Source organism: Planomonospora corallina (assembly GCF_042650625.1).
Lineage (GTDB): Bacteria > Actinomycetota > Actinomycetes > Streptosporangiales > Streptosporangiaceae > Planomonospora_B > Planomonospora_B corallina.
In genome coordinates this window covers 51,744-106,775 of the sequence record NZ_JBHSBM010000008.1, presented here as the reverse complement: position 1 = coordinate 106,775, position 55,032 = coordinate 51,744, and the positions used below count along the sequence as shown (strand labels likewise).

The following is a 55,032-nucleotide window of genomic DNA, read 5'->3' as shown; positions in this document are numbered from 1 at the left end:
CTGGCGCCTGTCGGCTCCCGGCCTGGTCGCGAGCCCGTCCGAGGGAACCCTGGGGCGGGGGGACACGGCCGTGGTCACCCTGCGCGCCCTGCGGGTCCGCCACTGGTGCGGCCCCGCCCCCGCCGTCTCCGCTCCGCTGACCCTCCACGGCCCCGACGACGACTCGATCTCCACGACGGTGCGCTGGCGCACCTGCTGACCGCCTCCCGCTCCGCACCGCCGCCTGTGAAAGGACCCCGACGATGACAGAGACGTCCCCCCAGACGCACTCCACTCCGGCCGGCACCCCCACCGGGACCCCCGCGGGCATCCCGGCCGGCATCCCCTCCGGCATCCCCGCCGGGCCGTCCTCCGGCTCTCCGTCCGGAACGTCCGACGGCTCGCCGGGGACCACGCCGAGCCTGTCCGGAGCCGCTCCGGACCTGCCCGGGGCCTCCGGCGAGGCGGCGCAGACGCCCGATGCCCCGCTGGAGACGGTCCCGCTCACCGCGGAGCACCTGCTCACCAACCGGCGGCCCGAGCCCTCCGGCGGCTGGCGGCGGCTCGTCTGGCTGCTCTCCGGGAAACGGATCATCCCCGCCGAGTCCGCCGCGGAGATCGAGCGGCGCACGCTGATCGCCCAGGCGCAGACGCCGGTCGCACGCGGTCACCACCGGATCGCGGTCATGAGCCTCAAGGGCGGGGTCGGCAAGACCACGACGACCGCCGCCCTGGGCAACACCCTCGCCTCCCTGCGGGGCGACCGGGTGATCGCGATCGACGCCAACCCCGACCGGGGGACCCTCGGCCTGAAGGTCAAGTCGGAGACCGCCGCGACCATCCGCACCTTCCTCGCCGAGGCGCCGCACATCGTGCGCTACGCCGACGCCCGCGCCTTCACCTCGCAGTCGCCCGCGCGGCTGGAGATCCTCGCCTCCGACACCGATCCCGCCGTGAGCGAGGCCTTCGACGCCGACGACTACCGTACGGTGGCCGGTCTGATCGAGCGCTACTACTCGATCTGCATCACCGACTGCGGGACCGGCCTGCTCCACGGGGCCATGGGCGCGACCCTGGAGATGGCCGACCAGATCGTGCTGGTCAGCCTCGTCGCCGTGGACGGGGCCAACTCGGCCGCCGCCACGCTCGACTGGCTCAACGCCCACGGCCACGCGCACCTGGCGAAGAACGCCATCGTCGTGCTGAACGCGGTGGAGCCGAAGACCGACGTGGACCTGGACCTGCTGGAGCGCCACTTCGCCACCCGCTGCCGCGCCGTGATCCGCATCCCCTACGACCCTCACCTCAAGGAGGGCGCGGAGGTGGACCTGGCCCGGTTGCGGCCCACCACCCGGGGCGCCTACCTGCGCCTGGCCGCCGCCGCCGGCCAGGCGTTCAGCCGGCATCCCGACCGGAGCCACTAGTGCCGCCGGTCGCCGAGGACTCCGTCTTCGACGTCGACCTGGGTCCGCCGGGGCGCGCCTCGCGCCGCAGGCTCGTCGTGGTCCTCACGGTCGTCGGGCTGATCGTGGCGGCGGCCGCGGGCTGGCGGCTCCTGCGGCCCGGCCAGGAGGGGCCGGCCGCTCCCGCCCGGCCGCCCGCCTCCGCCCCGGCCGCCGTCGCCCTCGCCTCGCCTGCCGGGTACCACGGCGAGGCGGGCTATCCGGTCGGGTTCCCCCGGACCGAGCTGGGCGCGGCCTCGGCGGCGGCCGCCGCGCTGGAGGCCGCCTGGACGCTGGACGTCGAGCAGGCGCGGCAGGCCGCGACCCTGTACGCGCCGCCCGACCAGCAGGACGCCGCCCGCGAGGCCGCGGACGCCACCACCCGCGGCTGGCGGGAGACCCTCGGCCTGCCCGCGGAGGGGGAGCTCCCTGAAGGGGCGGCTCTGCGGACGGAGACGATCGCCGTGCAGTGGCACGCCCGCGCCCGCGACCAGGTCCAGGTCTCCCTCCTGGTCAGGGTGACCGCCACCCGTGGAGGGAAGGACCCCGGGCCGGAGCACTCCAGCCCCGTCGCCATGAGCGTGCTCATGGTCTGGAACCCCGGCGTCCGCTCAGGAGCCGGGGACTGGGTGAACACCCCCGACCCGCTGCCCACCGTCGTGCCCCAGGTCGCCCTCCCCGGCACCCCGGAGTTCGCCGCGGCCGGGTGGAGAGCCGTCACCGGCCCCGCCCCGCGGACCGCGGCCCCACCGTCCGAGTAGATCGAGGAAGAACCCCATGCCCTCACGCACTCCCTCCCGGAACCTCACCCTCGTCTCCGGGCTGCTCCTGGCGGGCGTCTCCGCGACGGCCGGCGCGCTCATCGCCCGGCCCTGGACCGCCGCGGCGGAGCCCGGCCCGGTCCCGGGCACCCGGGACGACCCCCGGCCGATCCCGGTGGACGTTCCGCCCCCGGCCGCCCCGGAGTCCCGGAGCCGGCCCGGCGCCGCGCCCCATGACGCCGTGCCCTATGACGCCGTGCCCCATGACGCCGTGCCCCATGGCGTCGCGCCCTATGCCGACTCGACCGCCGGCTCGGCCTCGCTCCGCGTCCCCCGGATCTCCCGGGCCAGGGTGCTCCCACCGGAGAACGCGGTCAGGCGGGCATCGCCGCCCTCGGGGAGCCCCGCCGTCCGCGCCTCGTCCCCGGCGGCGTCCGGCTCTCGCGGCGCGGGCCGTACGACGGGCTCTCCGGAGGAACCGAAGACCACGCCGAAAGCCACTCCGGAGCCCACGGCCACCGGCTCCGGATCCCCCCCGACCGCCCAGCCTCCGGCCCCGCAGCCGACCGCCACCGGCAAGCCCGCGCTGCCCACGGCGGAGCCGGGCGGGACCCCGCGGCCCTCCACCCCGCAGCCGTCCTCCACCAAGAAGCCGCCATCCCCCGATCCCCGGCCGGCCATCACCAAGAAGCCGCCGTCCCCCGCTCCCAAACCGACCGTCAAGCGACCGTCCACCGCCGGACCCGAGATCGAACGCCTCCTCGTGGAGCTGGGCAACGTTTCCAAACCGGGCAGCGGCCGGTCGGACGGCGAGAAAAAACCGGCCTCACCCGCGCCCGCCCCGCCTCTCACCGACACTCCGGCCGACGGATCCGCGCCCGCCCTTCCGGAGGCGTCCGGATCCCCGGCGCCGTCGGGCATCCGGCCACTGCCGCTGCCATCCCTCCAGGGCCACTGCCCGCCCTCCGGCACCGCTGTCACCTGCTGGAATCTCGCTCCGTGGCACGGCCGTACCACCGATTCTCCTGACAGCTCACCTGCGGCGGAGCATGATGGACAGGCGTCGGCGACGCCCCGATGGGTCTTCGCACCCCCCGTGGCCTCGGCGACCGATCCGTCTGCCAAGGGCCGTTCGACCCCCGCTCAGGTTGGTTGCTGGGCCTTCAGCCCACCTGTGCTCTGTGCCAGATTCCAGGAGAGCCATCAATGATCCTCCGTTTCCACGCCCGGACAGCCGTTCTCAGCATGGTGACGACGCTGGCTCTGGGCGCCCTCGGTGCCGCGCCCGCCCAGGCCGCGGCGCGCGGCTGCCCCTCCGCTCCGGACGCCAAGAGCGCCGCCCGGGTCCACGGCTGGGGGGCGCCCGCCTGGTGCGACGAGTTCGAGGACCAGTACCTGGACTCCGCCAGGTGGCTCTTCTACGACACCCCGGGGCACGCGGGCAAGGGCCGCCGCACGTCCCAGGAGCTCTACCTGGGCAACGGCTCGCTCTATCTGCACGGCCTGCCGGACGGGACCACCGCGGGGCTCGGCGCCCGCCACTCCCAGTCGTACGGCCGGTGGGAGACCCGCATCCGCCTGTACCGGGGCGCGGGCGCCTACCGTCCGATGGCCCTGCTCTGGCCGGACGGCGGGGGCGGCGGCGAGTACAGCGCCACCCGCGAGGAGATCGACTTCATGGGGGTCTACAACGACCCCAACCGGCAGCGGGCGGACTTCTTCCTCGAGACCCCCAAGGGCGGGCACGAGCTGGGGTACGCCGACGTGGACATGACCAAGTGGCACACCTACGCCGTGGAGAACACCCCGGCCGGGGTGGTCGGCTATCTCGACGGGCGTGAGTGGTTCCGCTCGTCCCACTCCACGCGCAGCCCGATGTCCCTGTGCCTGCAGCTCGACTGGTTCCCCGGCGAGGGCAGCGACGGGGAGGCGTGGATGGAGGTCGACTGGGTCCGCATCTACCCGATGCGTCCGGGCGACTGAGGCCGCACCCGGACACCGGCGCGGACCGCGGAACCGGTGCAGGGATGCAGGCCTGCGGGACCGACGCGGGGATGCGGGACCGCGGGACCGGCGCGCGGGCACTCCGCACGGGGCGCCCGCGACCCCTCAGAGCCGCAGTTGCAGGATCTGTCCCGGCCACTCGCCCACGCTGAACGTCTCGGCCCTGGTGAAGCCCTGGCTCTCGTAGTAGCGCACCAGACGGCCGTCGTCACCGGCGTAGCAGTCGACCCGGAGCAGTGAGACCCCCAGCCCGGCCGCCTCGGCGCGGGCCCGCGCCAGCAGGGCCGCGCCGACGCCCCGGCCGTGGAAGCGCCGGTCGATGACGAGCGCCTGGACGTAGAGCTCCGGCTCGGGGGCGGGGTCGACGTAGGGCATCGGGGGGCCGAGGACGGCGCATCCGGCGGGCTCGCCGTCGATCTCGGCGATGCGCATCCCGCCCTCGGCCGCCCACTGCCCGATCCGCCGCACCCGGGCCGGGTCGGCGGAGAAGGGCTCGCTGCCCCACTGCCCGGTACGGCCCTGCGCGGTCAGCCACTCCACCGCGCTGTCGAACATCCCCAGAACGGCCCGAACGTCGCCGGGATCACCATCACGGATAATCACCGGCGGATCGTAACAGGAGCCGCGTCCGTCGTTTCGCCACGTCAGACAGGGTCGCGTGGTTCCACTGAAGTCCCGGTGGCGATCAGTAGACTCGGCGGCCGGAACACGGCTCCCCGGCCAGCGGGTTCGCCCTGGCCTGTCCACATCTGGAGTCAAGTGAGCAGTGGATTGATCGACGCGCCTGCGAAACCCTCGGGTCCGGCGAGACCCCGGCGCGCCCGCCGGTGGGTGTGGTGGCTGGTGGCGGGGGTGACGGTCACCACGGTGGGGGTGACCGCGACGGTGGTCAGCGCCTACGTCCGGTTGTCGGGGAACGTCAGGCACGTCGAGGTGGGCGGGGAGGACCTCGGTCCCCGGCGGCCGGTCAAGATCGCGGCCAAGGCGGTGAACATCCTGATCGTCGGGTCCGACCAGCGCGACGGCGCGAACGCCAAGTACGGGCGGTTCGAGGGCGAGCGGACCGACACGATCATGCTCGCGCACATCTCGCCGCGGCACGACAACGCGATGGTCATCAGCTTCCCGCGCGACTCGATGGTCCAGCTCCCCGCCTGCCGGGCCCGGCGGGGCCTGCCCGGCCAGTACCCCCACCTGGGGATGATCAACGAGTCGTTCACCTACGGCGGCATCGCCTGCACCTGGAAGACGGTCGAGACGCTCACCGGCATCCACATCGACCACTTCGTGAAGGTCGACTTCACCGGCTTCAAGGACATGGTCAACGCGATCGGCGGGGTCGAGGTCTGCCTGCCCGAGCCGGTCAACGACACCAAGGCGCTGCTCACCCTCGACGCCGGCCGGCAGGTCCTGAAGGGCGAGCAGGCCCTCGGCTACGTCCGCGCCCGCTACAGCCTGGGCGACGGCTCCGACATCGGCCGCATCCGGCGGCAGCAGATGTTCATCGCCTCGATGGCGAAGAAGGTGATGAGCGGTGAGACGCTGACCGACCCGGCCAGGCTCTTCCGCTTCCTCGACGCGGCCACCCGGTCGCTCACCACCGATCCCGGCCTCACCCCCGCCGTCATGAGGGACCTCGCGCTCGCGGGCCGGGGGCTGGCGGCCGGGCGGATCCACTTCGTCACGACGCCGTGGCGTTACTCGCTCACCCACCCCGGCAAGGTGGAGTGGGTCGAGCCGGACAGCACGGAGCTGTTCCACCTCGTCGCCCGGGACCGGCCGTTCGCCGGCTCCGGGGTCAGGGGCGGGCAGGCCCGGGTGCCGCGCTCGCAGGTCACCGTGGAGGTCCGCAACGGGACCTGGCGCTCCGGCCTGGCGACGCTGGTCGCGGCGGAGCTGGAGGAGCGGGGCTACCACGTCGCCAGAGTCGGTGACACGGCGCGCAAGCCGCGCCCGAAGACCACGGTCGCCTACTCCCCCCGGGGTGCGGCCAAGGTCCTGACCCTGACCAGGGACCTGGCGGCGGGCGCCGCGGCGCGGCTCGCCCCCTCCGCGAAGGGCGGGCGACTCGTCCTGGTGATCGGCGACGACTGGAGGGGGCTCAAGGAGCTTCCCGCGGGTGACATCGCCCGGCTGAAGGGCTTCGACGCCACCCACGACTCCTGCGCGGACGCCTGACCGTCCCGCCGCGACCTGCGGTCCGTCCCGCCCGCTCCGGCCGGCCCGTTCCTCCCCGGTACGGCGCGGCGGAGGCCGCAGGGACCACTCATCCGGTACGGCGCGCGGCCCGCCGCGGGCCGGGGAGAGTTTCCTCACCGCCGCCCCGCCGCTCCGCCGACGGCTAGGACACATCCCACCTGTGCATATACATTGCGCAGGAATTGGGAGACATGCCGGATCTAAGGGGGGCGCGATGAGGGCCCGTATCACGGGCGTCGCGACGTATCTGCCCGAACGGACTCTGACCAGCGCGGACGTGGAGTCCCGGATCGAGGGATACACCCCTTACGCCGGGATCGTCGAGCGGATGACGGGGATCCGCCGACGGCACGTGGCCCGCCGGGACCAGCAGGCCTCGGATCTGGCGGTGGAGGCCGTACGGGCGCTCGGCACGGCCTCCGGCACGCCCGGGACCGGAGAGCCGGGAGCCGACGCGCCCGGGACCGGGGAGCTCCCAGAGGGCGGTGGAGCGGGGAGGACCGGCGCGGCCCCCCACGCCGACGCCGACCTGCTGATCTTCGCCTCCGCCTCGCAGGACATGGTCGAGCCCGCCACCGCGCACATCGTCGCGGCCAAGCTCGGCCTGTCGTGCCCGGTCTTCGACGTCAAGAACGCCTGCAACAGCATGCTCAACGGCATCCAGGTGGCCGAGGCGCTGATCCTGTCCGGAGCGCACCGCAAGGTCCTCGTCTGCTCCGGTGAGACGCCCTCCCGGGCGATCCGCTGGCAGGTCCGGGACAGGGCCCAGTTCGTGGACTCCTTCGCCGGATACACGCTCTCCGACAGCGGCGCGGCCGTGCTGGTCGAGGCGGACGCCGAGCGCGGCATCTTCTACCGGGACTTCTCCGCCGACTCCACGGCGTGGGCGATCGGCACCCTGCCGGGCGGCGGCTCGGCGCACCCCCGCGACCCCGAGTACTCCTACTTCCGTGGCGACGGGCGGCGGCTGAAGGAGGCCTTCGAGCGCGTCGGCCCCGACATCTTCCTCACCGCGCTCAAGAAGACCGGCCTGGCCTGGGACGACTTCGCCGTCGTGGCGGTGCACCAGGTCGCCCTGCCGTACCTGCGCTTCCTGGCCGGGGTGCTGGACATCCCCGGTGAGAAGCTGGTGGTCAGCCTGCCCGAGCACGGCAACTGCGCCTCGGCCACCCTCCCGCTCCAGCTCGCGCTGGGTTCCTGGCGCCCCGGTGACCGGGTGGCCCTGCTCGGTCTCGGCGGCGGGATCAGCATGGGCGTGATGCTGGCGGAGATGTGATGGACCTGTGGGTGATCGTCCCGGCCTACAACGAGGCCGCGGGCATCGAGGCGACGCTCCGCGCGCTGGCCGCGCAGGACGACCGCGGCTTCACGCTGCTCGTGGTGGACAACGCCAGCACCGACGGCACCGCCGAGGTCGCCCGGCGGCACGGCGCCCAGGTGATCCACGAGCCCCGGAAGGGCACCGGCGCGGCCTCCGACACCGGCGTGCGGCACGCCATCGCGCACGGCGCGACCCACGTCGCCCGCACCGACGCCGACTGCCTGCCCCGCCCCGACTGGGTGCGGAACGTCCGCCGCGCCTTCGGCGACGGCCTGGAGATGGTCGGCGGGCGGCTGCTGCCCCGGACCGACGAGTTCCCGCTGAAGTTCTGGGAGCGGCGGCTCATCCCGGCCGTGATCGACGTGGCCGCGACGTTCGGCCGGTTCCGGCCGGGCAACCGGGACCCGCTCCACAGGGGACCGTACGTGATGATGCCCGGCTGCAACCTGGCCATCACCGCGGACCTCTACGAGCGCGCGGGCGGCTTCCCCCGGACCGCGATCGAGGAGGTCCACGAGGACCGCGCCCTGGTCAACCGGGTCCGCAAGGTCACCTCCGCGTACGGCTCCCGCCGCGACGTCGTCGTGTACGGCTCGGTCCGGCGGCTGCGCGCCTACGGGCTGGTGGGCACCCTGGCCTGGTACGCCGACCACCACTACCGGCCCGACGTGGTCGACATCCGGTGAGGCGGCCGGTGGAACACGAAGGGCGACCGGTGGCACGTGAAGGGCGGCGGGAACGGCCGGCGGACCGTCCGGCGGGGCGATCAGGGCGATCGGGCCGCCCGGCCGACCACGAGCGCCGGCTCTACCTGGCCGCGCACCCGCTGGCCTACCCGCTGATGCGGCTGCTGGCCCGATTCGGCCCGGTGGTGCGGGTCCCGGGGCTGGGCGTGGTGGTCAACGACGCCGCCGTGGCGCGCGCCGTGCTGACCGATCCGAACTTCCGCAAGGACGGCCCCGGCTCGCCCGCCGATCTGTGGACCCCGGTGCTGGGGCCGTCCGTGCTGCTCAACATGGAGGGTCCGGACCATCTGGCGCTGCGCCGGAAGCTGACCCCGCTGTTCGCCCCCGGCTACGTCACGGACCTGGTGGCCGACGTGCTGCGCGAGCCGCTCGCGGAGCTGGACGCGCGGCTGGCGCGGGGCGAGACCGTCGACCTGGTGGACACCATGCGGGTGATGGCCGGCGCGGTGATCTGCCGGATCATCGGCCTGGACCTCGGCACGGGCGCGGTCGCCGGCCCCGTTCCGGGCGGGTTCTCCGAGGCGCGGGCCCGGGAGCTGTTCGCCGAGGGGGAGCGGGTCGTCTCCATGGTCTCGCTCCGCTCCCGGCGCCTGTCGGAGCGGCAGATCGCCGTCGCCAAGCAGGTCCTGGACCGGATCGGGGACATCGCGCAGGCCGCCTACGAGGCGGGCGACCCCTCCACGGTGATGGGCCGGATGCGGGAGCTGGGCCTGTCGGCGGCCGAGGCGCGGGGAGCGGCCGGGGCGTTCTTCCTGACCGGCACCGAGACCGTCGCCACCCTCCTGCCCCGCCTGATCGCGCTGGTCTGCGACCACGGCCTCGACCGCCGCACCGTCCTGGAGGACCTGGACCGGGTGATCGACGAGGCCATGCGGGTCACCACCCCGACCCCGGTGATGCTCCGCTCGGTGGCCGCGCCCGCCCGGATCGGCGGCGCGCCCGGGTCCCGCCGCACCACCGGGGACCGCGGAACCGATGGGACCGGCCCGACCGGCCCGGCCGGCCGTGCGGGCAGGAGCGGAGTCGCGGTACGGCCCGGCGACCGGGTGCTGATCGTCACCCACAACTGCGCCCGCGCCCACGGCCCGTTCGACCCGTCCCGCCCCCACCCGCCCGAGCTGCGCCACCTCTGGTTCGGCGCGGGCCCGCACTTCTGCATCGGCCATCCGCTGGCCGTGGCGGAGATCCGCGCGGTGGCGCGGGCGGTGCTCGCCCACGACGTCCGGATCACCGGCCGCCGCGCGGCCCGGGGGGTGCTCATCCCCACCTACGAGCACCTGCGGATCACCGCCTCCTGACCGTCCCGGGCCGCCGCGGACCATCCTCGAGCCCTGCGAGTCACTCCATACGGACCGCCCCCGAACCCCTGGATCGCCCCACATGAACGACATCGTCACCGGGATAATGACCGCCGCCCGGCGGGAGCCGTACCGGACCGCGCTCATCGACGGCCGCGGCCGGGAGGTTTCCTACGGCGTGCTGGCGCGCCGGGTTGACGCCGTCCGGGCCGCCCTGGACGGGCTGGAGCCGGGTGACGGGGTGCTGTTCGCGGTACGGCCCGGCGTGAACGCGGTGGTCACGGCGCTGGGCGCGGTGGCGGCGGGCGGCACGCTCGTCCTGGCCGACCCCGGTCTCGCGCCCGGCGTGCTGGCCGCCCGGATGGCCGCCACCCGGCCGAAGTGGGTGGTCGCCGAGTCGCTGCTGCACACCCTGAGCGGTCCGCTCCGCCCGCTGGCCCGCCGCCGGGGCCTGCTCCTGCCCGACCTGCGCGACCCGCTGCCCGGCCAGGCGGTCCGCCACCTGTACACCGGTCCCTGGCTGCCGGGGGTGCCACGCGGCGCGCTCCGGCTGGAGCGCCTGCCCGAACCCTCCGCGGACGGCCTGTCCGAACTGTCCGCGGACGGCCTGCCCGGGCCGTCCGGCGGCGTCCCGGGCGCGCGGGGCGACGGCGGACCGGACAGGAGCGGACAGCCCGCCGCGGTTATCTTCACCTCGGGGACCACGGCCAGCCCGCGCGGCGTGGTCCACACCCGGGGGTCGCTCGCGGCGGGCCTGGAGCTGTTCCGCAGCGCGTTCCCGCTCGGTCCCGGCGACGTCGTCCACACCGACCAGCTGATGCTGGGGCTGCCCGCGCTGATGGCCGGGGCCACCTGGTCGCTGCCGGGCGCGGGGCCGCTGGCCGAGGAGCTCGCCCGGCGGGGGGCGACGCACACCTTCGCCGTCCCGGTCCGCCTGGACCGGCTGCTCCGCGAGACGCCCCGGCTCCCGGGCACGCTCCGCCACCTGCTGCTGGGGTCGGCGCCCGCCCCCGCCGGGGTGCTCCGCCGGGCGGTCCAGGCGGGCCCGCAGGTGCTGTCGGTCTACGCGATGACCGAGGCGCTGCCCATCTCGATCGCCTCGGCCGAGGAGAAGCTGGCGCACACCGCCTCGGGCGCCGAGGGGGACCTGCTCGGGGCCCCGCTGCCGGGGGTGGGGGCGCGGATCGCGCAGGACGGCGAGCTGCTGGTCTCCGGGCCGCACCTGGCCCGCGGCTATCTGGGCGAGGAGCCGCTGCGCCAGGTCGCCACCGGCGACCTGGCCCGGATCGAGAACGGCCGGCTGGTCCTGCTCGGCCGGAAGAAGGACATGATCCTGCGCGACGGCTTCAACATCTACCCCGGGCTGTACGAGCCCGCGATCACCGCGCTGCCCGGGATCGCCGAGGCCGCGCTCGTCGGCCTGGCCGACCCCGGGACCGGGGACGAGGAGGTCGTGCTCGCCGTCGTGCCCGCCCCGGGCTACGACGAGGCGCGGCTGCGCGGGGCCCTGCCGGACCTGGTGGACGCCGGCGCGCTCCCCGACCGGATCGCCGTCCTCGGCGCCTTCCCCCGCTCCGGGCGCGCCGACAAGCTGGACCGCGCCGCGCTCCGCGCCCTGGTGGCGCGGTGAGCCGCGCTCCGCGCCCTGGTGACGTGGTGGGTGAGGGGCACGATGGCGGGGGCACCGGGGCCGGGGGGCCGGCGGAGAGGGCGGGAGTCCGATGAGGATCGCGGTGACGGGCGCGTCGGGGTTCGTGGGCGGCGCGGTCTGCCGGGCGGCCCGGGCCGAGAGGTGGCGGGTGCACGCCTTCGGCAGGCGGCCCGCGGTGGAGCCCGGCCACGTCGGCGGCGCGCCGTACCGGGCGTGGGACCTCCTCGGCCCGGCGCCCGCGGCGCTCGGCGAGGTGGACGCCGTGGTGCACTGCGCGGGCGGCGTCACGGACTGGGGACCGGCGGCGGAGATCTGGGCGGCCAACGTGACCGGGACCCGGAACGCGGCCCGGGCGTTCCCCTCGGCCGCCTTCGTGCACGTGAGCACCGCGAGCGTCTACGACCCGTTCCGGCCGACCGTGCGGGCGCGCGAGGACGAGGCGCCGGTCGCGCGGTACGTCAACGCCTACGGCGCCTCCAAGGCCGCCGCTGAGCGGGTGGCGGCCGAGGCGGCTCCGGGGCGGACGGTCGTGCTGCGTCCGCACGCCGTCTACGGCCCCGGGGACACGACCCTGCTCCCGCGCGTGCTCGGCGCGGTCCGGGGCGGGCGGCTGGTCGCGGTGGGGGACGGCCGGCAGCTGGTCAGCCTGACCTCGGTGGACAACCTGGCCCGGGCCTGCCTGCTCGCGGCGGAGGCGGCCGCCCGCCGGGGCGTGCACGGCACCTTCAACGTGACCGACGCCGAGCCGGTCGTCCTCGACGACGCGCTCCGCGCGGTCCTGCGGGAGCGGGGCGTCGCCGCCGAGCCGTACTATCTGCCGCTCCGGCTCGCCGAGCCCGTCGCCGCCGTCGCCGAGACGGCCGCCCGGCTGCTGGGACGCAGGCGTCCGCCCCGGCTGACCCGGTACGCCGCCGGGCATCTGGCCGTCGAGCGCACGCTGGACATCACCGCCGCCCGCGAGCGGCTGGGCTACCGGCCGGCGCCGACGTCGTTCGCGGGGGCCGCGGACTGGTGAGCCCGCCGGGCACCCGGCTCGGCACCCATCCCCCGAAACAGACATGACCCTCCATAGGCCCTAATAAGCCCTTATCTGTTACCAATCAGCGACAAGTCGGCGAACAGGCGGGGGATATGGAGTAAATGGCAGGTCACCGGCGTCGCCCCAGCATCGGGTCGAGCCTGGCGTTCACGCTCGGCTCGGCGGTGCTGTGGGGCCTGGGACACCTGCGGGCGGGACGGCGCACGACCGGCGCCCTGCTCATGACCTCATGCCTGACGGTGATCACCGCGGCCGCGACCGCGCTCCTGACCGCCAAATCGCTCCTGCTCAACCTCGCCGTGCGGCCCGGCTGGCTCCAGGCGTTCGGCCTGGTCACGCTCCTGCTGGGAACCGTCACGGTGGCCGTGGTCGTCCGCTCCCACCAGCTCCTGCGGCCCCGGCGGGCCGGTGCCGCCGCCCGCCGCCTCTCGGCCCTCGTCGTGGGCCTGCTCTGCGTGCTGGTGATGCTGCCCGCGGTGGGCGTCGCCCGGCTCGCCTACGTCTCCCAGGACGCGATGACCTCGATCTTCGCGGCCGGGGCCACGCCGGTCCCCGCCGACCCCTGGCAGGGCCGGGACCGGCTCAACGTCCTGCTCCTGGGCGCGGACGCCGCCCCCGGCCGGTACGGCGTGCGCACCGACAGCGTGACCGTGGCGAGCGTCGACACCCGGACCGGCGACACCGTGCTGTTCGGCCTGCCGAGGAACCTGGCGCACGTCCCGCTGCCGCCGGGCCCCGCCCGCGACCGCTTCCCGCACGGGTTCGCGGGCGAGCCGCCGTACACGCCGGGGATCCTCAACGAGATCTGGCAGTACGCCGAGGACCACCCCGAGATCGTCCCGGGAACCGCCGCCGGCGAGCGCGGCCCCGAGCTGCTGAAGAAGGCCGTCGGCGGCGCCCTCGGCCTCGACATCCCCTACTACGCCATGGCCGACATGCGCGGGTTCGCCAAGATCGTCGACGCGATGGGCGGGGTGCGGGTCACCGTACGGGAGCCCATCGTGTACGGCCGGCACGACGAGGGGCTGATCACTCCCGGCACGCGCGTCCTCAGTGGTTCCGAGGCGCTCTGGTACGGCAGGTCCCGCACCCGCACCAGCGACTACGTCCGGATGGCCCGCCAGAGGTGCCTGATGAACGCGGTCATCGAGCAGGCCGATCCGGTGACGGTCCTCGGTGGCTTCGAGCAGATCGCCGACGCGGCGGTGGACACCGTCTCCACCGACATCCCCCGGCCGCTCCTGCCGCACCTGGTCGACCTGGCGGACAAGGTGAAGGAGTCCCCGGTCCGGAGCACCCAGTTCACGCCCCCGCTGACCGACCCCGTCGCCCCCGACTACGGCCTGATCAGGCAGAAGGTCGCCGCAGCCCTGAACCCCGACGCGGCGGACCCGGGCGTGGGCCCGGGCCCGGACACCGCGGACCCGGGCGTGACCCCGGGCCCGGACGCCGCGCGACCGCCCTCCGCCGACGGGACCGCCCTCCAGCCGCGGCCTGCCCCGGCCTCGACTCCCGGCCCGAGCCGGAGCCCGTCCCCCGCTCCCGTCTCGAGCGAGGCTCCTGACACGGGCACGGCGCCGGCCCCGGCTGCGACACCGACACCGAGCCCGACGCCGACGCCGACGCCGACGCCGACGTCTCAGGGGACCGTCGTCCTCGACGAGGCCTGCCCCTGACCACCGTCCCGCGCCTCCTCTCCCGGGCCTGTCGCGTCCGGCCGCGGCCGCCGCAGCACGGTGAGCGCGACGGCCAGAGCGGCCGTGATCAGCCCGGCCGAGACGCCGAAGGCGAGCCGGTAGCCGCCGGTCAGCGCGACCGCCTCGCCGGCGCCGGCGGCCAGCAACTCCCCGGTCCGCGAGGCGGCCAGCGTGGACAGCACGGCGACTCCGGTGGCCATGCCGACCTGCTGGGTGGTGTTGAACAGCCCCGAGGCCAGGCCCGCGTCGTCGGACCGGGCGCCGGACATGCCCAGCGAGGTCAGCGCCGGGAGCACCAGCCCGCCGCCCGAGATGAGCAGCATCACCGGGAGCAGGTCGGTGACGTAGTCCGCGTCCACCGGGATGCGGGTGAGCAGGCCCATCGCCCCGAGCAGGAGCAGCAGGCCCGCGGCCAGGACGGTCCGCTCGCCGAAGCGGGTGTTGAGCCGGGCCGAGACGGACAGGGACACGCCGCCGATGGCCAGCGCCGCCGGGAGCATGGCCAGCCCGGTGGCGAGCGCGCCGTAGCCGAGGACCTTCTGCATGTGGAGGGCGACGATGACCTGGAAGGCGAACATGCCCGACACCATCAGCATCTGGACCAGGTTGGCGCCGGCGACGTTGCGCGAGCGCAGGACGCGCAGCGGCATGAGCGGGGTCGCGGCGGTCGCCTGGCGGGCGGTGAACGCGGCCAGCAGGGCGAGCGCGACCGCGCCGGAGCCGAGGGTGCGCGCCGAGAGCCAGCCGTGCTGCTCGACCCCGACCACGGTGGAGATGCCCAGCATCAGTCCGCCGGTGACCAGCACGGCGCCGAGCACGTCGGCCCCGGCGGCGAGCCCGGTGCCGCGGTCCCGGGGCAGCGCCCGCACCGCCAGCGCGATCACGGCCAGCCCGATCGGCAGGTTGATGAGGAAGATCCAGTTCCAGCCGAGCGTGTCGGTGAGCACCCCGCCGAGGACCTGCCCGGTCGCGGCCCCGGCGGCGCCGGTGAAGCTGAAGACGCCGATCGCCTTCGCGCGCTCCGCGGGCCCGGTGAAGATCGTCACCAGGATGCCCAGTACGACCGCGGAGGCCATGGCGCTGCCGACGCCCTGGAGGAAGCGGGCGGCGAGCAGCGTGCCGGGTCCGGTGGCCGCCCCGGCCAGCAGGGACGCGGCGGTGAAGACCGCGTTGCCCGCCAGGAACACGGTCCGGCGGCCGATGAGGTCGCCCAGCCGGCCGGCCAGGAGCAGCAGCCCGCCGAAGGCGATCAGGTACGCGTTGACGGTCCAGCTGAGCCCGGCGGGCGAGAAGCCCAGCTCCCGCTGGATGGCCGGCATCGCCACGGTCACGATGCTGCCGTCCAGGATCGTCATCAGCGACGTGGCGGACAGCGCGGTGAGCGCCGTCCAACGGGATCCGGAGACCCGGGGGCGGGCCGGGAGAAGGGGTGGTGCGGCATGCGGCATGGGTCTCTCCTGTCCGAGGGAACAAGAGGGACCTTAACAGATAGTTTTGTTACAGACGATCCTTTACAGACCTACTTTGCGCGCTGACGTGCCCGCCGTACGGGCTGGGGGACTTCGGCCGGAACGGCCAGGTGCCCGGCGACCAGGCGGTTCAGCGCGCGTACGAGCACCTCGCGCTCGTCGTCGGGCAGCGTGCCCAGGGCCGCCCGGTGCACATCGTCGACGATCTCCTGGCTCCGCTTCGCCGTCTCCGCGCCCTTCTCGGTGACCGAGACGATCCGGGCCCGCCGGTCCGTGCTCGACGGCCGGCGCTCGGCCAGGCCCGCCTCCTCCAGGGCGTCGACCGTGACCACCATCGTGGTCTTGTCCATGTCACCGAGCTCGGCGAGCTGGATCTGCGTGCGCTCCTCCTGCAGGGCGTGGACCAGCACGCAGTGCATGCGCGGCGTCAGCCCGATCTCGGCGAGCGCCGCCGCCATCCGGGTCCGCAGAACGTGGCCCGCGTGGTCCAGGAGGAACGACAGGTCAGGCTCGGTGCGCGCAGGCGCCATGGCGGTCATGCCTCCAGGGTAATAGCCGGTTCCTTTGCGGATAATCCGCAAAGGAACCCTCGGCGCGTCACGCGTGCGCCGCCACTCCCGCCCGGGCCATGCCGGAGACCACCAGGTGGTGGAAGGGCCGGATGACGTTGAAGTAGACCGGGCCGGTCCAGCGGTGGTACTTCACGATGGTCACGATGTGGAAGCGGCCGGGCTCGGCGACCACCGCGAGCCACGCGGTCAGGTGCGACTCGGTGGCACCCGCCACGAAGTAGCGGTCCTCCTCCGCGGCGGCCACGGTGAAGAAGGCGAGCTTCTCCCCAGGGGTGAACGGGATGTCCTGCGGGCGCATCCCCCGCGCCGAGGGCAGCTCCCCCTGGCGCATGCCGAGCAGGCGCACGAACCCGGCCCTGACGCGGTAGAGGAAGCGCACCCAGCCCGGCTCGTAGGAGATGAGCCCGGCGAGGAACTCCCTGAGGGTGACGTCCCCCTCGACGGTCTTGACGTCCACATGGTCCGCACCCTCGGTGTAGGCGCGCAGTTCCGGTGATCGTGCGGCGTCCGGCATGTTCGCTCCCGCTCGGCAGAAGGGGACGCGGCGCCCGTCGGCGGGATCTCCGCCCGGCCCGCCGCGATCTCTTGAGGCGACGATTCCACACGGCTCCACCGGGGTCTCAGGCGGGGCGGCACGGCGGCACCACGGAACGGCCGAGCGGGGCGGGGTGGGCGGGATGGGCCGAACAGATCGGTCGCCCGGCGGCACGCCCCCCCCCCGCCGACCGGCCGGAGGGGACCGGCCGGCCGGTCACGATCGGTGACGCCTCCGGCCGTTCCCACCCGCCGGATCCCCAAGCGACGGCCGGAAGACACCCGCCCTCCGGCGGCGTACCGCCATGACATGCCCTTCTTCCCGCCAACGGCGCATCCGGATTCCCGCCGAACCTCCTGCGCGCGCTCACGCACCGTGGCATGATGGCCACCCGTACGAGTTGCAATGGTTTTCATAATCAGATTGGATCGTCATCGTGAGGGTGGCATTCGTCGGCAAGGGCGGCAGCGGCAAGACGACGCTCTCGGCCCTGTTCGCCAGACACACAGCACGCCAGGGCGGGCCGGTCGTCGCCGTCGACGCCGACATCAACCAGCACCTGGGCATGGTCCTGGGCGTCGAGGAGCACGCCCTGCCCCGCCCGATGGGCTCCCACCTGGCCGAGATCAAGGAGTTCCTGCGCGGCGAGAACCCCCGCATCACCTCGGCCGCCGCCATGGTCAAGACCACCCCGCCCGGCCGCGGCTCCCGGCTGCTCCGCCTGCCCTCCGCGGACGGCCCCGCCGACGACCCGATCCACACCGGCTTCTCGGTCACGACCCCGGACGGCCCGCGCCTGATGGTCACCGGCCCGTTCAGCGAGGAGGACCTGGGGGTGGCCTGCTACCACTCCAAGGTCGGCGCGGTCGAGCTCTACCTCAACCACCTGGTGGACGGCCCCGGCGAGTACGTCGTGGTGGACATGACCGCCGGGGCCGACTCCTTCGCCTCCGGCCTGTTCACCCGCTTCGACATGACCTTCCTGGTCGCCGAGCCGACCCGGCAGGGCGTCGGCGTCTACCGGCAGTACCGCGAGTACGCCGCCGACTACGACGTGCCCCTCGCCGTCGTCGGCAACAAGGTCCACGGCCCCGGCGACGTCGCCTTCCTGCGCGAGCACGTCGGCGACGACCTGCTGGTCTGCCTGGAGCACTCGGCCGCCGTCCGCGCCATGGAGCAGGGCCGCCCGTTCGCCCTGGACGACCTGGAGCCCGCCAACCTCCGCGCCCTCGGCACCCTGCTGGCGCACGCCGACGCCCAGGAGAAGGACTGGGAGCGGTTCGGCCGCCAGACCGTCGAGTTCCACCTGCGCAACGCGCGGGCCTGGGCGAACCGGGCCGTCGGCGAGGACCTCGCCGCCCAGGTCGACCCGGAGTTCGCCTTCGGCCCCACACGAGTGTCGCTCCACGGCTAGCTGGAGTGATCACCGGCACCGATCTAGTGTCGGGAAGATCCCCTTCTCGAGAGGAGAACGCAGCATGTCGCTGACCGTTTCGAACGACCTTCTCGCCCAGGCGAGGGCCGGCGAGGTGGACGACGCGGCGTTCGTCGCCTGTGTCCGCGACTCCCTGCCCTACGCCTGGTCGCTCATCAGCGACCTGGTCGCCGAGCGGGAGCGCACCGGCGCCGAGTTCACCGACAACACCGTCCCCCCGCCGAGCGAGGAGGCCCGCGGCCAGCTCCTGCGCTGCCTGGCCAGCGACGCCATGCGCGGCGCCCTGGAGCGCCACTTCGGGGTGAAGCTGGCCTTCCAGAACTGCCACCGGGTCGCGGTCTTCGACCCGTCCGCCACGAAGGCCCACGCCGAGTTCACCACCGCCCGATCCCAGATCCTCAACCAGTCCCCCGAGCTCGTCGACTGCTGACCGGACCACACCAGGGCGCGGACACATCCGTCCGCGCCCTTCCGTTTCCCAAAACGAGGACAGGCTTAGTATCAGGTAGTAGAAGTAATACGTGACTACTCGAACAGGCGGTCCGGGGATGCGGATCAACAGCAAAGGACAGGTGACGATCCCCGCTCACCTCCGGGAGAAGTACAACCTCTCCGAGGGTGACGAGGTGGACGTGGTCGAGGTCGGCAACACGCTGGCCATCGTGCGTCGCGAGGGCAGCGAGAGCAGAGGCAAGAGGCTCACCCGCCACATGCGCGGCAAGGCTTCGATAAGGATGAGCACCGACGAACTCATGGAGCTCCTCCGTGGCGATTAGAGATCATCTGCGGCCGGTTCCCGATCGGCCGACCACTCTTGTCGACTCCTGCGTCCTGCTGGACATACTGATGGACGACCCGAAGTGGGCCGACTGGTCGGACGACGCGGTAGCGCAAGCAAGAGAAGAAGGACCGGTAGTCATCAATCAGGTCATCTACGCCGAAGTCTCTGTCGGCTTCAACAACATCGAAGACCTCGATGATGCTCTGCCCACGTCCGAGATCGAACGTTACGATCTCCCCTACGAGGCGGGGTTCCTGGCAGGCAAGGCGTTCGCGGCCTATCGGCGGCGCGGCGGGCAGAAGAGATCTCCGTTGCCGGATTTCTACATAGGCGCCCATGCCGCCCTGCAGAAGTATCGCCTGATCACGCGCGACACGGCTCGCTACCGGACCTACTTTCCGACCGTCACACTGATCACCCCGGAGTCCGATCAACCTTGGTCGAACTAGGCTCAAGGTATGGATCATGAACCAATGCGACGAGTCGCTGAATTCCGCGAGGTGTTCGACGGCGAGGCCAAGGCCGAACGCCCCGAATTGGCGGAACACCGCCGGACGCTGCTGGTCGAAGAAGCACGCGAAGCCGCCGATGCCCTAACCGACCTCGCGAAGGCCCTGCGAACCGGCGGCGACCCGCTCACCGCGTACAGAGCGGTGGCCAAGGAACTGGCTGACATCCTCTACGTCACCTACGGCGCCGCAGATGCGTTGGGGATCGATCTGCCGGCCGTCTTCGTCGAGGTCCATCGGTCCAATATGAGCAAGCTCGACGCGGACGGCCGAGTCCTCCGCCGAGCCGATGGCAAGGTACTCAAAGGCCCCGGTTACCGGCCGCCGATCCTCGATGACATCGTCGAATGGCCGCCGACCGGTTCCTAAGCGTTTCGCGCGACGTCCGGCCAAGGTGGCGGAGGCTCCGCGGGCACCGCCAGACATCTATCCGGTCCACAGCCGACTTCATCCGACCCGCTCAGCGCACCCGGGGCAGGACCTCGGCGCCGAGGCGGCGGATGTTCTCCAGGGTGCGGGCGTGGTCGCCGGCGCCCTCGACCATGAGGATCAGGTGCCGCAGGCCCGTCGCCGCGGCGGTCCGCTCGATCGAGGCGACGCAGTGGTCCGCCGAGCCGACCGGGTGCGTCGCGCACAGGAAGTCCACGTACGCCCCGACGTCCCGGCGCGGCCGGGGCCGCCCGTCCACCGGCACGTAGCCCGCCAGCCCCGGCTCCAGCCAGCGCGGCATGCTCTCCCTCAGCTCCCGTACGGCCTGCGCCGTCGAGTCGGCCACGTACCCGACGGCGGCGGCGATGTGCCCGGGACCGCCGTCCTCCGACGGGCCGGGCCCGGCGGAACCCGGCATCGGCGGGACACGGACCGGGCCGTCCCGGAAGGCGCCGCGGCCCGGGACCCGGCCGCCGGCCAGCTCCCGGTAGGAGCGGATCGCCTCCGCCTTCTCCTCGTCCCCGACGTGCATGCCCAGCAGCATCGGCAGTCCCCGCTCCGCGGCCAGCGCCACCGTCGGAGGCGAGGTGCACGCCACCACCGGCCGCAGCCGCGCGGCCGGGACCATCGGCACCGGGCGGAACCGGAAGAACTCCCCGTCGGCCGCCACGGTGTCCCGCTCCAGCGCCGAGCAGAGCAGGTCGAGCGACTCGGCGAAGCCCCGCTCGAACCTCTCCAGCCCCGTGCCGAACACCTCCAGGTCCACCCACGGCCCGCCGCGCCCGACCCCGAGGGCGAAGCGCCCGCCCGAGGCGTGGTCGAGGATCGCCGCCTGCTCGGCGAGGTCGACGGGGTGCCGGGTGGACAGCACGCTCACCGCCGTCCCCACCCGGATCCGGCTGGTACGGCCCAGCGCCACCCCGGCGAGCGTCGCCGCCGACGGGCACACCCCGTAGGACATGAAGTGGTGCTCGGCGATCCACGCGTCGTCGAACCCGGCCTCCTCGGCGGCGGCGACCGCCTCGACCGTGTCGCGCAGCACCTGGCCCGGCGGGCGGCCCGGGAAGCCCGCCGCGACGAGGAAGACGCCGATCCGCACCGCGCCGCCTACCCGAAGAGCCCGAGCTGCTCCCCGCCGGCCTGGCGGTGTACGCGCAGGTGCCGCCAGCGGGGCAGCTTGTCGAGGTAGGACCAGGACAGGCGGTGGTGCTCGGTCGGGCCGTGCTCGGCCAGGGCCCGCTGGTGGACCGGGGACGGGTAGCCCGCGTTGCTGGCGAAGCCGTACTCCTCGCAGCCGAGGGAGGCCATGTAGGCGTCGCGGCGGACCTTGGCGACGACGGAGGCCGCGGCGACGGAGACGCAGGACAGGTCGGCCTTGACCTCGCACCGGACCGGCCAGGGGGCGCCCAGGTAGTCGTGCTTGCCGTCCAGGATCACCGCGTCGGGCCGGACCGGCAGCCCGGCCAGGGCCCGGCGGGCGGCCCGGCGCAGCGCCTCGGTCATGCCGAGGGCGTCGATCTCCTCGTGCGAGGCCTCGCCGTACCCGATGCCGGCGGCCCAGGCGGTGATCTCGCCCACCATGGCCTCGCGGCGGGCCCGGCTGAGCATCTTGGAGTCGGTGAGCCCGGCGGGCGGCTCGGACAGGTCGGTGACCACCGCGCAGACCGCCACCGGCCCGGCCCACGCTCCCCGGCCGACCTCGTCGATCCCGGCCACCAGCTTCGCCCCGCCGCCGGACAGCAGGCGTTCGAGCGCGTAGGAGGGAGGCACGAGGGGAGTTTAGTGCGGCCCGGGGCCCGTGTGCGGCCCGTCCCGGGGCGCGGGATCCGCCGCGCCGTACGGGACCGGGCCCGCTCCGCCGCGCCGTACGGGACCGTCAGCGCGCCGCCGGTTCGAGCGCGGTGAGGTCGGCGGCGAGGTAGCGGGCGGCGGTGTGGATCGCGCGGAGGGTCACCGCGACGGCGGGCCGGTGCACGCTGGAGGCGCGGACGACCGCGTGCACGTCGCGTCCGGCCGCCGACCCCGGGATCTCCCGCACGGCGATGCCGCGCACCCCGGCGGCCAGGGCGAGCGCGGGCACGGCGGCGATGCCGACGCCCTTGGCGACGAGGCTGAGGATGGTGCTCAGCCCCTCGAACTCCCACGGCACCGGCCGCCCGCCGCCCACCTCGGCGAGCATCTGGTCGACCGCCATGCGGGAGGGCTCGCCGTCCGGGGTCGCCATCCACGGCTCGTCGCGCAGCTCGGCCAGGTCGACCGGCTCGCCGGGGGAGGCGAGGCGGTGCCCGCGCGGCACCACGAGCACCAGCGGGTCGCGCAGCAGCGGGAAGACCCGCATGGCCGGCGACTCCCGCATCCGGCCGTACCAGTCGTCCACCAGGGCGATGTCCGCCGCGCCCGACTGGACCTCGCGGGTCCCCCGCCCGGCGCGGCCCTGCCGCATGCGCAGGGTCAGCGCGGTGTGCCGGCGGAGCAGGCGGGCCAGCGCGGGGGCGAACGCCACCGCGGCGGTGGGGAAGGCCGTGAGGGTGACCCGGCCGGACGGGGTGCCCGCCTGGGCGGACAGGTCGGACTCGGCGGCCTCCACCATGGCCAGGATGCGCTCGGCGTGCTCGACGAGGCGGCGGCCGGCGTCGGTCAGCTCGGCGCTGCGGGCGGTCCGGTCGAGCAGCACGGCCCCGGCCTCGCGCTCCAGCGCGGCCAGCTGCTGGGAGACCGCCGAGGGGCTGTAGCCGAGGGAGGCGGCGGTCGCGGCGATGCTCCCCTTGCGGGCGAACTCGCAGATCAAGGCCAGCCGGCGCAGATCCAGCATCGGATCTCCTTATGCCCACCCACACGAACCGAAGCTTGTCCTTATGCCTGCATCCCATCACGCTGGGAACGTTCCGCGACAGAGGGGGAAAGGCCATGAATGTCACACTTTCTGCCACGTTGGCGGCCAACGAGGACATCGAACGGAGACGGCACGCGGGCCAGCGCGTGCTGAACCTCGCCTTCGGCGAAGCCGGGCTCCCCGTCCACCCGGCGCTCCGGGAACGGCTGGCGGACGCCTCCGCCCGGAACGGCTACGGCCCGGTCGCCGGGGCGCCCGAGCTGCGCGAGGCCGCCGCCGGCTACTGGACCCGCCGCGGCCTGCCCACCGACCCGGCCCTCGTCGTCTGCGGCCCCGGCAGCAAGCCCCTGCTGTACGGCCTGCTGCTCGCGATCGGCGGCGACGTCGTGCTGCCCGTGCCGAGCTGGGTCAGCTACGCCGCCCAGGCCGAGCTGGCCGGCACGCGCTCCCTGCCCGTCGCGGCGCTCCCCGGCGAGGGGGGAGCGCCCGACCCCGACCGGGTGTCCGCCGCGGTGCGGCGCGCCCGCTCCGAGGGACGGCGGGTGCGCGCGCTGCTGGTCACGCTCCCCGACAACCCCACCGGGACGCTCGCCTCCGCCGACACGGTCAAGAAGATCGCCGAGCTCGCCCGCGACCTCGACCTGGTGATCATCTCCGACGAGATCTACCGCGACCTCGTCCACGACCCCGGCTCCGGCTTCGTCAGCCCCGCCGAGCTGGCCCCCGAGCGGACCGTCGTCACCAGCGGGCTCAGCAAGAGCCTGGCCCTGGGCGGCTGGCGGATCGGCGTGGCCCGGCTGCCCTCCGCCGGCCTGCGCGACCGGCTGCTCGCGGCGGCCAGCGAGATCTGGTCCAGCCCGGCCGCCCCTGTCCAGCAGGCCGCGGCCTACGCCTACACCGAGCCCGCCGAGCTCGTCGAGCGGGTCGCCGCGAGCAGGCGGCTGCACGCCACGCTCGCGCGCGCGGTGCACGCCCGCCTGGTCCGGGCCGGGATCCGGGCGGACGTGCCGCGGGGAGGCTTCTACCTCTACCCGGACCTCACCGGCCACCCTGCCCTCACCGGCCTGGCGGGCTCCGCCGACCTGGCCGCGCGCCTGCTCGACGGGCATGGGGTCGGGGTGCTGCCCGGCCACGTCTTCGGCGACGACCCCCGGGCGCTCCGGGTGCGGGTGGCGACCAGCCTCCTGTACGGCGAGACCACCGAGGAGCGGCTGGCCGCGCTGGCCGCCCCCGACCCCCTCGCGCTGCCCTGGATCGCCGCCTCCCTCGGCCACCTCGACGAGGCCCTCGCCGGCCTGACCGCACCGCGGATCGTCCGGCGGCGACCCCGCACGCCGTAGGGCGACGACACCGCGGATCGCCCGGCGGCGACCCCGCACGCCGTAGGGCGACGACACCGCGGATCACCCGGCGACGACACCGCCCGCCGTACGGTGACCGCCCCGGCCCCGGGGCTCCGGGGCACGGCACATTGCAGTTTGGAAAACCCGCCCGGCCCCCCGTCTCCGTCACGGCGGCCTCCACCCCGCCGACCTGGCATTACATCCGCCCGGCGCCGGGCGGGCGAGCACTTCGCCTGATGCTCACCGGGACGCCCCAAACCATTTGGCATTGCACGTCACACGGAGCCCTCATCATGTGCTCATGCCCGCTTTCGTCACCCTGTCCGGGCGCCTCGCGCGCCTGGAACCGCTCAGCCTCGAGGTCGTCGACGACCTCGTCGCGGCGGCGGGTGAGGACCGTACGACCTACGGCTTCACCCGCGTCCCCAACGGCCGGGACGAGATGGTCTCCTACGTGGAGGCCGCTCTGGCTGAGCAGGCGGAGGGCCGCACGATGCCCTTCGCCATCCGGTGGCTGCACACCGACCGAATCGTCGGTGCCACCCGTCTCATGCACCTGGAGTACTGGCAGGGCCCCATGCCCTGGCCGCCGGGCGCGCGTGGCGCGGTGGGCGAGGTCCCGTCCGTGGCGGACATCGGTTACACCTGGCTGGCGGCGTCGGCCCAGGGCACCGGTGTCAACCGGGAGAGCAAGTACCTGATGCTCTCCCTGGCCTTCGAGACGTGGCAGGTCCACCGCATCACCCTGAAGGCAGACGTACGGAACGTACGCTCCCGGGCCGCCATCGAGGCCCTCGGCGCGCACCTCGACGGTGTGCGGCGGGCGGAGAGCCGAGGCGCCGACGACACGGTCCGAGATACCGCGTACTACTCGATCCTGAGCTCCGAGTGGCCGCTCGTGCGCGAACGCCTGCGCGCGCGGCTCGGCCTGGTCGAGGCCGCGTAGTCCCTTCCCCTGCTCCCCGGTTCTCCGGGTTCCCCCGCCTTTCACGACGAGACATGGAACGAAGGCCCGCCCGGGTGTCCCGGGCGGGCCTTCGTCCGTCCACCGGCGGCCATCCCCGCCACCGGCCCGTCCACCGGCGGCACCCCCTGCCGCCGGATCCCTTCTCGCTCCGGTTCCCTCGATCCGGTCTGCCGGGCACGACCGCCCCCGTACGGGGCCATGCCCGGCATGTCCGTAAGCATCACGCCGACGGCTCAACGCCCGATCAACAGCTGATCAACACGCCGGACGGGCCCTCGACCGCCTATGGGGCCGGGGGTAAAGGATCTATATTTGGCCTAAAAGATTCCCATAAGGGTGGAGAGTACGGGTCATGGCTGCTCCCGACGGCGAGGGCGGGCTGCGCTTCGCCGTACTCGGCCCCGTCCAAGCGTGGCGTGACGGTGCCGAGCTGGATCTGGGCACCCCGCTGCAACGTTCCATCATCGCGATGCTGCTGCTGCGCGAGGGCCGCGCCGTGACGCCTGCCGAGATGATCGACGGCGTCTGGGGGGAGGACGCACCGCCCCGCGCGCTCGGCGCGCTGCGCACCTACGTCTCCCGGCTGCGCGCCGTACTCGAACCGGAGCGCTCCCCGCGCACACCTCCGGGGCTGCTCACCTCGGTGGGCCGCGGCTACGCGCTCCGCCTGGGCGGCGCCCGGCTCGACCTGACCCGCTTCGAGTCCGGGACGCGGGAGGCAGAGTCGGCCCGCCGCGCCGGGGACCCGCGCGGGGCCGCGGACCGCCTGCGCGCCTGCCTGGCGCTGTGCACCGGCGAGCCGCTGGCCGGGGCCGTCGGCCCCTACGCCGAGCACCAGCGCGGCCGGCTGGCCGAGCAGCGGATGACCGCGCTCGAGACCCTCATGGACCTCGACCTGGAGCTGGGCCGGCACGCCGAGGTGGTCTCCGAGCTCGTCGCGCTCACCGGCGACCACCCGCTCCGCGAGCGGTTCCGCGCCCAGCTCATGCTCGCCTACTACCGGTGCGGGCGGCAGGCGGACGCGCTGGCCGTCTTCACCGATATCCGGCAGGCGCTCATCGACGAGCTGGGCGTCGACCCCGGCCCCGACCTGGCGGCGCTCCACCAGCGCATCCTCTCCGGCGATCCGGCCCTGGCCGCCCCCGCCGAGCCGGTACGGCTCCGCCCCGCCCCGCCCGAGCCGGCGCCCGCCGCCCCCGCGCCGGAGGGCGGCGCCTTCGAGCCGCCCGAGCTGCCGCGCCCGGCCCAGCTACCCGCGGCGGTGAACGACTTCACCGGGCGCCGGCAGATCATCGAGCGGCTCCACGCCGTGCTCTCCCCCTCGGACGGCGCGAAGGACGGCACGGCGGGCGGTGCGGTGCCCGGCCAAGCGACCGGCGCGGCGGGCGGCACGGCGGGCGGTGCGGTGCCCGGCGCGGCGATCGGCACGGTGCCCGGCCAAGCGACCGGCGCGGCGATCGGCGCGGTGCCCGACACGGGGAGAGTCCCGGTCGCGGCCATCTCCGGCATCGGCGGCGTCGGCAAGACGACCCTGGCGGTGCACGTCGCCCACGCCATGCAGGACCGCTTCCCCGACGGGCAGCTCTACGCCGACCTGCGCGGCTACGGTGACGAGCCGACCACGCCCGAGTCGGCGCTGGCCGCGTTCCTGCGCGCGCTGGGCCTGCCGCCCGACGTCATCCCGGACGGCCTCGCCGAGCGCTCGGCCCTGTTCCGCTCGCTGCTGGCCGAGCGCCGGATCCTGCTCCTGCTCGACAACGCCCGCGACGCCGCCCAGGTCGCCCCGCTGCTGCCCGGCGCCGCCGGCTGCGCCGCGCTCGTCACCAGCCGCCACAAGCTGGCCGACCTGCCCGGGGCCCGCCTGATCGACCTGGACGTGATGGAGCCGGACGAGGCGCTGGCGCTCTTCTCCGCGGTCGCCGGGCCCGAGCGGGTCGACTCCGAGCGGGCCGCCGCCATGGACGTGGTCGCCGCGTGCGGCTTCCTCCCGCTGGCCGTGCGGATCGTCGCCGCCCGGCTCGCCGCCCGGCCCACCTGGACCGTCGCCTCCCTGGTGCCCCGGCTGGCCGACGAGCGCCGCCGCCTGGACGAGATGCGGGTGGGCAACCTCACCGTGGAGTCGACCTTCGCCCTCGGGTACGGCCAGCTCACCGAGGCCCAGGCCCGGGCGTTCCGGCTGCTCTCCCTGCCGGGCGGACCGGACATCTCGGTCTCCGCGGCCTCGGCGGTGCTCGGCCTGGACCCGACCGAGGCCGAGGACCTCCTGGAGTCCCTGGTGGACGCGAGCCTGCTGGAGGCCCCGGCCCCCGGCCGCTACCGCTTCCACGACCTGCTCAAGCTCTTCGCGCGCAGGATCGCCGAGCGCGGCTCCGGCGCCGTGCCGGACGCCGGGGAGGGCGCGCGGGCGCTGCGCCGGCTGCTCTGCTTCCACCTGGCCTCCGCGCGGTCGGCGCACCGGCTCGCCTACGAGGGCAGCACGGTCGCCGACCAGCTCGCCGTCTCCGGGAGCGGGCACGACTTCTCCTCCGCCGACGAGGCCGTCACCTGGCTCACGGTCGAGGCCGAGAACCTGTTCGCGTCCATCTCCCAGGCCGCCGCCGGAGCGCGGGACGCCGCCTCCCTGCTGCCCGCCGCCGACCTGCTGCTGGCCATGGAGCCGCTGCTGGAGTCGGGCAGCCACGTCCGCGAGTTCGACCTGCGCATCCGGGAGGTGCTCGCCGCCGCCCGGCGGCTGGAGGCCCCCTCCTGCGAGCTGCGCTGCCGCTACCTGAACGGCAGGCTGCTGTTCGGCGCGAACCGGCTGGCCGAGGCGGAGCGGGAGTTCCTGGCCGTGCTGGAGCTGGCGGAGCGGGGCGACCGGATCGTCACCGGCGAGGCGCTCAACGCGCTGGCCGTGGTGGTCGGGCGGCAGCGCCGCCACGTCGAGGCCCTGTCCTGGTTCGACGCGGCCCGCAAGGCGTTCCGGGAGATCGGGGCGTCCGGCGGGGAGGCGCTGACGCTCAGCTACTCCGCCCGCGACCACCTGTTCCTGAACCAGCCGGAGGAGGCGATCGCCGCCGCCGAGCAGGGACTGGCGATCTTCAGCGAGATCGGTTCCGCCGCGGGCACCGCCCGGGCCCGCTACCACCTGGGCATCGTGCTGTCCCGGGTCGGACGGCTGAACGAGGCCGTCCACCACCACGCCGAGTGCCTGGCCTTCTTCCGGACCGGCCACCAGCGGGTCTGGGAGCAGCGGGTCTGCGCGCGCCTGGCCGAGACGCTCATCGCCGCCGAGCGGTTCGCCGACGCGGTCCGCCACGCCGAGCAGGCCCTGACCGTCAGCCGCGAGATCGGCCACCCGTACGGCGAGGCGCAGGCCCTGTGGGTGCTGGGCCGGGCCCTGTCAGGGCTCGGTGAGGCCGGGCGGAGCCGTTCCTGCCTGGTCCGCGCCCACGACCTCTTCTCGGTCCTCGGCGCTCCCGAGGCCGGTGACCTGCGCGCTCTCCTCGACCGCGACCAGGCCGGAGACGGGACCGAGCCCGTCGTATAGAGCGTCGTCGAGACGTGTCGTCCACACGTGGTTGATCACCGGACTCCCGTTCCCGCCGTGACGATGGCGATGTCGTGCCGATGGCGCCGCCGTGCGGCGGCGACGCCATGGTGATGGGGTGCGGGTCCGGCCGGCCGTCAAGGCCTCCGCGTGGCGCGTAGGGGCCCGGGATCATCCGGTACGCCGCGCGACGGCCAGCCGCCTCTCGCGACGGCCGGCCGGACGCGGCCGCGGACCCTTCACCCCCCGGATCCGCGACCACGCCCCGAGCGTCTCCCATCCCGTTCAACGTCGGATCAACAAGTGATCGCCGAAGATGTCCACAGCCTGTGGACAGTCATCCTGTGGATATGTGGAAAAACCCTTCGGCGATCAGCGGGCGGATCCGCTCCAGGGCCTTGCCCGGCAGCTCGTCGCCGCTCTCCCCCGTCAGGTCGGCTATCGCGGTCAGCAGCGGGGCCAGTGGATACTCGCCGTCGCAGACCCCGGCGAGGGCCGCCTCCACCGTCCCCACCCGGGCGCTGCGGCACAGCCCTCTGGTCTGCCGGAGCACGATCGTGGCGGGGTCCTCGGCACCGGGCGGGCCGATCCGCTCCTCCACCACGCCGGCGTCCACGACCAGCCGGGCCGCGAGCAGCTCGGCGTCGGTCAGCCGGTGCGCCGCCGCGACCGAGCCGAGCACGTCCTCCACGTAGCCGCCCACCGGGAGCTCGACCCGCCCGCCGTACTCCTCCACCCGGACCACCGGGTCGAGGCTGCCGGAGTCGTGCAGCGTGATCCAGCCGAAGCCGACGCCCGTGACGCGCATCGCCTCGAACCAGCCGAGCCAGTCGTCGTAGAGCTCCCGGTAGCGGCCGGTGCCCTGCTCCGCGGCGTCGCGCAGCCACAACTCGACGTACTCGGCCGGGTCCTGGACGTCCCGCTGCACCACCCAGCCGTCGCAGCCGGCCTGCGTCAGCCAGCCGCCGACCCGGTCGCGCCAGTCCTCTCCCTCGACGTGCAGCCAGTTGGCCAGGAGCTGGCAGGTGCCGCCGGGGTTGAGGAAGCGGGGCGCCTGCCGTACGAGGTCGCGGCAGAAACCGTCGGCCTCGAAGCCGGACTCCCGGTAGGTGAACCGGCCGCCGGGAGAGATCACGAACGGGGGGTTGGAGACGACCAGGTCGAACCGCTCGCCCTCCACGGGCTCGAAGAGCGACCCCTCGCGGGCGTCCACCCCCTCGACCCCGGACAGGGCCCAGCTCAGCCGGGCCAGCTCCAGCGCCCGGGGATTGACGTCGGTGGCCGTGATCCGCGCGGCCCGGCCCGCCAGGTGCAGCACCTGGACGCCGCAGCCGGTGCCCAGGTCGAGGGCGCGCTCCACCGGACGGCGCGACACCAGCTGGGCGAGGTTGGCCGAGGCGCCGCCCGCGCCCACCACGTGGTCGGCGCGGAGCGCGGGGTCCCCCGGCCGGACCTTCCGGTCGGAGACGACGTAACCGCCGGTCTCCCACGGCTGGAGGTGGACCCGGGAGACGATCCGGGTCCCCTCCGCCGCCAGCAGGCCCGCGGCCTCCAGCTCGGCCACGGGGAGGCCCGGGGGCGCCTCGACCGGGACGCCGAGCCACCACAGCCGGATCAGTGCGCCGAGCGGGTCGCCGTCACGGGTGGCGCGCAGGGCGGGGACGAGTTCCTCTCGGGCGAGGGCGGTGGCGGCGACGTCCCCGAGACGCCCGCGCACGCCCTCGATGGTGTATCCGGTCTCGAGCAGGAGCTCACGGAGCCGGTCCAGCGGATCTTTCACCGCCCTATCGTCGCACTGATCACCGATGCGGACCCAGAGTGATTAAATCGTTACTCACTGTGCCAAGCATTCCGTAAGCGGGACTCGTGCACTTGACGGTAGTTCTGTGTATCCGCATGAACACGCTCCGAAGGAACCGTCGATGTTGATCCCCTGCCTGGTGTGCGAGTCCCGCTTCCGCCCCGACGAGTACTTCCGGGCCTGCCATGACTACGACCGGGGTCTGGACCGGGTCGCCTGGACCTGCCCCCGCTGCGGGAACCGCGACGAGCTCCGGGTCCTGCCCGGAGAGCTCGGATTCGGCTATCCGCGCAGCGGCAGGTTCGACGTGAGCGACCGGGTGCGCGTGCCCGGCCTGCGCCGCCGTCGCCAGGAGCTGCGGCTGGACATCTCCCTGGACGAGAAGGTCTGGCGGGTGCCCACCGGCCGCCACCTGGTGGGGACACGCTGACCCGCCGCGGGCCGGCGCGGCCCCGGCGGGGCGCCGGAAGGCCCGGGAGGCCGCGCCGGAGAGCGCGGGCCGGACCCGGGAGACCGGACCCGAGAGCGGGAGACCGGACCCGGGAGGCCGGACCCGGGAGGCCGGGTCAGGTCCGGGCCGGGTCCGGGTCAGGCGGGGTGGCGACGCAGGCTCTGCCAGGCGGCCGCGCACAGGGAGGCGATCTCCTCCTCCGTGGGCTGGTGCGCCCCCGCGAACCACAGGCGGCACATCTCCACCGCCGGGCCGAGCCAGAGCACGTAGCACATCGTGGGAGGGACGGGCTGGAGCAGGCCCGCCTTCATGTGCGGCCGCCACCAGTCGGCGACGTTCCGGAAGAAGGCCCGGCGCGACTCGGCGACCTCGGTGCCGCCCGGCTCGTTCCGCTTGGGCGGACGCTCGCTGATCAGCAGGTGGGCCCGCTCGCGGTGCTCCCCGCACCAGGACATGTGGAGCGCGACGATGGCCTCGACGCCCTCGCGGGCGCCCTCGTGCCGGCGCAGCTCGGCGAGGAAGGCGTCCTGGTACATGTCCAGCGTCTCGGCGTACAGCGCGCCGAAGACGTGCTCCTTGCTCGCGAAGTGGTGGTAGAAGCTGCCGACGCTGACACCGCTCTCCTCCCGGAGGCTGGCCAGCGTGGTCGCCGAGACACCGTCCTGGCTGAACCGCCGCAGGGCTCCCTCGACGATCCGGGTCCGGCCGTCGCGGCCGTTCTTGGCACTCTTCACGAGGTCAATAGTGCGGCAGCAGAACCTTGTTCTGCAAATGACCGCCGCATCCGGGTGCCGTGATCTTAGCGTACGGACGCCCGCACGGCCCTCCGCCCCGCGGGGACGGGGCTCCGGCGCAACCGCGCGGCCACCTCCACGGTCCCGGAGGAGGCCTTCATGGTCGCGTCCGGCCACCACCCGCGGATCATGGCGAGCACCCTGCGGTTCTCCCCCAGGACGTCCATCCCCACCGTCCGCGCGCCGCCCGCCTCGGCCCGGTGCAGCAGCCGGCCGACCAGCCGCGAGCCGAGTCCGCTCCCCTGCCACCGGTCGGCCACCACGACGGAGATCTCCACCTCGGCCGCGCCCCGGCTGAAGCTCATCGCGTGGCCGACCACGGTCTCCCCGCAGACCGCCACCAGCACGTCACGGCGCTCGTCCACCCTCAGCAGGGACCGGACCAGGCCCGCGCCCGGGTTCCCGAGCGCGGTGAAGAAGCGCAGGACCTGCGTGCGCGGGGACAGATCGCACAGGAAACCCCGCATCCGGTCCTCGTCCTCCATCCGGGCGGGCCGGATCTCGATCCGCGCCCCGGCCGGCGGCCGCGCCGGGGGCTCCCCGCCATCCCCCTCCGGTACGGCCCGCACCCGGTCTGGGCGCTCACACGCCACCTGAGTCCTCATCATGGACTCAGAGTCGCGCGATCATCTGAGTCTGTCAAGTAGACCCAGATGCGTTGGATGCGCTCCCGGAGCCGCTTACGATGCGGCTATGAGTGAGGCGACCGTCGGCACGGACCCCCTGCGGGTGGACAACTGCTCGATCGCGCGCACGCTGGGCATCGTGGGCGAGAAGTGGACCTTCCTCGTCCTCCGCGAGGCCTTCAGCGGGGTGCGCCGCTTCGCCGACATGCAGGCCGGCACCGGAGCCCCCCGGCAGGTGCTGAGCGCCCGGCTCTCCCGGCTGGTGGAGGAGGGACTGCTCCGCAAGGTCCCCTACCGCGAGCCCGGCCAGCGGCAGCGCGACGAGTACCGGCTGACCGAGATGGGCCGCGACCTCTACCCGATCATGGTGGCGCTGATGCACTGGGGCGACCGCTATCTGGCCGACCCCGACGGGCCCCCGGTCCTCCTCACCCACCGCGGCTGCGGCGCCCTCATCGAGCAGCACTTCCGGTGCGCCCAGGGCCACGAGGTCGACGGCCCCCGGGACGTCACCCCGCTGCCCGGCCCCGGCGCCGAGCCGCGCGCGACCGGCACGGGAGCCTGAGGCCGGACCCGGACCCGGACCCTGACCCGGACCCGGACCCGGACCTGGGGCCGCGCACACGCCGCGCCCGGAGCCCGGTCGGCGGACGGGGCGGTCGGTGCGGTGCCTACTCTTGGTGGCGTGTACCGCTTCCTGCTGACCCGTCGCTGGATCGCGCTCCACATCGTGGTGCTGCTGGTCATCCCCGCCTTCGTCTTCCTGGGACGGTGGCAGTTCGGGCGATTCGAGGAACGGTCGGCCAGCAGCGACCGGATCACCGCCAACCTCGCGGCGCCCCCGGTCCCGCTGACCGAGCTCACCACGGTCGGCGGCGCCGTCCGCGAGCAGGACAGATACCGCGCGGTGACGGCCACCGGCACGTTCGACGCGGCTCACCAGCTCCTGGTCCGCCGCCGCACGCAGAACAGGGCCGTCGGCTTCTACGTGCTCACCCCGCTGGTCACCGGCGAGGGCCGGGCCGTGCTGGTGAACCGGGGCTGGGTCAGGGCGGGCGTCACCGCCGACGCCCTGCCGGAGGTCCCCGCGCCCGCCACCGACCAGGTGACCGTCACCGGACGGCTGCGCCCCGCCGAGAGCGAGGAGTCCACGGGCATCCGCGACCTGGACGGTCTGCCCGCCGGGCAGGTGATGCTGATCGACACCGCGGCGATCGCGCCGGGCCTGCCGTACGAGCTGTTCGGCGGCTACGTGGAGCTGACCGGGCAGGTCCCCGCGGCCGCCGCCGCGCCCGAGCCGGTGACCGAGCCGGACGTCGGCTCCGGCGGCGGGCTCAACCTCGCCTACGGCGTGCAGTGGTGGCTGTTCATCGGCGTCGCCGTCGGCGGCTGGCTCCTGCTGATCCGCCGGGAGGCCGCCGACCTGAAGGCCGGGGCCGACGAGGAGAGCACGGAGAAGGTGAACGCTTGACCTGGTGGATCAACACGACACGCCATGGCTTGTCCAGCGTGAGGCCAACGCCGTACCGTTGACCGCGTGACTACGCCGCTACTGCCCGACCCCGAGCCCAGGCGGCGGGACTATGTCATCATCTCGGCCGACGACCACCTGATCGAGCCGCCTGACATGTTCGCCGGCCGCGTCCCGGACAAATACGCCGAGCTGGCGCCGAAGGTCGTGGAGACCGAGTCGGGCCACCAGGTCTGGCGGTACGGCGGAGCCACCTACCCGTGCGCCGGTCTCGACGTCGGCGCCGGCCTGCCGCGCGAGCAGTGGACGCTCGACCCCGTCCGGTTCGAGCACATGCGGCCGGGCTGCCACGACATCGAGGCGCGCGTGGCGGACATGGACCGCGCGGGCGTCTGGGCCGCGCTCTGCTTCCCCGGCATGCTCGCCGGACAGGCCGGCATGGTCTTCTCCCGGACCCGCGACCAGGAGCTGGGCCTGGCGGTCCTGCGCGCCTGGAACGACTGGCACGTCGAGGTCTGGGCGGGCACCTACCCCGAGCGCATCATCGCCCTCCAGCTGCCCTGGCTGACCGATCCGGAGCTCGCCGCCAAGGAGATCCGGGACAACGCCTCCCGCGGCTTCAAGGCCGTGCTGTTCCCCGAGTTCCCCACCCGGCTCCGCCTGCCGTCGATCCACGGGGACCACTGGGACCCGTTCTTCCGGGCCTGCGAGGAGACCGGCACCGTCATCTGCCTGCACACCGGGGCGGGCTCCTGGACGCCGGTGCCCTCGCCCGACACCCCGGTCGAGGCGATCACCACGCTCATGCCGGCCAGCGCCATGTTCGCCTGCGCCGACTGGCTCTGGTCCGGTGTGCCGCTCCGCTTCCCCGCTCTGCGCATCCTGATCGTGGAGGGCGGCGTGGGCTGGCTGCCGATGCTCGCCGAGCGGGCCGACTACGCGCTGGACCACCCGGTCGCCGGGGAGGCCGCCTGGGACGGCCCGCTGAAGCCCAGTGAGATCCTGCGCCGCAACTTCTTCTTCGGCACGCTGAACGACCACGCCCTGTCCGGTGTGCGCCTGGCCGTCGGGCTGGAGCACGTCCTGCTGGAGAGCGGCTACCCGCACTCCGACTCCACCTGGCCCGACACCCAGCAGACGGTCGCCCGCGACCTCGGCAGCCTGCCGCCCGCCGACATCGCCCGGGTGACCTACGGCAACGCCGCCCGGCTGTTCGGCCACCCGCTCCCGTCCCGTGCCTGGCTCAGGATGGAGCAGCTCTGAGCGCGCTCAGGGGCGGCCGTGCTCCCCGGCCGCGCCCGGCGGGACGACCCTGAGCGCGCGCCCGCGCTCCCACTCGACGTAGCGCCCGCTCTCGCCGAGCAGCGAGCCCATCAGCCAGAGGAAGACGCCGAAGTCGTCGGCCACCCCGACGAGCGCCAGGAAGTCCGGGACCGCGTCGATGGGCGAGATCATGTAGATCACGCCGAGGCCCATCAGGGCGAGCCGCCCCTTGCCCACGCCGGGGTACTCCCCGCGCAGCGCCGAGCCGACCATCCGGGGCAGCGCCCGCAGGCGCGCCCCGAGCTTCGGCGAGCCGGGCCGGTTCACCTCCCGGTACGTCCGCCAGACCTGGGCCGCGCGTGCCGCCTTCGCCATCGGATACCTCCTCGCAGAACCCGTCCACCGGAACGGGTACTACCCGCCATCTCGCGATATAACGCGTAACGGCGGCAGAAGGTTCCGTCCGGTCGCCGACCTCGCACGGCCGCGACCCCGTACGGCCACCGGCTCCGCATGATCGTGTCCGCGCGTCCCGGACCGGGCCGTCTCACTCCACGCCGGGCGCCAGCTCCCGCACGGCCTGCGCGATCGGCACCTCGCCGCCGGGGATCGGGGCGAGCACCGGGGTGTCCAGGCCGCATGCCACGTACTCGCGGATCCGGGCCCGGCAGGTGGCCGCGTCGCCGTGCACGATGAGCGCGTCCACGACCTCGTCGGGGATGGCCTTCAGCGCCGCCTGCCGGTCCCCCGCCGCCCAGGCCTCGTGCATCGGCCGCAGCTGCTCCCCGCGACCCAGCCAGTCGTGGAAGGCCGCGTAGACCGGGACGGTCAGGTAGCTGGCGAGCATCCACCGGCCGAGCTCCCGGACCTTGTCGGCGTCCTCGCTCACGCACACGAACAGCCGGGCGACCAGCTCGGTCTCCGGTCCGATCTCGGCGCGGACCTTCCGCACGTCCTCCGGCGCGAGCCAGTTGGTGATCGCGCCGTCGGCCTCCTCGGCGGCCAGGTGGAGCATCCGGGGCCGGAGGGCGGCCAGCACGATCTTCGGCGCGACCTTGGGCGCGCGCTCCAGTTTGAAGCCCTTGACCTCGAACGTCTCGTACTTCTCGGCGACCTTCTCGCCCGCCAGGGCCTTCTTCAGGAAGCGCAGGGTGTCGCGGGTCCGCGAGAAGGGCTTGCTGAACTCCCCGGCGTTCCAGCGCTCGACGATGGCCGGGGAGGAGGCCCCGATACCCAGCACGAACCGGCCGGGGGCGAGGTCGGCGAGCGTGGCGGCCGACATGGCCAGCAGGCCGGGGCCGCGGGTGGAGGCGGGCACGATCGCGCTGCCGAGCCGGAGGCCGGGGGCCCACTCGTTCGCCAGCGCGAGCGGGGTGAAGCCGTCGACGCCGTTGACCTCGGCCGACCAGATGTCGGTGTAGCCGAGGGCGGGAAGCTCGGCCACCAGCTCCTTCGAGCCGGCCAGCGAGCGGTCGTAGAAGGGGACCGTCATGCCCCAGCGTGCGCCCGTCGTCATCGTGCCGCCTTTCGTGGTCCGTGCCTGTGGTCCCGCCGCGGTCCGCCCGGAGGAACACCAGAACGACATTCTGGTCCAGCTTGCCGTACCCGACCCGGGGGCCGTCAAGGACTGACCATACCAACCGGACGGTATGCAGCGGGAGCGGGGACCGGACGGCCGGGGCGGCGGCTCCGGGCCCCCGGCGTTCACGAGCGCAGCTCGTGCACCCCCGCGATGAAGTCCCGGGCGACACCCCGCAGGCCCGGCAGGTGGGAGAGCCCGACCAGCCGGTCCACCAGCGGCACGGTCAGCTCGATGAGCCGGTAGGTCCGCCGGCAGCCCGCCGAGTCGTCGTGCACCCAGAACAGCACGACGCCCATCGAGAGCAGCCAGAGCAGCTCGGGCAGCTCCGCCCGCAGCTCCGCGTCGATCCGGTCCGACGCGCCCTCCACGACCCGGCGGTAGATCGCGATCGACGCCTCGCGCGCGGGCGACGACTCGGCGCTGAACGGGCTGAGCGGGTTGCTCGGCTCGGCCGCGTGCTTGAAGAACTTCACCGCGAACGCGTGGTACGGCTCGGAGACCCGGACCCACTCCCGCAGCACCCCGTCCAGCCGCCCGGCCAGGGAGCGCTCGGCGGCCAGCACCCGCTCGCACGCCGCCTCGTGCTCGGCCTGCGCCCGGTCGTAGTAGGCCTGGACCAGCGCCTCCTTGGAGGAGAAGTAGTAGTAGGCGTTCCCCACCGAGACCCCCGCCTCGGCGGCGATGGCCCGCATCGTGGTCGCCTCGTACCCCCGCTCGCGGAACAGCCGCAGGGCCGTCTCCACGATGACCTCACGGGTCCTGTCGGATCCCCTGCTCCTTCGGGTCGGCTCGGACACGCTCGTCACTGTACGGCCCGGGCCCCCGTGAGTCATGGCGCCTCACGGTGATCGGCATCACAGTGCAAAGATCCGGTTGATGCGGGGATCACGTGGTTTCGATCCTGTTCCCGCGGTGGGATTGATCTTCTCGCGGAAGGGCGACCCGCGACAAGGAATCAGGTTCATGGGAACACGTCCCACCAGGAACAGGGCTGTCCGGCTCGCCGCCGGGGCCCTGCTCGCCGTGCAGACGGCGATGCTCTTCGCCTCGTCCACCGACACCACCGACACCACCGCCCCGGCCGGGCGCACGCCGCTCGCCGCTCCGGACAGATACGCACCACCCGCCGCCGGTCGCCTCGGGCCCGCGCTCCGGATCGCGAACGGGCCCGCGGACCATCGGGCGGACCGCCGCAGCCGCAGGAACCGCCCCGTCTGGCTCACCCACGCCCAGGCGGTCAGGAGGCTCGAACGGAACGGGCTGGACCTGTACTCGTCCGGCCGGTGCGCCGACCGGGCGAACCGGCGGTGCACCTCGCTGGAGGCGGTCCGGACCGAGACCCTGCGGGGGGTCATCCGGCTCAAGCGCCGCAGCGGCTGCCCCGTCACCCTCACCGGCGGCACCGAGACCGGCCACACCCCCGGCCGCTACAGCCACGGCAACGGCTACAAGCTGGACGTCGAGCCCAACGCCTGCCTCGACCGGCACATCAGGCGCACCCAGCCGTTCCGCGGCGTGCGCTCCGACGGGGCCCTCCTGTACGGCTCCGAGGAGGAGCTCTACGCCCGCACGCCCTCCCACTGGGACATCGTCTTCGTCTGAGGGCCTTGGGGTCTCTGAGGGCCCTGAGGACTTTGAGGTCTCTGAGGACTTTGAAGGTTCCGAGGGTCTTGAGGACCCTGAGAGTTCTGAGAGCGGGGCCGTACACGCGCGAAGGGCCCGGCCGCCGTAACGGCGGCCGGGCCCTCGGCGGGCGCGGGACGCGGAAGTGCTATCCGGCGAACTCGGCCGCGACCAGCTCGGCGATCTCCGCCGCGTTCAGGGCCGCGCCCTTGCGGAGGTTGTCGCCGCAGACGAACAGGTCGAGCGTGTTCGGGAAGTCGAGCGCCTGGCGGATCCGGCCCACGTAGGTGGGGTCGGTGCCGACCACGTCGGCCGGGGTCGGGAAGACGCCGCCGGCGGGGTCGTCCATGACGACCACGGTCGGGGCGGCCTCCAGGATCCGGTGCGCGTCGGCGACGGTGATCTCACGCTCGAAGGTCGCGTGCACGGCCAGCGAGTGCGTGGTGATCACCGGGACGCGCACGCAGGTCGCCGAGACCTTCAGGTCGCCGATGCCGAGGATCTTGCGGGACTCGTTGCGGAGCTTGAGCTCCTCGGAGGCCCAGCCGCCGTCCTTGAGCGAACCCGCCCACGGCACGACGTTGAACGCCACCGGAGCCGGGAACGGCGACTCGCCGTCGCCCAGCTTGTTCTGGAGCGCCTTGCGCACGTCGCCGGCGGTCTGCCCCACCGTGCGGTCGCCCGCCAGCGCCTCGACCTCGTCGTAGAGCCGGGCCGAACCGGCCACGCCCGCGCCGGAGACCGCCTGGTAGGAGGCGACGACCAGCTCGCGCAGGCCGTACTCGCGGTGGAGCGCGCCCATGGCGGCCATCATCGAGAGCGTGGTGCAGTTCGGGGTGGAGATGATGCCCAGCGGGCGGTTGCGCGCGGCCTCCGGGTTGACCTCGGGCACCACCAGCGGGACCTCGGGGTTCATCCGGAAGGTGCCGGACTTGTCGATGACGACCGCGCCGCGCTCGGCGGCGATCGGCACCCACTCGGCGGAGACCTCGTCCGGGACGTCGAAGATCGCGATGTCCACGCCGTCGAAGACCTCGGGGGCCAGCGCCTGGACGGTCACGTTCTCGCCGCGGACCTCGAGGACCTTCCCGGCGGACCGGGCGGAGGCCACCAGCCGGATCTCCCCGTAGACGTCCTCGCGGGAGGAGATGATGTCGCGCATGACCGTGCCGACGGCTCCGGTCGCGCCGATCAGTGCGAGGGTGGGCTTGCGGCTCATCGTCCGGTACCTCCGTAGACCACTGCTTCAACCTGGTCGGCGTCGAGGTCGAACGCGCGGTGCGCGGCGGTGACGGCCGCGTCCACCTCGTCCAGCCCGACGATCACCGAGATGCGGATCTCCGAGGTGGAGATCATCTCGATGTTCACCCCCGCGTCGGCGAGGGCGGCGAAGAACGTCGCGGTGACGCCGGGGTGCGAGCGCATGCCCGCGCCGACCAGCGAGACCTTGCCGATCTGGTCGTCGAACTGCAGCGACTCGAAGCCGATCCGCTCCTGGACCTTCTTCAGCGCGGTCAGCGCCGCGGAGCCGTCGGTGGCCGGAAGGGTGAAGGAGATGTCCGTCCGGCCGGTCGCCGCCGCCGACACGTTCTGCACGATCATGTCGATGTTGATCTCGGCGTCCGCCAGCGTTTTGAAGATCGTGGCAGCCTCGCCGACCTTGTCGGGCACCCCGACAACGGTGATCTTGGCCTCGCTCCGGTCGTGCGCGACGCCGGAGATGATCGGCTGCTCCATCTCGTTTCCTTCACTGTCGGGGTCGGAGACGACCCACGTGCCTTCCTTGGTGCTGAACGAGCTTCTGACGTGGATCGGCAGGTTGAACCGGCGGGCGTACTCCACGCAGCGCAGGTGCAGGATCTTCGCCCCGCAGGCCGCCAGCTCCATCATCTCGTCGTAGGAGATCCTGGGGATCTTGCGGGCGGCCGGGACGATGCGCGGGTCCGCGGTGAAGACGCCGTCCACGTCGGTGTAGATCTCGCACACGTCGGCGTCCAGGGCGGCGGCCAGCGCGACCGCCGTCGTGTCGGAGCCGCCCCGGCCCAGCGTGGTGATGTCCTTGGTGTTCTGCGAGACGCCCTGGAAGCCCGCCACGATGGCGATCTGGCCCTCGCCGATCGCCTCCTGGATCCGGCCCGGCGTCACGTCGATGATCCGCGCCTTGCCGTGCGTCGAGTCGGTGATGACGCCGGCCTGGGAGCCGGTGAACGAGCGCGCCTCGTAGCCCACGCTGGCGATCGCCATCGCCAGCAGCGCCATCGAGATGCGCTCACCGGAGGTCAGCAGCATGTCGAGCTCGCGCCCCGGCGGGAGCGGGGAGACCTGCTGGGCGAGGTCCAGCAGCTCGTCGGTCGTGTCGCCCATCGCGGAGACGACCACCACGACGTCGTTGCCGGCTTTTTTCGTCGCGACGATCCGCTGCGCGACCCGCTTGATGCCGGCCGCGTCGGCGACGGACGAACCACCGTACTTCTGAACAACGAGCGCCACGAGAAGACTCCGAAGCAATCAGGGCTGTGGAGTCCACAGTCTACTGTCGTGGCACCGAGGTTCTTCTGGTTTAGACCACTATGTGGACGATCATACGGTTGTCCGCTCTTCGGCCACGTCGAGCCGGGTGTGGGCGACGAGCGACTGGAGCGCGCGCATCGCCGCTCCGGCGTGGTTCCCCCAGGTGTTGAAGTAGGAGTACTGCCACCACCACAGCGCCTCCAGCGGCCGTCCCGCCTGGTAGTGCCGCAGGCCGTGGATCAGGTCGGCCGCCACCGCCGCCAGGTCGTCCGAGAGCCGGTACGGCGTGACCGCGGTGTCCTTGTAGGGGTCGAAGACCTCGGCGTAGTCGTCCACCGGGCCCAGCCGCTCGGCCAGCGCCGTACGGAGCGGGTCGACGTCCGGGTCCTCGCTCAGGTGCGGCTCCCAGTTCTCGCTCAGGATCACGTCCTGGCTCGCGCCGAGCTGCGCGCCGGCCGAGCTGACCTGGGCGACCTCGACCAGCAGCAGCGGCAGGATGGCGTCCCCGCCCTCCCCGCCGGCCAGCCGGGTCAGTCCGTCGAGGTAGTTCTGCGCGTGGACCGCGATCCGGTCCGCGACCGCACCCCACTCGCCGGTCATCTCAGACATCCAGCAGCCTCCGTCCTTCGAAAGCGCGGCCCAGAGTGACCTCGTCGGCGTACTCGAGGTCACCGCCCACAGGCAGACCGCTGGCCAGTCGTGTCACCTTCAGACCCATCGGCTTGACCAGACGGGCGAGATACGTCGCCGTCGCCTCCCCCTCCAGGTTGGGGTCGGTGGCGATGATCAGCTCGGTCACCCGGCCGTCGGCCAGGCGCGTCATGAGCTCCCGGATGCGCAGGTCGTCGGGGCCGACGCCGTCGATCGGGCTGATCGCCCCGCCCAGCACGTGGTAGCGGCCGCGGAACTCCCGGGTCTTCTCGATCGCGACGACGTCCTTGGACTCCTCGACGACGCAGATCACATGGGGGTCGCGCCGGCTGTCACGGCAGATCCGGCACTCCTCCTCGGCCGCCACGTTCCCGCAGACCCGGCAGAAGCGGACCTTCTCCTTGACCTCCAGCAGCGCGTGCGCCAGCCGTTTGACGTCGGCCGGATCCGCGGCCAGGAGATGGAACGCGATCCGCTGCGCGCTCTTGGGACCGACGCCCGGCAGCATGCCCAGCTCGTCGATCAGGTTCTGGACGACCCCCTCGTACATGGGATCAGAACCCGGGCAGCTGACCGAGCCCGCCGCCGCCGCCCAGCCCCTGGGCGAGCGGGCCGAGCTTCTCCTGCTGCAGGTCGCCGGCCGCGCGGACCGCGTCCCGGATCGCCGCGATCACCAGGTCGGCGATGGTGTCCGCGGTCTCCTGCGGGTCGCCGGGGTCCACGGCCTCCGGGCTGATCTTCAGTTCCAGCAGCTCGCCTCCGCCGTTGACCGTGGCCACGACCAGACCGCCGCCCGCCGAGCCCTCGACCTCCGCGTCGTTCAGCTCCTGCTGGGCGCTCACGAGCTGCTGCTGCATGAGCTGTGCCTGCTCCAGTATCTGCTGGAGGTTGACATCCCCTGGGTTCACCGTCGTGCGCTCCTCGTCCATGACACCAGTCGTCACGAGCCTACGGGGTAGGAGCCGTGCAGTGCACCGGCGCCCGCACGTGTTCCCCCAACGCACGCGGTAAACCTGGTCGGGTCCCGGCCCCCCTCCAGACGCCCGGGACCCGACGCACACCGCGCAGGCGGCGCCCGCCGCGGTGTGCGATGCGAACGTAACGGAGCGCGGGTTGCACACGCGTTGCGCCCAGTTGATCACTCTTCGCGCACGGTTTCCCCGAACCGCTTGCACGGCTCCGGCATCACGGCGATGCTTCGGCCAACGGATCGACGCATGGGGGTGGCACATGGTCGGCGGCCATCTGGGCTCCGCCCCGGTCCCGGGCCTGGACGCCTACTCGGCGCGGCTGCGCCGCCTGCACGAGACGACGCCGGTCGGCGACCTGCCGGCGAGCGACGTCCCCCGCCGCCTGATCTCCGCCTCCTGGCGCCGCTCCCTCGCCGCGGGCGTCGACCCGGACGCCGCCGGAGCCCCCGCCGCCCTCGCACGCGAGGAGCTCCGCGACGCCAGGTCCGCGCACCCGCTGGCCGCGCTCCTGCCGCTGATCACCGGCACGCTCCTGGAGACGGCCGCCGAGATCGGATGCGTGCTGCTCGTCACCGACGCGCAGGGTCGCGTGCTCTGGCGGGACGGCGACCACCGGACGATGACGCGGGCCGACGCGGTCGGCCTGGCCGACGGCTTCCACTGGAGCGAGGAGACCGTCGGCACCAACGGCATCGGCACCGCCCTGGCGGTCCACCGCCCCGTCCACGTCCGCGCGGCCGAGCACCTGCTCCGGGTGCTGCACTCCTGGTCCTGCGCCTCGGCGCCGGTCGTCGACCCCGACGGCGGCGCCCTCCTCGGCTGCGTCGACGTCAGCGGCGTCGCCGACGGCCTGCACCCGGCGGCCGTCGCGCTCGTCGAGGCCACCGCCCGGCTGGCCGAGAGCCGGCTCGCCCTGCGCATGCACGAGGACGACGAGCGGTTCCGGGCCCGCCACGAGAGCCTCCTGCGGGCGCTGCGCGGCGAACCGGGCGCCCTGGTCACCGGGACCGGGCGGGTCCTCGGGCCGGAGCGGGCCCGGCAGTGGGGGGAGCGGATCGACCTGCCCGCCTCCGGTGACGAGGTGACGCTGGCGGACGGGCGCACGGGTGTGCTCGAGCCCCTGGACGGCGGTTTCCTGCTCCGCGTCCCCGGCCGCAGGCGCACCCCCCTGCTCACCCTGTCGTTCCTCGGCGCCGAGCATCCCTCGGCCCGGATCGACGGCGTCCGCGTGCCGCTCTCCCTCCGGCACGCCGAGATCCTCGCCCTCCTCGTCCTGAACCCCAAGGGCCTGACCGCCGACCGGCTCTCCTTCCAGCTGTACGGGGACGAGGGCAACCCGGTGACGATCCGGGCCGAGATCCACCGCCTCCGCACCCAGCTCGGACCGGTCGTCGCCGCCAAGCCGTACCGGCTGAAGTGCCCGGTGGAGGCCGACTTCGTCGCCGTCAAGCACCTGCTGGTCGCCGAGGACGCCGCCCCGGTCGCCCGGGCCTACACCGGCCCGCTCCTGCCCCGCTCCGAGTCCCCCGCCGTCCGCGCCGAGCGCGAGGAGCTGGAGGGCCAGGTCCGGGCGCGGATCCTCCGCCGGGGCGGCCCGGAGGACCTGTGGGCCTACGCCGGGACCGAGCACGGCAGGAACGACGTCCACGTCCTGCAGCGCCTGGCCGCGGCGCTCCTGCCCGACGACCCCCGCGCGGTCACCGCCCGGATCCGCCTGGCCGCCCTCGGCCGCGCCTGACCGGAACGGCCGCCGTCAGCTGTGGTCGATCTCCTCGATGATCTGCCCGCCGAGCTCGCGCTGGATGAGCGCCATGCCCGTGAGCGCGTCGACGTCGGCGTCGGCGTCGTTCAGCGGGTCGACCTCGTCGGCCTCGGAGGCGGACCCGCGCCCCGGCACCGCGTCCGGCCAGCCCGGCGCGCCCCCGGAGGACCGGCCGCCCGCGCGGGCGGCGGGACCGCCGTTCTGGGCCGCGGCGCGGGCCGCCGAGCGCGCGGCGGCGAGGCCCGGACCCGGAGGCGTCCCGGTGTCCTCCGGCAGGGGCGCGTCCGGCCAGGACTCGTCCGTGGCCGTCGCCTCCGGGCGGTCGGGAGTCGCGGCCGGGGCCGGAACGGCCCGCTCCACCGGGACGCTCTGCGCCTGCGGGGGCACGGCCACCGGGGCGGACGGCGCCGGCGGGGCGGCCTGGGGCTGCGGCGGAACGGAGGAGTTCGGCGGGGCCGGCGGGTGATTGCCCCCGAACGGCGCGGCCCCCCCGCCGCCGCCGACGACCGCCTCGACCTTCCAGGAACCGCCGAGCACGTCCTGCAGGGCCGCCGCGACGACCGCGTCCTTGGCTCCGCCGACGAAGCTCTTCATCGCGCCGACCTGGAAGAAGCCGAGCGTCACGATGTTGCCCTCGACGCCGACGAGACGGGCGTTCGCCGAGACCTGCGACCAGGCGACCTTGCTGTGCTGCTTCACCCGCTCCAGGATCTGCGGCCACGCCTGCTGGACGGCCGCCGTCTCGGATCCGACGACCGGACCGCCGGGGGGCGGCGCGCCCGCCGGCGCGGGCCGGGACTGCGGCTGGTCCTGGGACCGGCCCTGGGACCGGCCCTGGGACGCGCCCGCACTGCCCGGTCTGACGGCGGCGGGCCAGTCGTCGGCGGCCGGGGGAGCCGGCGCGGCCGGGCCCGCGGAGCCCGCCGGAGCCTGGGGAGCCGCCGCCGGGGGAGCCTGGGGAGCCTGGGGAGCGGGAGCCGTACCGGCCTGCGCGGGCGCCGCCGGACCGGGCTGCGGCCCGGCGGACGGCACGACGGACGGCGCAGCGGCCCCCTGCGGCCCGGGCGCGGCGGACGGCACAGCGGGAGCGGACGGCACAGCGGGAGCGGGTGGCGCGCCGTGACCGGGAACGGGTGAGGGGGCGTGACCGGGAACGGGCGCGGGGGCCGCGTACCCCGCGGGGACGCCGCCCCGCTCCAGCCGCTCCAGCCGGGCCAGCAGCGCCGCCTCGTCCTGCGCCACCCCGGGCAGCAGCACCCGGGCGCACATCAGCTCCAGCAGCAACCGGGGCGAGGTCGCCCCGCGCATCTCGGTCAGCCCCGCGTTGAAGACCTCCGCGGCCCGCGTCAGGTCGGCCGGCCCCATCGAGGCCGCCTGCTCGCGGAGCCGCTCCAGCTCGTCACCGGGCCGGTCGAGCAGGCCGCTGCCCGCCGCGTCCGGCACGTTGGCCAGGACCACGAGGTCACGGAAGCGCTCCAGCAGGTCCATGGCGAACCGGCGGGGGTCGTGGCCGCCCTCGATCACCTGGTTCACCGCCTGGAAGACCCGCGCGCCGTCCCGCGCCGCGAAAGCGGCGACCATCTCGTCGAGCAGGCCGCCGTCGGTGTAGCCGAGCAGGGAGACCGCCCGCGCGTAGGTGATGCCGTTCTCGTCCGACCCGGCGTACAGCTGGTCGAGGATCGACAGGGAGTCCCGGGCCGAGCCTGCGCCCGCCCGCACGACCAGCGGGAGCGCGGCGGGCTCGAACGGCACGCCCTCGGCGGTGAGGATCTCCTCCATGAGCCCGCGCAGTGCCGCGGGCGGGATCAGCCGGAACGGGTAGTGGTGGGTCCGGGACTTGATCGTCCCGATGACCTTCTCGGGCTCCGTGGTGGCGAAGACGAACTTCAGGTGGGGCGGGGGCTCCTCGACGAGCTTGAGCAGCGCGTTGAAACCCTCGCGGGTCACCATGTGCGCCTCGTCGATGATGTAGATCTTGTAGCGCGCCGAGACCGGCGCGAAGAAGGCCCGCTCCCGCAGGTCGCGGGCGTCGTCCACACCGCCGTGCGAGGCCGCGTCGATCTCGATGACGTCGAGGTGGCCGGGGCCGGTGGGGGCGAGCGCCACGCAGGAGTCGCACTCGCCGCACGGGTCCGGGGTCGGCCCCTTCTCGCAGTTGAGCGAGCGGGCCAGGATCCGGGCGCTGGAGGTCTTGCCGCATCCCCGGGGCCCGCTGAACAGGTAGGCGTGGTTGATCCGCCCGCTCCGCAGCGCCTGCCGCAGCGGCTCCGTGACGTGCTCCTGCCCTTTGACCTCGGCGAAGGTCCCGGGGCGGTACTTGCGGTAGAGCGCCAGACTCATCAAGGAGCTCCCGCCTGCGAGGGGTCCTGCAACGAAGGAACCCCTCGCACACCCGCCAGAGCCCGCTTATCCTTGCTGCCTTCCGGCCCTGGGGAGGTTCACAGGATGACGCCGCGCGAGGGGTCCGCCCACAGTCTATCCCCCCGCGGCGGTACTCGGGCCCGTGAATGTCGCACCGTTATGCGGTCACAACACCGCCGGAAGTCCGCTAAGCTTTCCGGCGGAGGATTCGCCTAGTTGGCCTAGGGCGCACGATTGGAAATCGTGTTGGGGGCAACCCCTCAGGAGTTCAAATCTCCTATCCTCCGCCGGCACAGAGGGGCCGGGCCGCTGGTGCGGCCCGGCCCCTCTGTCGTTCCCGGCCCGGGTCAGGCGGGGGAGACCTGGGCGGTCATGTCGGTGATCCGGCCGTGCCCGTCCAGCACGACGCGCAGGTGCATGCCGTCGGCCCGCCGGGCCTCCAGCCCCTCCGGCGTGCCGGTGACCTCGAACCCCTGCTGGGGCAGGAAGCCCTCGACGAGGACGCGGTGGTCCACGGGATAGGTCTCGATGACCTGTCCCAGGACACGCAGGACCCGCTCCGGGGCCGCCGGCGCGCTCACCTGAGGCGGGGCGTCCTCGACGAGGAAGAACAGGGCCCCGCCCTCGTACGGCCCGCGGTAGTAGCAGCGGCCGGTCAGCGCACCGGCCAGCATCGCGAGCAGGTGGCCGTCGACCTCGCCGAGGCCCATGCCCGGCTCGGTCAGCTCCGCGAGGCCGTACCGGGCTCCGTAGTCGCGCAGCCAGAGCGCGGCCCGCAGCACCTCGTCCGGCAGGCCGCTGCCGCTGTTGGCCCAGGCCCACAGCCAGGTCCGGTCGCGGTGGCTCTCCGTGCCCAGCAGCTGGATCGGGAAGGTCAGCCCGCCTCCGAAGGTGACCGTGCCCGAGGGGATGTCCACCTGCCAGGCCAGCTCACCGGTCAGGTCGGCGAAGGCGAGCTGCCGGGCGAACGCCGAGGCCAGCCCGGGAGTCAGGTGAGAGTAGATGTCGCTCATCGGGGCACCGTACCGGCGGACGGTGACAGATCGTCTGCGACCGCCCCGGCCCTGGCATACCGCGCCGCTTCCCGGGCAGTGGAGTGCCCCAAGCGGATCAGAAGGGACGCCGGCGATGGATTTCAAGGACGACGTCCAGCTGGACAGCTCGCAGGTGCAGAGCGGTGGCCGGGGACGGATCCCCGGCGGCGGGCTCGCGATCGGCGGTGGCGCGGCCGGGATCATCGCGCTCATCGCGGCGCTGGTGTTCGGGGTGGACATCGGCGGCATCACCGGCGGGGGACGGCCCGCCCCGGTCGAGTCCGGCTCGGACCTGGCCGCCCAGTGCCGGACGGGCGAGGACGCCGACCAGAACGAGGAGTGCCGGGTCGTCGGCGTGGTCAACAGCATCCAGGAGTACTGGTCCACGGCCGCGAACGGCTACCAGGAGGCCAAGACCGTGCTCTTCTCCGGCGCGGTGGACACCGCGTGCGGCGCCGCCGACTCCTCCGTCGGGCCGTTCTACTGCCCCGCCGACCAGCGGGTCTACCTCGACCTGAGCTTCTTCGACCAGTTGCAGAGCAGATTCGGCGCCCAGGGCGGGCCGTTCGCCCAGGCGTACGTGATCGGGCACGAGTACGGCCACCACGTGCAGAACCTCACCGGCGTCCTCGGCCGCTCGCAAGGTGACCGTCAGGGGCCTCAGAGCGGCGCGGTCCGGGTGGAGCTGCAGGCGGACTGCTACGCGGGAGCCTGGGCGAAGAACGCCTACGAGACCGGCCTGTTCGAGAAGCCCTTCAGCCAGGCCGACATCGAGCAGGCGCTGAGCGCCGCGGCGGCGGTGGGCGACGACAGCATCCAGCAGCGCACCCAGGGCCGGGTCGACCCGGAGGGCTTCACCCACGGAACCTCGGCGCAGCGTGTCAAGTGGTTCACCACCGGTTACGAGAGCGGTGACCCGGGACGCTGCGACACCTTCTCCGGGGACATCTGAGCAGGCCGGTCGGGAGCGGTCTGGACGGATCGCGAGGGCAAACGACCGGATTGTCTCTTAAACTACGTGGGGTGATCTTCAAGCAGGTCGGCGATGGACGGCCCTACCCCGAACACGGCCTCTCGAATCGCGAGTGGGCGCAGATACCGCCGCGGCAGGTCCGGCTCGACACCCTGATCACCACGAAAGCGGTGCTCGACCTGCACTCCCTGCTCGCCAAGGACTCCACGTTCTACGGAGACCTGTTCCCGCACGTGGTGCAGTGGCGCGGCGAGCTCTATCTGGAGGACGGCCTGCACCGGGCCCTGCGCTCGGCGCTGCACCAGCGCCCGGTCCTGCACGCCCGGGTCCTGGAACTGCCGGACGCCTGAGTCGCGTCCCTGCGGGAGGGACCGCCGCCGGGAAAGATCGCTGCCGGGAGGGACCGCCGCGGAGAACGGAAGAAGGGCCCCCGGTCTCCGGGAGCCCTTCTTCGCACGGCGGTGGTGGTGGGATTTGAACCCACGGATGAGTTGCCCCATCACACGCTTTCGAGGCGTGCGCCCTCGGCCACTAGGCGACACCACCGCCGAGCAGCTTACCGGATAATCATCGTTGCTCGCGCGGACGGCGGGCGGTGAAGAAGGCCGTGAGCACCCCGGCGCACTCGGCCTCGAGCACGCCGGCCAGGACCTCGGGGCGGTGGTTGAGCCGGCGGTCCCGGACCACGTCCCAGAGCGAGCCCGCCGCGCCCGCCTTGGCGTCCGCCGCGCCGTAGACGACGCGGTCCACCCGGGCCAGCACCGCCGCCCCCGCGCACATCGTGCAGGGCTCCAGCGTGACCACGAGGGTGCAGCCGGTCAGCCGCCACCCGCCCCGCGCCCGCGCCGCCCCGCGCAGGGCCAGCACCTCGGCGTGCGCGGTCGGGTCGGCCAGGGACTCGCGGTCGTTGCCCGCCCGGGCCAGCACCTCCCCGCCGGGACCGAGGACGACCGCGCCGACCGGCACCTCACCGCGCCCGGCCGCGTCCGCGGCCTGCGCCAGGGCCAGCCGCATCGCGGGGCCGTACTCCGCCTCAGGGCCCGCCGCGCCCGCGACCGTCACCGGAGCCGGTCGAGCTCGTCGGCGAAGGAGAGCCGCTCGGCGATCACCGAGAGCGTGTCCGCCGGGAGCGCGCCCTCCTCCATGCTGAGCTCGATGAGCTCCTCGGGGGTCATGCCCAGGTCGCGCAGGAGCTCGAAGTCGCCCGCCGGCCGTACCCCCACCTCGGGCGTCTCGCGCTCCGGCGCGACCCCGGCCAGCTCGCCGAAGAGCTCACCGAGCACGTCGCCGCGCACGGCCGCGTCGGACAGGAACGCGCGGGGTTCGGCGTCCCCCTGGTAGCGGACGATCCCGAACCACTCGTCCTCCACCTCGACGCAGAGCAGGGCCAGCTCGTCGCCGTCGAGACCGAGGCCCTCCTGGACGGCGTCACCGAGGTCGTCGACGATCTCGGCATCCGTGAGGTCGACCTCGGTCCCTCTCCAGCCGTCCGCGGTGCGGACGAACGCTGCCGAGAAAACACTGCTGCCGGAGGGTCTGGAGGCCATGGAGATCTCCCGGGCTCAGCCGAACATGGAGTCGATGGCGCGTTCGAACGGCTCGGAGAACCCCAGCCGCGCGGCGATGCTGGACAGCACGTCCTCGGGGAGCAGGTCGATGTCCCCGGAGAGGATGCCGAGCTCCATCTCGTCGAGCCCGAGGTCGGCGAAGATGGACAGGTCTCCCGCGGGGAGCACCGCCTCCTCGTCCTGCAGGATCGCCTCGAGCTCGTCCTCGTCGGGCACCGGCACGTCGAGATAGTCCAGCACCTGCTGCGCGAGCGGGAAGTCCAACGACGCGGCGATGTCGGAGAGGAAGACCTCCACCCGCTCGCCGAACACCCGTAGCGCCACGAAGAACTCATCCCCCACGGCGACCAGGCCAATCGTGCCGCTGATGCTCGGCTGCTGGCACAGCGCCTGGATCAGGCCGTGCAGATCGGAGGTGAGCGCCACGGGAAGCATCTCCGCCTCCCAGCGGTCATCTTCGCGATAGACCACGATGGCGAAGTCGAGCGCATCTTCGTCTGTCATCGTCATCCCCACCGAGCGACCTGTACGGACGTCAATGCTTTCAGAAGTGGGGCACCACCGTACGCCACTCCGGTCAAATCGTGATCAAAATCCCCGCATACAACGCGTGTCACACCTCATCCCGTTATCCACCCGGTGTCCGTCCGGGATACCGTGGACGTCCATGGAGACCCTGGTCATCGACCACCCGCTGGTGGCTCACAAGCTGACCGTCCTGCGGGACGCGCGGACGGACTCGCCGACCTTCCGGCGCCTCGCCGACGAGCTCGTCACGTTGCTCGCCTACGAGGCCACCCGGCACGTCCGGGTCAGTGAGGTCACCGTGGAGACCCCCGTCGCGCCCGCCACGGGCGTGCGGCTGGCGCACCCGCACCCGCTGGTGGTCCCGATCCTCCGCGCCGGCCTCGGCATGCTGGACGGGATGATGCGGCTGCTGCCGACGGCCGAGGTCGGCTTCCTCGGGATGATCCGCGACGAGTCGACGCTCCAGGCCCAGACCTACGCCACCCGCCTGCCCGAGGACCTGTCGGGCCGCCAGGTCTACGTGGTCGACCCGATGCTGGCCACCGGCGGCACCCTGGCCGCGGCGATCGACTTCCTGTTCGAGCGCGGCGCCGACGACGTGACCGCGATCTGCCTCCTGGCCGCCCCCGAGGGGGTCGCGTACATGGACAAGGCCTTCGCCGGGAGCGGCAAGCCGATCCGCGTGGTGACCGCGGCCCTGGACGAGCGGCTGAACGAGCACGGCTACATCGTGCCCGGCCTGGGCGACGCCGGGGACCGCCTCTACGGCGTCGTCTGACCACGTCCTCGTCCGACCATCCGGCCCCGTGCCCCAGGACCGCCGGACGCCCGCCCGCCGGACGCCTGTCCGTCGGACACCGGACCGCCGGCCACCGGCCCGGCGGCTCCGTCCGTGACGCGACCCGGCTCTCCGCTCACGCCCGCTCCTCCCCAGGAGGTGTCCACCACCACCTTCGTTACCGAGTGTGGTTACATGGGTACGGAGTGTCACAGTAGGCATCTCCTCGGCACGCCGGTCCGCGGCCGACCGCGGACACACACCTGGGAGAGACGGTGGACGAGCGAACCATCCCGGTCCCCGAACCGGACCCCTACGCGGACCTCAGCGCCGCGCTGCGGGAGGAGTTCGCCGCGGTCCACTCCCCGGCCACGGTGACCCGCTGCGTCGACGCGGCCCGCTACGGCGCGCTGGAGGTCACCGGTCACGCCCATCCCTGGCTGGTGGAGCGGATCGCCCGCAGACACCTCCAGGTCCTGGCGACGGCCGCGAGCGGGCAGGAGCGGTAGCCGGCCCCGGCCGGGGCCGGAAGACCGCCCCCGGTCCGCGGGGGACCGGGGGACCGGAGGAGATCCGGGAAGGTGCCGAGAAGGACACAGGAGGGACGCCGGGAGGATTTCGCCGAACGCGCGGGACCCAATCGGCCCACCACGCTTTACCGAACGTAAGGCGTGGGTAATGTAGACGTCGGGTGCAGTGGGTGAGTGGTAACGGGAGGCTCGAGTGCAGGCCAAGAAGGTTCTGAAATGGAGCGCCATCATCTTCGTGGTGTTCTTCCTGTTCACCCGGCCGGATGACGCGGCCCACACCGTCAGAGGAGCCATCGACTCGATGTTCACCGCGGCCGACTCCCTGGCCCAGTTCGTCTCCCATCTCTCATGAGACTGGTGACCCACGGGGACTCCACCCCGGCGTCGGTCAACCGCTACCTGCTCCCCCACGAACACCAGGTCATCATGGTGCGGCGTCACCCGGCCGTGCTGCTCCGCCCCGTCGCCGAGGTCTTCGGCGGCCTGATCCTCGCCGGGCTGCTCAGCAAGTGGCTCGGCGACCAGGACGCCGGCGGCGGCCTCGTCGTCGTCTGGTGGGCATGGCTGCTGCTGCTCATCCGCTTCGTATGGAAGGTGGCGGAGTGGTCGGTCGACTACTTCGTCGTGACCTCCAAGCGCATGCTGCTCACCACGGGCCTGATCACCCGCCGGGTGGCGATGATGCCGCTCAGCAAGGTGACCGACATGAGCTTCCAGCGCTCCCTGCTCGGGCGGATGCTGGGATACGGCGAGTTCATCCTCGAGTCGGCCGGTCAGGACCAGGCACTCTCGACGGTCCCCTACATCCCCTATCCGGAGACCCTTTACCTCGAGGTCTGTCAAATGCTCTTCCCGGGCGGCAATGATTCGGATGATTAATACCCCGATGTCCACTGTGGCGTAGAAGCGCGGAAAGAGTTTGACCCGGGATCCTGTCTAGGGGTTACCCGATTCGGCTGAATCATGCAATCATGGCGGGAACATTGACCGTCCCCCGCCCTGAGAGATCAGATGCCGAGTCAGGGAACCATCGGTGACCGCGTCCGCGGACTGCGGTTGAGCAGGCGCATGTCCCAGGCCCAGTTGGCCGGACCGGACCTTTCCGACAGTTACGTCTCCCTCATCGAGTCCGGCAAGCGCACGCCCACCCCCGTGGTCGCGCGCCTCCTCGCCGAACGGCTGGGCTGCACCACCGAGTTCCTCCTCCACGGCGTCGAGCCGCGTCAGCGCATCGACACCGAGCTCGGTCTGCGCCACGCGGAGCTGGAGCTCTGCCACGGTGACGCCGCCGCCGCCGTGGAACGTTTCACGGAGATCGTCAAGGCCGCCGGCGACGAGAACGCCATCCTGGGCGCCCTCGCCCGGTTCGGCCGGGCGCGGGCCCTCGCGGCCCAGGGCCGGACCGACCTCGCCGTCGAGGCGTTCGAGCAGCTCCGCCGTGAGGCCGCCGCCCACCCCGAGCGCCTGGCGGACCTGCCCCTGACGATCGCCCTCAGCAGGTGCTACCTGCGCGCCGGCGACACCCTGCGCGCCTACGACCTGGCGACCGAGGCCCTGACCCTGATGGAGCGCCTGGGCCTGACCCAGGGAGAGCTCGCCGCCGACCTGGCCTCCGCCCTGCTGGAGAGCGGCACCCCGCGCAGGGCCGACTCCCGGGCCCTCGCCTACGTCCGGCAGGTCGTCCAGACCTGCGGTGTACCCGCGGCGGTCAACCGGGAGGCGGAGATCCACGCCCTCTGGCAGGCGAGCGTGGCAGCGGCCGGCGGAGAGGACTCGGCGCTGGCCGTACGGCTCGCCGACGACGCGATCGCGACCGGCCACCCGGCCCGGACGGCGGTCCGGCTGGCCAGGGTCGCGATGGAGTGGGCCCACCTGACGGTCCTCCTCGGCGAGGCCTCCGGCGAGGCCGAGCGGCTCGCGACCGCGGCGGGCGAGGTCTTCGCGTCCTTCCCCAGCCACGTCAACGAGCACGCCGAGAGCCTGATCGTGCTCGCCCGGATCCGGCTGGGCAACGGCGACCCGGAGGGTGCCTCCCGCCTGGCCGGCACGGTCCTCGACCTGCTCGGTGAGCACGCGGGCGCCATCGGGTCCACCGCTCTCCTGGTCCGCGCCGAGATCGAGCTGGCCCGCGGCGGCGAGGCCCTGACCGTCCTGCGGAGCGCCCAGGCGCTGCTGGAGAGTCCCCGGGCCGCCTACGGGCCCGACCGGGAGTCCGCCCGGGTCTGGCGCCACCTCGGAGACCTGTACGGGCAGGCCGGTGCGCGCGAGGAGCAGACGGGCGCGTATCGTAAGGCCCTCGAGGCCATCGGTGTGCGCGGCGCGCTGGTGGGCATGGCGGTCGACTCGGCTCTGGCGCGGTAAGACTTCTCTTCCCTTCCAGGGTTCAGATTTGGATTTGTGCCTCCGGAATAATTAGGGTCGATCAGTCATTGACTCATAGGATGATTGGTTCCCCATAGGAGGCGGACTGTGAGTCTGCGTACGGCGCACCGAGCGTCGCTCGTCGACCAGGTGATCGATCAGCTCAAGGAGCAGATCACGTCGAACTCCTGGCCGATGAACGCGAAGATCCCGACTGAGACGGTGCTCGCCGAGCAGCTCGGGGTCGGACGCAACACCGTGCGGGAAGCCGTCCGGGCGCTGACCCACGCGGGCCTGCTGGAGTGCCGTCAGGGTGACGGCACCTACGTCCGCGCCACGAGCGAGCTGTCCGGCGCCATGCTGCGCCGGCTGCGCGCCGCCGAGCAGCTGGAGATCTTCGAGGTGCGGCGTGCGCTGGAGGTGGAGGCGGCCCGGCTGGCCGCCACCCGGCGCACCGAGGACGACATCACCCGCATCGACGCCGCCCTGGCCGCGCGGGAGCATGCCTGGGAGGCCGGGGAGCCCGACGGGTTCGTCGAGGCCGACCTCGCCTTCCACATGGCGGTCGTCGAGGCCACCCACAACGGTGTCCTGATCGATCTCTACCAGGACTTCTCGGCCGCCCTGCGGGCCAGCATCAAGGCCGCGGGAACCTCGATCAACAGCAGCTACATCCCGCACGACGCGATCGCCCGCGCCATCGCCGCCGGTGACGCGGCCGCGGCCGAGCGTGCCGGCCACGCGTGCATGGAGCACATCCTGATCGCGCTCACCGACTCCCAGGACGTCTCCGCCTGACCCTTGCGGGCGGTCCTCCACCGGCCGCCCGGAAGGGTCAGGCGGACGAGCGCGGA

General features: G+C 73.4%; 57 protein-coding genes, 2 tRNA genes and 1 other RNA gene (1 of these 60 cut by a window edge). 34 read left to right on the top strand and 26 right to left on the bottom strand.

Translation table 11 applies throughout. The features are described from left to right. The 3 genes in view from ACFOWE_RS02550 to ACFOWE_RS02540 are tightly spaced (at most 43 nt apart) and all read left to right on the top strand, a layout consistent with a single transcriptional unit that may run on beyond the window. Positions 1-199: the final stretch of a hypothetical protein gene (locus tag ACFOWE_RS02550; protein WP_377285107.1), read on the top strand. It extends 1,682 nt beyond the left edge of the window; the window shows 199 of its 1,881 coding nt (coding positions 1,683-1,881); its start codon lies beyond the left edge, outside the window; the stop codon is at positions 197-199. 43 nt (positions 200-242) lie between these two features. Then, complete coding sequence (locus ACFOWE_RS02545; RefSeq protein ID WP_377285106.1) at positions 243-1,403, top strand: MinD/ParA family ATP-binding protein; 1,161 nt, start codon at positions 243-245, stop codon at positions 1,401-1,403. Next, positions 1,403-2,182: a hypothetical protein gene (locus ACFOWE_RS02540; RefSeq protein WP_377285105.1), complete on the top strand. Its 780-nt coding sequence runs from the start codon at positions 1,403-1,405 to the stop codon at positions 2,180-2,182. Before ACFOWE_RS02545 ends, ACFOWE_RS02540 begins: the two co-directional genes overlap by 1 nt. Positions 2,183-2,473: 291 nt before the next feature. Here the strand turns inward: ACFOWE_RS02540 and ACFOWE_RS02535 are convergent, their stop codons facing one another. After that, positions 2,474-2,905 carry a hypothetical protein gene (locus ACFOWE_RS02535; RefSeq protein WP_377285104.1) on the bottom strand — a complete coding sequence of 144 codons (432 nt, stop codon included), beginning with the start codon at positions 2,903-2,905 and terminating at the stop codon, positions 2,474-2,476. A 483-nt stretch (positions 2,906-3,388) separates the two neighbouring features. Between ACFOWE_RS02535 and ACFOWE_RS02530 the strand changes: the two genes are divergently transcribed. Next, a complete protein-coding gene (locus ACFOWE_RS02530; protein WP_377285103.1) occupies positions 3,389-4,165 on the top strand; it encodes a glycoside hydrolase family 16 protein in 777 nt (258 codons plus the stop codon). A 126-nt stretch (positions 4,166-4,291) separates the two neighbouring features. On the opposite strand, the gene ACFOWE_RS02525 is transcribed toward ACFOWE_RS02530, so the two are convergent. Beyond that, the gene (locus tag ACFOWE_RS02525) at positions 4,292-4,789 is read right to left on the bottom strand and encodes a GNAT family N-acetyltransferase (protein WP_377285102.1); all 498 of its coding nucleotides are present in this window, start codon (positions 4,787-4,789) and stop codon (positions 4,292-4,294) included. A 156-nt stretch (positions 4,790-4,945) separates the two neighbouring features. Here ACFOWE_RS02525 and ACFOWE_RS02520 point away from each other — a divergent pair, with 156 nt between their 5' ends. The 7 genes from ACFOWE_RS02520 (at position 4,946) to ACFOWE_RS02490 (ending at position 14,116) form a co-directional block, all read left to right on the top strand. Then, on the top strand, positions 4,946-6,364 hold the full coding sequence (locus ACFOWE_RS02520) for an LCP family protein (protein WP_377285101.1): 1,419 nt from the start codon (positions 4,946-4,948) through the stop codon (positions 6,362-6,364). A gap of 235 nt (positions 6,365-6,599) precedes the next feature. Next, complete coding sequence (locus ACFOWE_RS02515; RefSeq protein WP_377285100.1) at positions 6,600-7,661, top strand: 3-oxoacyl-ACP synthase III family protein; 1,062 nt, start codon at positions 6,600-6,602, stop codon at positions 7,659-7,661. Next, complete coding sequence (locus tag ACFOWE_RS02510; RefSeq protein WP_377285099.1) at positions 7,661-8,392, top strand: glycosyltransferase; 732 nt, start codon at positions 7,661-7,663, stop codon at positions 8,390-8,392. Before ACFOWE_RS02515 ends, ACFOWE_RS02510 begins: the two co-directional genes overlap by 1 nt. A gap of 29 nt (positions 8,393-8,421) precedes the next feature. Next, complete coding sequence (locus ACFOWE_RS02505; protein WP_377285098.1) at positions 8,422-9,750, top strand: cytochrome P450; 1,329 nt, start codon at positions 8,422-8,424, stop codon at positions 9,748-9,750. An 82-nt stretch (positions 9,751-9,832) separates the two neighbouring features. Then, complete coding sequence (locus ACFOWE_RS02500) at positions 9,833-11,380, top strand: class I adenylate-forming enzyme family protein (RefSeq protein ID WP_377285097.1); 1,548 nt, start codon at positions 9,833-9,835, stop codon at positions 11,378-11,380. Between the two features lie 91 nt (positions 11,381-11,471). Continuing rightward, positions 11,472-12,416 (top strand): NAD-dependent epimerase/dehydratase family protein, encoded by a 945-nt coding sequence (locus ACFOWE_RS02495; RefSeq protein WP_377285096.1) that lies wholly within the window; start codon positions 11,472-11,474, stop codon positions 12,414-12,416. A 125-nt stretch (positions 12,417-12,541) separates the two neighbouring features. Beyond that, positions 12,542-14,116 (top strand): LCP family protein, encoded by a 1,575-nt coding sequence (locus ACFOWE_RS02490; RefSeq protein WP_377285095.1) that lies wholly within the window; start codon positions 12,542-12,544, stop codon positions 14,114-14,116. Here ACFOWE_RS02490 and ACFOWE_RS02485 read toward each other — a convergent pair. From ACFOWE_RS02485 to ACFOWE_RS02475, 3 genes are all read right to left on the bottom strand, one after another. Next, the gene (locus ACFOWE_RS02485) at positions 14,080-15,585 is read right to left on the bottom strand and encodes an MFS transporter (RefSeq protein ID WP_377285094.1); all 1,506 of its coding nucleotides are present in this window, start codon (positions 15,583-15,585) and stop codon (positions 14,080-14,082) included. The two genes, ACFOWE_RS02490 and ACFOWE_RS02485, sit on opposite strands and share 37 nt — an antisense overlap. 71 nt (positions 15,586-15,656) lie before the next feature. Beyond that, positions 15,657-16,145, bottom strand: a complete 489-nt coding sequence (locus tag ACFOWE_RS02480; RefSeq protein ID WP_377285093.1) for a MarR family winged helix-turn-helix transcriptional regulator — start codon at positions 16,143-16,145, stop codon at positions 15,657-15,659. 58 nt (positions 16,146-16,203) lie between these two features. Beyond that, positions 16,204-16,692 carry a DUF2867 domain-containing protein gene (locus ACFOWE_RS02475; RefSeq protein WP_377285092.1) on the bottom strand — a complete coding sequence of 163 codons (489 nt, stop codon included), beginning with the start codon at positions 16,690-16,692 and terminating at the stop codon, positions 16,204-16,206. 457 nt (positions 16,693-17,149) lie between these two features. Here ACFOWE_RS02475 and ACFOWE_RS02470 point away from each other — a divergent pair, with 457 nt between their 5' ends. The 5 genes from ACFOWE_RS02470 to ACFOWE_RS02450 all read left to right on the top strand — a co-directional run bounded on the left by ACFOWE_RS02470 (position 17,150) and on the right by ACFOWE_RS02450 (position 19,807). Then, positions 17,150-18,127, top strand: coding sequence for an ATP-binding protein (locus tag ACFOWE_RS02470; RefSeq protein ID WP_377285091.1), 978 nt, complete (start codon positions 17,150-17,152; stop codon positions 18,125-18,127). Between the two features lie 64 nt (positions 18,128-18,191). Then, complete coding sequence (locus ACFOWE_RS02465) at positions 18,192-18,578, top strand: SCO5389 family protein (RefSeq protein WP_377285090.1); 387 nt, start codon at positions 18,192-18,194, stop codon at positions 18,576-18,578. A gap of 91 nt (positions 18,579-18,669) precedes the next feature. Continuing rightward, positions 18,670-18,924, top strand: coding sequence for an AbrB/MazE/SpoVT family DNA-binding domain-containing protein (locus ACFOWE_RS02460; protein WP_377285089.1), 255 nt, complete (start codon positions 18,670-18,672; stop codon positions 18,922-18,924). Then, entirely contained in the window at positions 18,914-19,378 is a 465-nt protein-coding gene (locus tag ACFOWE_RS02455) for a type II toxin-antitoxin system VapC family toxin (RefSeq protein WP_377285088.1), read from the top strand. The genes ACFOWE_RS02460 and ACFOWE_RS02455 overlap by 11 nt, the downstream gene beginning before the upstream one ends. Before the next feature lie 24 nt (positions 19,379-19,402). Then, positions 19,403-19,807, top strand: coding sequence for a pyrophosphohydrolase domain-containing protein (locus ACFOWE_RS02450; protein WP_377285087.1), 405 nt, complete (start codon positions 19,403-19,405; stop codon positions 19,805-19,807). A 91-nt stretch (positions 19,808-19,898) separates the two neighbouring features. On the opposite strand, the gene ACFOWE_RS02445 is transcribed toward ACFOWE_RS02450, so the two are convergent. From ACFOWE_RS02445 to ACFOWE_RS02435, 3 genes are all read right to left on the bottom strand, one after another. Continuing rightward, a complete protein-coding gene (locus tag ACFOWE_RS02445) occupies positions 19,899-20,966 on the bottom strand; it encodes an LLM class flavin-dependent oxidoreductase (RefSeq protein WP_377285086.1) in 1,068 nt (355 codons plus the stop codon). Between the two features lie 8 nt (positions 20,967-20,974). Continuing rightward, positions 20,975-21,637, bottom strand: coding sequence for a ribonuclease HII (locus tag ACFOWE_RS02440; RefSeq protein WP_377285085.1), 663 nt, complete (start codon positions 21,635-21,637; stop codon positions 20,975-20,977). Positions 21,638-21,743: 106 nt separating this feature from the next. After that, positions 21,744-22,679: a LysR family transcriptional regulator gene (locus ACFOWE_RS02435; RefSeq protein ID WP_377285084.1), complete on the bottom strand. Its 936-nt coding sequence runs from the start codon at positions 22,677-22,679 to the stop codon at positions 21,744-21,746. A gap of 95 nt (positions 22,680-22,774) precedes the next feature. Between ACFOWE_RS02435 and ACFOWE_RS02430 the strand changes: the two genes are divergently transcribed. From ACFOWE_RS02430 to ACFOWE_RS02420, 3 genes are all read left to right on the top strand, one after another. Next, a complete protein-coding gene (locus tag ACFOWE_RS02430) occupies positions 22,775-24,040 on the top strand; it encodes a pyridoxal phosphate-dependent aminotransferase (RefSeq protein WP_377285083.1) in 1,266 nt (421 codons plus the stop codon). A gap of 304 nt (positions 24,041-24,344) precedes the next feature. Further along, positions 24,345-24,989, top strand: coding sequence for a GNAT family N-acetyltransferase (locus ACFOWE_RS02425; RefSeq protein WP_377285082.1), 645 nt, complete (start codon positions 24,345-24,347; stop codon positions 24,987-24,989). Between the two features lie 373 nt (positions 24,990-25,362). Further along, a complete protein-coding gene (locus tag ACFOWE_RS02420) occupies positions 25,363-28,539 on the top strand; it encodes an AfsR/SARP family transcriptional regulator (RefSeq protein ID WP_377285081.1) in 3,177 nt (1,058 codons plus the stop codon). Positions 28,540-28,876: 337 nt separating this feature from the next. On the opposite strand, the gene ACFOWE_RS02415 is transcribed toward ACFOWE_RS02420, so the two are convergent. Next, positions 28,877-30,319, bottom strand: coding sequence for a DUF7059 domain-containing protein (locus ACFOWE_RS02415; protein WP_377285080.1), 1,443 nt, complete (start codon positions 30,317-30,319; stop codon positions 28,877-28,879). A gap of 142 nt (positions 30,320-30,461) precedes the next feature. Here ACFOWE_RS02415 and ACFOWE_RS02410 point away from each other — a divergent pair, with 142 nt between their 5' ends. Next, a complete protein-coding gene (locus ACFOWE_RS02410) occupies positions 30,462-30,770 on the top strand; it encodes a hypothetical protein (protein ID WP_377285079.1) in 309 nt (102 codons plus the stop codon). Between the two features lie 158 nt (positions 30,771-30,928). Here ACFOWE_RS02410 and ACFOWE_RS02405 read toward each other — a convergent pair whose 3' ends face one another. Continuing rightward, positions 30,929-31,525: a TetR/AcrR family transcriptional regulator gene (locus ACFOWE_RS02405; protein WP_377285078.1), complete on the bottom strand. Its 597-nt coding sequence runs from the start codon at positions 31,523-31,525 to the stop codon at positions 30,929-30,931. Positions 31,526-31,590: 65 nt separating this feature from the next. After that, positions 31,591-32,193, bottom strand: a complete 603-nt coding sequence (locus ACFOWE_RS02400; protein WP_377285077.1) for a GNAT family N-acetyltransferase — start codon at positions 32,191-32,193, stop codon at positions 31,591-31,593. A gap of 85 nt (positions 32,194-32,278) precedes the next feature. Here ACFOWE_RS02400 and ACFOWE_RS02395 point away from each other — a divergent pair, with 85 nt between their 5' ends. The 3 genes from ACFOWE_RS02395 to ACFOWE_RS02385 all read left to right on the top strand — a co-directional run bounded on the left by ACFOWE_RS02395 (position 32,279) and on the right by ACFOWE_RS02385 (position 34,945). After that, positions 32,279-32,776 carry a winged helix-turn-helix transcriptional regulator gene (locus tag ACFOWE_RS02395; protein ID WP_377285076.1) on the top strand — a complete coding sequence of 166 codons (498 nt, stop codon included), beginning with the start codon at positions 32,279-32,281 and terminating at the stop codon, positions 32,774-32,776. A 120-nt stretch (positions 32,777-32,896) separates the two neighbouring features. Continuing rightward, complete coding sequence (locus ACFOWE_RS02390) at positions 32,897-33,682, top strand: SURF1 family cytochrome oxidase biogenesis protein (RefSeq protein ID WP_377285075.1); 786 nt, start codon at positions 32,897-32,899, stop codon at positions 33,680-33,682. A 66-nt stretch (positions 33,683-33,748) separates the two neighbouring features. Further along, positions 33,749-34,945, top strand: coding sequence for an amidohydrolase family protein (locus ACFOWE_RS02385; protein WP_377285074.1), 1,197 nt, complete (start codon positions 33,749-33,751; stop codon positions 34,943-34,945). 6 nt (positions 34,946-34,951) lie between these two features. Here ACFOWE_RS02385 and ACFOWE_RS02380 read toward each other — a convergent pair whose 3' ends face one another. The 3 genes from ACFOWE_RS02380 to ACFOWE_RS02370 all read right to left on the bottom strand — a co-directional run bounded on the left by ACFOWE_RS02380 (position 34,952) and on the right by ACFOWE_RS02370 (position 37,324). Continuing rightward, positions 34,952-35,320, bottom strand: coding sequence for a YkvA family protein (locus tag ACFOWE_RS02380; protein ID WP_377285073.1), 369 nt, complete (start codon positions 35,318-35,320; stop codon positions 34,952-34,954). Between the two features lie 172 nt (positions 35,321-35,492). Next, positions 35,493-36,461: an LLM class F420-dependent oxidoreductase gene (locus ACFOWE_RS02375; protein WP_377285072.1), complete on the bottom strand. Its 969-nt coding sequence runs from the start codon at positions 36,459-36,461 to the stop codon at positions 35,493-35,495. A gap of 188 nt (positions 36,462-36,649) precedes the next feature. Continuing rightward, a complete protein-coding gene (locus ACFOWE_RS02370; RefSeq protein ID WP_377285071.1) occupies positions 36,650-37,324 on the bottom strand; it encodes a TetR/AcrR family transcriptional regulator in 675 nt (224 codons plus the stop codon). A gap of 166 nt (positions 37,325-37,490) precedes the next feature. Here ACFOWE_RS02370 and ACFOWE_RS02365 point away from each other — a divergent pair, with 166 nt between their 5' ends. Next, on the top strand, positions 37,491-38,129 hold the full coding sequence (locus ACFOWE_RS02365; protein ID WP_377285070.1) for a hypothetical protein: 639 nt from the start codon (positions 37,491-37,493) through the stop codon (positions 38,127-38,129). 169 nt (positions 38,130-38,298) lie between these two features. Here the strand turns inward: ACFOWE_RS02365 and ACFOWE_RS02360 are convergent, their stop codons facing one another. From ACFOWE_RS02360 to ACFOWE_RS02340, 5 genes are all read right to left on the bottom strand, one after another. After that, positions 38,299-39,369: an aspartate-semialdehyde dehydrogenase gene (locus ACFOWE_RS02360; protein WP_377285069.1), complete on the bottom strand. Its 1,071-nt coding sequence runs from the start codon at positions 39,367-39,369 to the stop codon at positions 38,299-38,301. Then, the gene (locus ACFOWE_RS02355; protein WP_377285068.1) at positions 39,366-40,640 is read right to left on the bottom strand and encodes an aspartate kinase; all 1,275 of its coding nucleotides are present in this window, start codon (positions 40,638-40,640) and stop codon (positions 39,366-39,368) included. Before ACFOWE_RS02355 ends, ACFOWE_RS02360 begins: the two co-directional genes overlap by 4 nt. Before the next feature lie 90 nt (positions 40,641-40,730). Continuing rightward, on the bottom strand, positions 40,731-41,261 hold the full coding sequence (locus ACFOWE_RS02350) for a DUF5063 domain-containing protein (protein ID WP_377285177.1): 531 nt from the start codon (positions 41,259-41,261) through the stop codon (positions 40,731-40,733). Between the two features lies 1 nt (position 41,262). Continuing rightward, complete coding sequence (recR, locus tag ACFOWE_RS02345; protein WP_377285067.1) at positions 41,263-41,862, bottom strand: recombination mediator RecR; 600 nt, start codon at positions 41,860-41,862, stop codon at positions 41,263-41,265. A 4-nt stretch (positions 41,863-41,866) separates the two neighbouring features. Then, positions 41,867-42,220, bottom strand: coding sequence for a YbaB/EbfC family nucleoid-associated protein (locus tag ACFOWE_RS02340; protein ID WP_377285066.1), 354 nt, complete (start codon positions 42,218-42,220; stop codon positions 41,867-41,869). 322 nt (positions 42,221-42,542) lie between these two features. Between ACFOWE_RS02340 and ACFOWE_RS02335 the strand changes: the two genes are divergently transcribed. Then, positions 42,543-44,021, top strand: coding sequence for a helix-turn-helix domain-containing protein (locus tag ACFOWE_RS02335; RefSeq protein WP_377285065.1), 1,479 nt, complete (start codon positions 42,543-42,545; stop codon positions 44,019-44,021). Between the two features lie 15 nt (positions 44,022-44,036). On the opposite strand, the gene ACFOWE_RS02330 is transcribed toward ACFOWE_RS02335, so the two are convergent. Continuing rightward, positions 44,037-46,385 carry a DNA polymerase III subunit gamma and tau gene (locus ACFOWE_RS02330; RefSeq protein ID WP_377285064.1) on the bottom strand — a complete coding sequence of 783 codons (2,349 nt, stop codon included), beginning with the start codon at positions 46,383-46,385 and terminating at the stop codon, positions 44,037-44,039. 30 nt (positions 46,386-46,415) lie between these two features. Beyond that, positions 46,416-46,514, bottom strand: an RNA gene (gene ffs, locus ACFOWE_RS02325) — signal recognition particle sRNA small type. 93 nt (positions 46,515-46,607) lie between these two features. On the opposite strand from ffs, the gene ACFOWE_RS02320 reads away from it, so the two are divergent. After that, positions 46,608-46,693 (top strand) — tRNA-Ser (locus tag ACFOWE_RS02320). Positions 46,694-46,753: 60 nt separating this feature from the next. Here the strand turns inward: ACFOWE_RS02320 and ACFOWE_RS02315 are convergent. Beyond that, on the bottom strand, positions 46,754-47,419 hold the full coding sequence (locus tag ACFOWE_RS02315) for a DUF6882 domain-containing protein (protein WP_377285063.1): 666 nt from the start codon (positions 47,417-47,419) through the stop codon (positions 46,754-46,756). A gap of 115 nt (positions 47,420-47,534) precedes the next feature. Between ACFOWE_RS02315 and ypfJ the strand changes: the two genes are divergently transcribed. Then, positions 47,535-48,392 carry a KPN_02809 family neutral zinc metallopeptidase gene (ypfJ, locus tag ACFOWE_RS02310; protein WP_377285062.1) on the top strand — a complete coding sequence of 286 codons (858 nt, stop codon included), beginning with the start codon at positions 47,535-47,537 and terminating at the stop codon, positions 48,390-48,392. 71 nt (positions 48,393-48,463) lie between these two features. Beyond that, positions 48,464-48,763, top strand: coding sequence for a type II toxin-antitoxin system VapB family antitoxin (locus tag ACFOWE_RS02305; protein ID WP_377285061.1), 300 nt, complete (start codon positions 48,464-48,466; stop codon positions 48,761-48,763). Between the two features lie 109 nt (positions 48,764-48,872). Here the strand turns inward: ACFOWE_RS02305 and ACFOWE_RS02300 are convergent. The 4 genes from ACFOWE_RS02300 to ACFOWE_RS02285 all read right to left on the bottom strand — a co-directional run bounded on the left by ACFOWE_RS02300 (position 48,873) and on the right by ACFOWE_RS02285 (position 50,485). Beyond that, positions 48,873-48,959: transfer RNA gene (locus tag ACFOWE_RS02300), tRNA-Ser, on the bottom strand. A gap of 21 nt (positions 48,960-48,980) precedes the next feature. Next, positions 48,981-49,427, bottom strand: a complete 447-nt coding sequence (tadA, locus tag ACFOWE_RS02295) for a tRNA adenosine(34) deaminase TadA (RefSeq protein WP_377285176.1) — start codon at positions 49,425-49,427, stop codon at positions 48,981-48,983. Between the two features lie 44 nt (positions 49,428-49,471). After that, complete coding sequence (locus tag ACFOWE_RS02290; protein WP_377285060.1) at positions 49,472-49,960, bottom strand: tRNA adenosine deaminase-associated protein; 489 nt, start codon at positions 49,958-49,960, stop codon at positions 49,472-49,474. Positions 49,961-49,975: 15 nt separating this feature from the next. Further along, positions 49,976-50,485, bottom strand: a complete 510-nt coding sequence (locus tag ACFOWE_RS02285; protein WP_377285059.1) for a tRNA adenosine deaminase-associated protein — start codon at positions 50,483-50,485, stop codon at positions 49,976-49,978. 163 nt (positions 50,486-50,648) lie between these two features. Between ACFOWE_RS02285 and upp the strand changes: the two genes are divergently transcribed. From upp to ACFOWE_RS02255, 6 genes are all read left to right on the top strand, one after another. Further along, entirely contained in the window at positions 50,649-51,287 is a 639-nt protein-coding gene (gene upp / locus ACFOWE_RS02280; protein WP_377285058.1) for a uracil phosphoribosyltransferase, read from the top strand. A gap of 275 nt (positions 51,288-51,562) precedes the next feature. Continuing rightward, entirely contained in the window at positions 51,563-51,796 is a 234-nt protein-coding gene (locus tag ACFOWE_RS02275) for a hypothetical protein (RefSeq protein WP_377285057.1), read from the top strand. A 214-nt stretch (positions 51,797-52,010) separates the two neighbouring features. Further along, a complete protein-coding gene (locus ACFOWE_RS02270) occupies positions 52,011-52,169 on the top strand; it encodes a hypothetical protein (protein ID WP_377285056.1) in 159 nt (52 codons plus the stop codon). Continuing rightward, a complete protein-coding gene (locus ACFOWE_RS02265) occupies positions 52,166-52,696 on the top strand; it encodes a PH domain-containing protein (protein WP_377285055.1) in 531 nt (176 codons plus the stop codon). Before ACFOWE_RS02270 ends, ACFOWE_RS02265 begins: the two co-directional genes overlap by 4 nt. A 132-nt stretch (positions 52,697-52,828) precedes the next feature. Continuing rightward, positions 52,829-54,178 carry a helix-turn-helix domain-containing protein gene (locus tag ACFOWE_RS02260; protein ID WP_377285054.1) on the top strand — a complete coding sequence of 450 codons (1,350 nt, stop codon included), beginning with the start codon at positions 52,829-52,831 and terminating at the stop codon, positions 54,176-54,178. 108 nt (positions 54,179-54,286) lie between these two features. Further along, positions 54,287-54,976, top strand: a complete 690-nt coding sequence (locus ACFOWE_RS02255) for a FadR/GntR family transcriptional regulator (protein ID WP_377285053.1) — start codon at positions 54,287-54,289, stop codon at positions 54,974-54,976. Positions 54,977-55,032 lie beyond the last annotated feature (56 nt).

Excerpts from the sequence above, each read along its gene's own strand:
- ACFOWE_RS02335 (WP_377285065.1), top strand. The coding sequence starts at position 42,543 with ATGGTCGGCGGCCATCTGGGCTCCGCCCCGGTCCCGGGCCTGGACGCC.
- ACFOWE_RS02365 (WP_377285070.1), top strand. The coding sequence starts at position 37,491 with ATGGGAACACGTCCCACCAGGAACAGGGCTGTCCGGCTCGCCGCCGGG.
- ACFOWE_RS02515 (WP_377285100.1), top strand. The coding sequence starts at position 6,600 with ATGAGGGCCCGTATCACGGGCGTCGCGACGTATCTGCCCGAACGGACT.
- ACFOWE_RS02410 (WP_377285079.1), top strand. The coding sequence starts at position 30,462 with ATGTTGATCCCCTGCCTGGTGTGCGAGTCCCGCTTCCGCCCCGACGAG.
- ypfJ (WP_377285062.1), top strand. The coding sequence starts at position 47,535 with ATGGATTTCAAGGACGACGTCCAGCTGGACAGCTCGCAGGTGCAGAGC.
- recR (WP_377285067.1), bottom strand. The coding sequence starts at position 41,862 with ATGTACGAGGGGGTCGTCCAGAACCTGATCGACGAGCTGGGCATGCTG.
- ACFOWE_RS02480 (WP_377285093.1), bottom strand. The coding sequence starts at position 16,145 with ATGACCGCCATGGCGCCTGCGCGCACCGAGCCTGACCTGTCGTTCCTC.
- ACFOWE_RS02330 (WP_377285064.1), bottom strand. The coding sequence starts at position 46,385 with ATGAGTCTGGCGCTCTACCGCAAGTACCGCCCCGGGACCTTCGCCGAG.
- ACFOWE_RS02350 (WP_377285177.1), bottom strand. The coding sequence starts at position 41,261 with ATGACCGGCGAGTGGGGTGCGGTCGCGGACCGGATCGCGGTCCACGCG.
- ACFOWE_RS02375 (WP_377285072.1), bottom strand. The coding sequence starts at position 36,461 with ATGACGACGGGCGCACGCTGGGGCATGACGGTCCCCTTCTACGACCGC.
- ACFOWE_RS02530 (WP_377285103.1), top strand. The coding sequence starts at position 3,389 with ATGATCCTCCGTTTCCACGCCCGGACAGCCGTTCTCAGCATGGTGACG.
- ACFOWE_RS02465 (WP_377285090.1), top strand. The coding sequence starts at position 18,192 with ATGTCGCTGACCGTTTCGAACGACCTTCTCGCCCAGGCGAGGGCCGGC.
- upp (WP_377285058.1), top strand. The coding sequence starts at position 50,649 with ATGGAGACCCTGGTCATCGACCACCCGCTGGTGGCTCACAAGCTGACC.
- ACFOWE_RS02545 (WP_377285106.1), top strand. The coding sequence starts at position 243 with ATGACAGAGACGTCCCCCCAGACGCACTCCACTCCGGCCGGCACCCCC.
- tadA (WP_377285176.1), bottom strand. The coding sequence starts at position 49,427 with ATGCGGCTGGCCCTGGCGCAGGCCGCGGACGCGGCCGGGCGCGGTGAG.
- ACFOWE_RS02315 (WP_377285063.1), bottom strand. The coding sequence starts at position 47,419 with ATGAGCGACATCTACTCTCACCTGACTCCCGGGCTGGCCTCGGCGTTC.
- ACFOWE_RS02265 (WP_377285055.1), top strand. The coding sequence starts at position 52,166 with ATGAGACTGGTGACCCACGGGGACTCCACCCCGGCGTCGGTCAACCGC.
- ACFOWE_RS02290 (WP_377285060.1), bottom strand. The coding sequence starts at position 49,960 with ATGGCCTCCAGACCCTCCGGCAGCAGTGTTTTCTCGGCAGCGTTCGTC.
- ACFOWE_RS02495 (WP_377285096.1), top strand. The coding sequence starts at position 11,472 with ATGAGGATCGCGGTGACGGGCGCGTCGGGGTTCGTGGGCGGCGCGGTC.
- ACFOWE_RS02435 (WP_377285084.1), bottom strand. The coding sequence starts at position 22,679 with ATGCTGGATCTGCGCCGGCTGGCCTTGATCTGCGAGTTCGCCCGCAAG.
- ACFOWE_RS02400 (WP_377285077.1), bottom strand. The coding sequence starts at position 32,193 with ATGATGAGGACTCAGGTGGCGTGTGAGCGCCCAGACCGGGTGCGGGCC.
- ACFOWE_RS02360 (WP_377285069.1), bottom strand. The coding sequence starts at position 39,369 with ATGAGCCGCAAGCCCACCCTCGCACTGATCGGCGCGACCGGAGCCGTC.
- ACFOWE_RS02490 (WP_377285095.1), top strand. The coding sequence starts at position 12,542 with ATGGCAGGTCACCGGCGTCGCCCCAGCATCGGGTCGAGCCTGGCGTTC.
- ACFOWE_RS02420 (WP_377285081.1), top strand. The coding sequence starts at position 25,363 with ATGGCTGCTCCCGACGGCGAGGGCGGGCTGCGCTTCGCCGTACTCGGC.
- ACFOWE_RS02510 (WP_377285099.1), top strand. The coding sequence starts at position 7,661 with ATGGACCTGTGGGTGATCGTCCCGGCCTACAACGAGGCCGCGGGCATC.
- ACFOWE_RS02380 (WP_377285073.1), bottom strand. The coding sequence starts at position 35,320 with ATGGCGAAGGCGGCACGCGCGGCCCAGGTCTGGCGGACGTACCGGGAG.
- ACFOWE_RS02395 (WP_377285076.1), top strand. The coding sequence starts at position 32,279 with ATGAGTGAGGCGACCGTCGGCACGGACCCCCTGCGGGTGGACAACTGC.
- ACFOWE_RS02500 (WP_377285097.1), top strand. The coding sequence starts at position 9,833 with ATGAACGACATCGTCACCGGGATAATGACCGCCGCCCGGCGGGAGCCG.
- ACFOWE_RS02425 (WP_377285082.1), top strand. The coding sequence starts at position 24,345 with ATGCCCGCTTTCGTCACCCTGTCCGGGCGCCTCGCGCGCCTGGAACCG.
- ACFOWE_RS02260 (WP_377285054.1), top strand. The coding sequence starts at position 52,829 with ATGCCGAGTCAGGGAACCATCGGTGACCGCGTCCGCGGACTGCGGTTG.
- ACFOWE_RS02485 (WP_377285094.1), bottom strand. The coding sequence starts at position 15,585 with ATGCCGCATGCCGCACCACCCCTTCTCCCGGCCCGCCCCCGGGTCTCC.
- ACFOWE_RS02430 (WP_377285083.1), top strand. The coding sequence starts at position 22,775 with ATGAATGTCACACTTTCTGCCACGTTGGCGGCCAACGAGGACATCGAA.
- ACFOWE_RS02450 (WP_377285087.1), top strand. The coding sequence starts at position 19,403 with ATGCGACGAGTCGCTGAATTCCGCGAGGTGTTCGACGGCGAGGCCAAG.
- ACFOWE_RS02475 (WP_377285092.1), bottom strand. The coding sequence starts at position 16,692 with ATGCCGGACGCCGCACGATCACCGGAACTGCGCGCCTACACCGAGGGT.
- ACFOWE_RS02285 (WP_377285059.1), bottom strand. The coding sequence starts at position 50,485 with ATGACAGACGAAGATGCGCTCGACTTCGCCATCGTGGTCTATCGCGAA.